Source organism: Hymenobacter sp. B1770, assembly GCF_049896385.1.
In the GTDB taxonomy this organism is placed as follows: domain Bacteria; phylum Bacteroidota; class Bacteroidia; order Cytophagales; family Hymenobacteraceae; genus Hymenobacter.
In genome coordinates this window covers 57,672-115,174 of the sequence record NZ_JAFCUF010000002.1, presented here as the reverse complement: position 1 = coordinate 115,174, position 57,503 = coordinate 57,672, and the positions used below count along the sequence as shown (strand labels likewise).

The following is a 57,503-nucleotide window of genomic DNA, read 5'->3' as shown; positions in this document are numbered from 1 at the left end:
GCCAGGGCCACCAGGGGCTTGCGGGCTTCCTCCTGCACGTTGGTGGCATCGACCACTGTGAGCAGCCCGCGCTTCAGGCGCTTGGCCACCATATAATGCAGCAGCTCAAACGCGTCCTGGCTGGCCGATTGGTCGTTTTCATCGTCGGCAACCAAGCCCCGGCAGATGTCCGAAGACACTATCTCCGTGGGCTTAAACAAGCGCCGCGCAAAGGTTGACTTTCCTGCACCCGAACTGCCCAAGAGGACAACAAGGCATAGTTCGGGGACCTTAAGGTTATTTTTGGCCATTTGATTGAAAAGAAGCTATTTCAAGTAGCGCTTAACACGAGCATTTATGCAAGGACTTACTGTTAAGTGGAAGAACTACAAAGGCAAGCGTTAGGAGCAGTGAGGTAGGCAGATAAGGTCAAACGCAGGAAACTAGAACAATGATTTTTCAGCCAACCCGAAATAGGTTTGCGTATTGAAAAAAAGTTTATCTGTTGAATTACCTCTGCTTCAAAAGCTGCTTCCCGTGCCTGATATCGCCCCTACTGCCGGCCCCGCCGGACCAACCCTGAATGATTTTGCCAGCTTCTATCTCTATGGCCTTACCAACAATCCCTACCAGCAATCAACTGATTTCGAAAATTTTGGCGAACTATACAAACTCGTAATTGGCCCTCACGGCGGGTTTAGCATCGCCAGCTCCTTTCACCCCTATCAACTCATCAACCCGGCGGGGGTGTCGGTGTGGTACACGGCATTTGCGCAGTTCTATTCCCAACCCAACCGCATCGAGATGTTTGGGGAAATGACGTTGGAGAAAACCCCGTTTGCGGTGGTGCCACCGGCTTCCTTCGCCGAATACAACGTGTGGTCCGACTCGCGCCTGACCGCCTCCGAGAATCCGGTTTTCAGCCGATACATTCCCTTCGTTCTGCCATTTTTGGTGCGCAAAGACCCCGAAGCACTACGTTGGGACGCCGAAATTGCCGCCGCTGCCGGCGACCGGGAGCGCCTTAGCTGGTACTTGGATGCCGTGAAAGACGCCCTCCGATTTGTGCAGCCTGCCCCCGCCCTCCTGCTAGGCTTCGGTGAATTCGATGAGCAGCACCCCGAGCAGCTGATTGAGAAGTTCATGAGCTACCGGGAGTTGTTGAAGTAGAATGCATTTGACGCGGTTTAGCAGTTAAGGCGTCAGTTATTGTCTGTCATGCTGAGCGAAGCGGAGCATATTATCAGGTTCGCACGACTCGTTCTGGCATGATTAAGATGCTTCGCTCTGCTCAGCATGGCAGACACTTTCAACATATCAGACAATAACTGATGCGCCGGCGCCTAAGCTCATCCACAGAATTAAGGCTAGGTTAAATCAGCCATCAGCAGCGTTACACTCCCATCACAATACTGTGACTACGTCTTAACTGGCCAATAATACGGCAATAATGTGCCCTCAGGACTTTTGTACTACGGTTTTTACCTCACCAAAATCCTTCATGGCACACCATACTACCCCAACCCGCCTGCTGTTCGGCAGCCTGGCCCTCTCGGCCGCCCTCACCGGCTGCAACGACAAAGACAACGACAGCCCCGCCACTCCGGCTTCCAGCGTGGAGTTGAAGGCGCATTCGGTCACACCCTCGCTGGTGAAAACCATGCCCGGCTTCGAGTCCTTGGAAATACTGCCGCTCATTGGGTCGGAAGACGTGCTGAGCGAGTCGCCGGCCTTCCGCTTCGGCGCCCAGCCCGATGGCGCGGGCCTGCTGAAAAACCCCACCGGCGAAGGCTTCATTCTGATTAATAACCACGAAATCCAGCAGTCGGTGTCGCGGGTGTACCTCGACAAAACCTTCAAGCCCGTGAAAGGCGAGTACCTGGTCGACTACAACGGCGGCCTGACCCGCCTGTGCTCGGCCACCCTGGCCACCCCCGAGGAGCACGGCTTTCCCGCCCCGGTGTTTCTGACGGCCGGCGAAAGCGGCGCCGAGAGCATGGTGCACGCCATCGACCCCATTGGCGCGGCCAATAAATCGAGCACCGCCCGCCGCAAGCCCGCCCTGGGCAAGGCCAGCATGGAAAACGCCGTGCCGCTGCCCAAAGGCACTTATCCCGGCAAAACTGTCATCATTATCGGCGAAGACGACACCAACGGCCAGGTGCTGGCCTACATCTCGGACACGCCCGGCGACCTCGACAACGGCAAGCTCTACATGCTGCGCCGCACCAACGGCAACCCCGTGGAAACCGACATGACCGCCGGCACCGACTACGACGTGGAGTTTGTGGAAGTGCCTAATGCCAAAACCCTCACCGGCGCCCAAATTGCCGCCCAGTCCGTGAGCCTCAACGCCCTGCAGCTGGCCCGCGTCGAGGACGTAGACTACCGCAAAGGCAGCCCCGCCCGGGGCCGCGAAATTTACTTCACCGCCACCGGCGTGAGTCAGAACGACAAAGTGACGCCCGTGACGGGCAAAACCATGTGGGGCCGCATCTACCGCCTGCACCTGAACGATGGCGACCCGCTCAAGGGCAAGCTGAGCGTGGTGGTGGACGGCGCCACCGACCCCGGCAACTACATCGTGAACCCCGACAACATCTGCGTGACGGACAACTACGTCTACATTCAGGAAGACGGCGACTCGTATTACCTGGCCACCAAGCACGACGGCCGCATCTGGCAGCACAGCATTGCCGCTCCCACCGCCCGGGCCTTGCCCATGATGGAAATGAACCACCGCCGCAACGAAGCCAGCTTCAATGCCAAGTACAATTCGGTAAACAGCAACAAACTCAGCTCTTGGGAATACGGGGCCATGATTGACATCAGCGACATCGTGAACACCCCCAACACCTTCCTGGTCAACATTCACCCCCACACCTGGCAAGACGCCAGCTTCCGCGACCCCGATGGCTCGGGCAACGCTCTCAACACCAGCCGCGAAGGCGGCCAGGTGGTCATTGTGCGCGGCGTCGCCAAGTAACTTATAGGGAATACATACCGCAGCCTTCTACTCTACTCGGGTAGGAGGCTGACTGGTTTTTAACGCTCTGATCTTAATGCTCTCATTTTATACCACGGGATGCCACTTGGCCCTAGCCGCCCTCAGTAGCCTGCTAATACTCGCGGGCTGCAGCACCTCCCCCAGTCGCCCGGCCGCCGCTGACGCTACCGAAACGCACCGGCCAGCGCAGGTAAAAGCCTTGGTAAGCGCCAACCTGGCCCGCCTGACCACCCTGGTCGACCGCGAGCTGCTTCCGCTTGCCACCCGGCCTACCACTTCCATTGATTCCCTGCGCAATGCCTTTGTGCGCTGCCGTCTGGCCTACAAGCGAGTAGAAGCCTTCAGCGAATACTTCCTGCCCAGCTCCAGCCGCCTGGTAAATGGCGCCCCGGTTCCGGAAATCGAAGTAGAGGAAACCCGCCAGTTCGAAGCCGGCGGCCTGCAAGTAATCGAAACCCTGCTCTACCCCGCCCCCGACGTCGCCGGCCGCCGCGAGCTGCGCGAAGCCGTAAGCCAACTGCGCCGCCAGCTCCGCGGCCTCACCGATACTTGGGACGTGCAGGAATTCACCGATTCGCACGTGTTCGATGCGCTGCGGCAGGAAACGTTTCGCATTGTGGCCTTGGGCATCAGCGGGTTCGATACTCCCGCGGTAGGCACTGCCTTGCCCGAGGCGGCCGCTGCCCTGGTGGCCATGCAGGGCCCGCTACGCCTCTACGCGCCCGCTAATGCAGCTCACCGGCCGGCCCATGAGCTGCTGTGCCAGCAACTCGACGCGGCCGTGGCCTATCTACGCCAGCCAGCCGATTTTGAACGTTTCGACCGCTACGAATTCATCACGTGCCACGCTAACCCGCTGGGCCGTGCCCTGCTGGCCTACCAGCGCCAAGTGGGCATTGCGCCCTTTACGGAGCTGCGCAGCTTCCGCGGCGACGCCGCCACCCTGTTCGATTCGGCCGCTTTCAACCCCGATTTCTATACTGGAAACGCCCAATGGTTCACCAATTCAGCTAAAGTAGCATTGGGGCGCAAGCTGTTTTTTGACCCCAATTTATCGGGCACCGGCACCCGTTCATGTGCCAGCTGCCACCAGCCCAGCCGTGCCTTCACCGATGGCTTGGCCGTGAACGCCACCTTGAGTGGAAGCGCGGCCCACCGCAACACCCCCACCCTCTACAACGCAGCCCTGCAGGCCGGGCAGTTCTACGACCTACGCGCCAGCACCCTTGAAAACCAAAGCCTCGACGTGATTGGCAACCGCGACGAGATGCACGGCTCGCTGCCCGCCGCCGCCGTGCGCTTTCGCAAGGAGCCTGCCTACGTGGCCATGTTTCGCCAAGCCTTTCCGCAGGCCGAAAGCGAAATGGAAGCCGTTCACATTCAGAATGCACTGGCTGCCTACGAGCGCAATCTTGTCCGCATGAACTCGCACTTTGACCAAGCCATGCGCGACAACACGGCGGCCCTTTCATCCAGCGAAATAGCTGGCTTCAACCTATTCGTGGGCAAAGGCCGCTGCGCCACCTGCCATTTCCTGCCGCTGCTAAACGGCACCGTGCCCCCCAATTTCACCGATTCCGAAGCCGAAGTTCTGGGCGTGCCCACCACCCCCGCCGCCCACCGCCTCGACTCTGACCTGGGCCGCTACGCCCACACTAAGCTGCCGTCGCTGCGCAACGCGTTCAAAACTCCCACCCTGCGCAACATCGCGCTCACGGCCCCCTACATGCACAACGGCGCCTATCAAACCCTGGAGCAAGTGGTCGACTTCTACAACGAAGGTGGTGGCGCAGGGCTCGGCCTATCCGTCCCTACCCAAACCCTGCCCGCTGATAAGCTACATCTAACCCCAACCGAAAAGCGCAACCTCGTCGCCTTCATGCAAGCGCTTACAGACACCACTGGCGTGCAACATGAGCGGCCGCAGTTGCAGTAGCAGCACCGGTTTGCAGCTAAGGTAAATAGCTCTGTAGAGACGCGACACATCGCGTCACGGCGTTCGGGAAATTAGCAAAAATTGTTCAACGTCGGAGACGCGAAGTGTCGCGTCTCTACAGCCCTAGAGGCCTAACCAGCGTTTCGGCCCTAATATTTGCTGGGTGGTGAAGGCTCCGATATGGTCTGGCGAGCTTCGTCCCCCCCTCTCACTACGTGCCCACCCAAGAAGTCCCGGTACCACAGGCCCGAGTCCTTCACTACCCTTTCCTGGGTTTCGTAGTCAACATGAACGAGCCCAAACCGAGGACCGTAGCCTTCGGCCCATTCGAAGTTATCGGTCAAGCTCCAGGAGAAGTAACCGCCTACGTCCACACCCTCGCGCTGGGCTCGCAACACCTGCCCGATGGCCGCCTGCAGATAAGCCCGCCGGGCCAAATCGTGAACGCGTCCAGCAGTTGACACATCTGGGAACGCTGAACCACTTTCAGTTACCACCAATCTTGGTGCATTTGGATAAACTGAAAACTGTTTTAACATATGGTAAAGCGACTCCGGAAATACCTCCCAGCCCATGTCAGTGTGGGGCACGCCACGCAGCTTTGCGGGCACCAGCGTAGCCCACTGCAAAGGCAGCCACGGCGAGAATCGAACTACTTCGCGGGTGTAATTCTGTACGCCCCAATAGTCGAAATCGAACTTCATGCGCTGGTCATCGCCCGGCTTTATATATCGCTCCAGAAGCCAGCGCAACGCAGGCAGCTCGGCCACTGGGTAGCCCAGGCCAAGAGCGGGCTCCACAAAAAACCGGTTAAGCAACGCGTCGGCGCGGCGGGTGGCGGCTTCATCATTCCCGTTGCCTGGCCGGTGTGGCGTAAGGTAAGAACAGGAAAACGTGGTGCCGATACTAGCCGAGTCCGGTAGTATTGCCCGCAGGGCTCGGCCTCCCTCGGCCTGGGCCAGCGTGGCGTGATGAGCAGCCGACAGGAAGGCTCCCAGGTGCCGCCGGCCGGGGGCGTGCACGCCCAGTAGGTGGCCGGCCCCCACAAACACCATCGGCTCGTTGAGCACCGCCCAGTGCTGCACCCGGTCGCCGAGGCGGCGGGCCATTATTTGGGCGTACTCCGAAAACCAGCCCACAATGTTGCGGCTGGTCCAGCCGCCACGGGCCTGCAGGGCGCTGGGTAAATCCCAGTGGTAGAGCGTCAGCCAGGGGCTCAAGTCGCGCTCCAGGCAGGCATCTACCAGGCGGTCGTAGAAATCGAGCCCGCGGCGGTTTACGGCGCCAACGCCCTCGGGCAGCACCCTCGACCAGGCTGCCGAGAACCGAAAGTCGGTCAGTCCCATGCCTTGAGCGAGGTCCAGGTCGGTTTCGTAGCGGTTATAAAAGTCGGCGGCTACGCGCCCATGCTCGTTCCGTCGGACGGTGCCCTTGCGGCGCGTGAAATCATCCCATATGCTGGGCCCCTTGCCTTGGTGCTGCCATGCGCCCTCAGTTTGATAAGCGGCCGCTGCTGCCCCCCAGTGGAATTCGGCCCCAAAATCGGCACGCGAAAAAGGCAATGGTGCCGAAGCCGGGTAAAAGGCCGTGGGCAGCGGGTCGGTAAGCTGAGGCGGTAGTTTAATCATGCGCGCGGCGCGTAAATAGCTGGTTTTCTAATGTGATAAGATTCTAATTAAACATCGTACGCGGCTCTGGCTGCCATGCTGAGCAGAGCGAATTGAAGGTTGGCGTAGTCAAGCATCTCAGCCGCAACAGTAAATCCAATTATCTGTCATGCTGACGAAGGAAACATCCTCTCACGTCATGACATTCGTTCCACGGGTATAAGATGCTTCCTTCGTCAGCATGACGGTTGCTTATTGGGTCCGAGACTTAACAATACCCTTGCGTTGCAGCTGCTCCCGCAGTAGTTGGTCAATCACGGCATCGGTCTGGTCCTGGTAGTCCACTGTCACAGTGTCGTCGCGGTTCAGCCACTGGTCGACTTTGTCCAGGTTCTTGTCTTTCAAACTCTTGATAACGGGTACGCCCATCTTCTCTAATGCCGCGGCGTTGCACTGTTGCTCGTACTGCTGCTTCATAGGCATCACCAGCAGCTTCTTGCCGAGGTGCAACGCTTCAGCCGGGGTTTCGAAACCTGCGCCGCACAGCACGCCCGCCGAGCGGCTCATGCTATCAAGAAACGCCGGGCCATTCACGGGCCACACCTGCACGTTGCCGTAGGTAGCGGCGTCTTTGCTGTGCTTGCTGAATACCTCCCATTGCACGCGGCGGCTCAAATGCTGCAGCCGCTCCACCAGAATCTCCTCCTCAAATGCCGGCAAGTACACCGTGTAGTGTCCCTCGTTTACGGGGCTCAACTCCCGCACCTGCTGCCGAATAACCGGCGTGAAAATGCCGGGCGCATACGCTTGGAAGTGAAAGCCATACTGCGCCGTGCTGGGCGCATAATGCTTGAGCACCGCACGGCCGGCCGGGTCCTCCTCATCTGGCCGGGGCGCGTCGGGGTGCAGCACGGCACTCTGGTGGCTAAGGGCCACGCAGGGCACTTCGCGCAGCTTACAGGCCCAGCTCGACACCGGCTCAAAATCGCTGATGACCAAGTCGTAGCTCTCCACGGCCAGGTGCCGTATTTCGTTCAGAAACTTGGCCGAGTTGAACTGCCAAAAGGTTTTGACGAAGTTGATGCCGCCCTTTTTGCCAAACAGAAAGCCCATGCCCTGGGCACGGTACTTCACCTCGAAGGGCAGCGGCAGGTCGGCGGGCGGGCCGCTCACCAGAATATCGAGCTGGCTGCAGCGGGCCTGCAGCAGCGGCACCACGTCGAGGGCGCGGGTAAGGTGGCCGTTGCCGGTGCCTTGGATGGCATAAAGTATTCGGGGCATTGATTCGGGGAAACTCATTCTACGTCATTGTGCGCACAATGACCAGCTTATCTAATCTTGAATTCGGCCAGCAGCCCTTCCAGCAAAGCGGCCGGATTGGCATCGGCCAGCTCCTCGGCCGCATCGGCGGCCTCGGCTTCGGGGGTTTGCAGCATGCGCGGGTCGTCGTTGTAGTAATACAGCTGCCAGCCGGCTTCGGGCGTGTACTCCAGGCCGGTCAGGTTCTCAACCCAGTCGCCGGAGTTCAGGTAGATGACCTCCCCTTTCTCCGTGCTCAGGGTTTTGATTTCGGGCTGGTGAATGTGCCCGCAGGCCACGTAGCGGTAGCCTTCATCGGCGGCAATGGTGGCAGCGGTTTCCTCGAAGTTGCTCACGGCGGCCACAGCGGTTTTCACCCGCTCCTTCACCAGCTTGGACAGCGCCACGCGGGGCCGGCCCAGCTTTTCGAGCAGATAATTCACCGACCGATTGATGAGAATAAGCAGGTCGTAGCCGTGCCCGCCCAGCTTGGCCAGCCAGCGCGAGTGCCGCATGGTCACGTCAAACACGTCGCCGTGAAACAGCCAGGTGCGGCCGTGGGGTAGGTCGAGCACCAGCTTGTTGTCGAGCCGAAACTGGCCCAGCCGCAGGCCCGCAAACTTGCGCAGCAGCTCGTCGTGGTTGCCGGTCAGGTAGTGGATTTTGGTACCCTTGGCGGCCAAGCTGGCCAGGTAGCGCACCACTCGCATGTGGGCCGGCGGCCAGTAATTCTTGCTAAACTGCCAGATGTCCACAATGTCGCCGTTGAGCACCAGCACCTGCGGCCGGATGCTCTTGAGGTAGCGCAGCAGCTCCTTGGCGTGGCAGCCGTAGGTGCCCAGGTGCACGTCGCTAATCACGGCCACCTGCACGCGGCGCTTGCGTAATGTTTTCACCTTTGAGGCCCGCTCTGGGCCCATATTATCCGTTTCGGGCAATGCGAAATGATTCTTGCTCATGCCGCGGCCGGATGTGAGAACCGCGTCCCCCGCGAGGGCCCCGCCGACCTACGTGGCCGAATAGCCGGGCCCGGCTGCCGCGCGGCGCCCAGCGCGCCCCCACCCCCAAATGCCGAGCGCAGGCTGACCAGGGTGTGCAGCCCAAACGCGACCCACAGCGCCAGCTGAAACAGTTCGTACAAGAGCCAACGCCCCAGGCGACGCAGCCCCGAAACCAACGCGGGAAAATACATAGCAAGTCGATAGGTGAATGATGGTTTTATCCTGTTACCAAAATTCGGCCGCTGCCGTGTCCTTTTAGTTACGGTGGCATTACCCTTATATAAAGACTCGGGGCCTAAGTATATAATTTCTAAGTTTTCGGGGCTTTTCCGCCTTGGTTCAGGCGGTGCGTGGTTTCTTTGTAGGCTTATTAATTAATAGGCCGACTTACATTCTCATTTACCTCTTTAGTTCAATCCTACCTATGCCCACTTTTCCTCGTCTGGTTCGTAGCCTTTTCACCGTTGGCCTCCTGAGTGTGCTGGCCGGCACTGCCATAGCTCAGCCCACCGGCAAGGCAGCTAAAGGCCGTAGCCGCTACACCTTTGCCCAGAAAGACGCCGTGTCGCCCTACGTGAAGAACGTGACCAAAAACACCGACGAAGACCAAGAGGTCGACGGTTCCTTTACCCGCGTCGGCTACCGTTCCTACACCGACATGCTCACCGAAGTCGAAGCCCTGCGCAAGCTCAAGGACTGGGCCGATACCACCTACCAGCGCCGCGTAGCCGCCATTCCGCCCGGTGGCACCCTGCTGGTTACCATTCACCGCCAAGGCCCCAAAAACGCCGAGCTTTCCAACCTCACCCTCACCGTGACCGCCAAAGACGGCAAGGAAGTATTCGCCCAAACCCTGGAGCACGGCGCCGGCCGCTTCTTTGGCCGTGACCTCTACCAGGCCCAGCGCGCCATCCCCTTCCCCAAAATGGACGCCCAAGAATTGAACGTGAGCATCCGCGACGCCAAGCTTTATCAGACGTTTGACTATATTCTGACGCTACCGGCAACCGTAGCGCAGTAATACAGCTGGCACTTGTCCAAGCGGGGAGATATTCATTTGTGCGAGTATCTCCCCGCTTTTTTGTTGCCACTACTTTTTGGCCATACCAATGACCGATGAACAGTTGGACCTTCTATCGTCAATAAAGCAGTCTGTGGAAGCGCTGAATTCCACAATGGAGCAATTCGAAAACAGAGTTTTCAAGGAATCTGAAATCGCGCTGGCCAAATACACGGCCGAAACCCGACTTGAAGATTTTTTGCCTTTGAAATGGTGGCGCCAGCTCCGTACGCCCCGGGTTCAGCACCCCATGTGGCAAAGGATTGACTTTTTTGGTCGGCTTGAGAAGCAGTTAGCAGCGCCAGACATTGATTGGAGCGAGTTAACGGCTGAACTCAATCTTTGCGCGCTTAACGCCGCAATTCTGGCGGCCAGGTTTAATTCCAGGGAAGTAGCTGCAGAAGCGGAACAAGTCAGAAAGTTGGCAGAGCGAGCCAAAGCTATTAGCAGTTAAGAGCTTGTTATATAGCGCACTACTCTGTTAAATCATTCTACTGCAAGGCCCAGCATCGCCCGAACCAGGAGCGAGTTACGCTGCGCTACACTTGCGCTATTTCAAGGACGGATAAGAACAGAAGGGCTGCCCCGCCCGTAACGTTGAGGTGTGCGGCTTGGGCGGCGTGCCGCTTGGGCACGGGCCGGTAAGCTAGTCAATGAGCCAGCTGCTTGATTGAGCAGGAATGTTTTTCTTTAACCGAAGCCAAACACCATGATGCGATTTGGAGCTATTGCCGCCGCTGCGCTGCTAAGCCTGAGTACCTGCAGCCGGGGTACCAACGATGCCGACAAACAAGAGGCCATCGGCAACGAAACACCGGGTCAGCCAGTGGAAACCCGGGAACAGGACGCCGGCTTCAAGCCGGCCTTCGCCGGCCAGACCCGGGCGCCGGGCGTGAAAACGTCGGCAGCCTACGAGGTGCGGGTGGTGAGCGAAGGCCTGACCAAGCCCTGGTGCATTGCCACCCTGCCCGACGGGCGCTTCTTGGTGACGGAAAAGGCCGGCAACCTGCGCATCGTATCGGCCGGCGGGCAGGTGAGCGAAAAGATTGAAGGCCTGCCGAAAGTGGTGGACAAGGGCCAGGGCGGCCTGCTCGGGCTGGCCCTCGACCCGAATTTTAGCACCAACCTTTTGGTTTACTGGGCCTTTACGGAACTTAGGGGCAAGAACAACCTCCTGGCCTTGGGCAAAGGCCGGCTTTCGGCCGATGAGCGCCGCATTGAGGAAGCACGGGTGATTTACCGCGCCGAACCTGCCTACGATGGCAACAATCACTACGGCGGGCGGGTGATGTTCGACCAGTCGGGCCACCTGTTCCTGACCAGCGGCGACCGGTTTGAGCCGGAACGGCGGGCAAACGCGCAAAACCCCGGCACAGGCGTGGGCACCATTCTTCGCCTCACCAAAGACGGCCAGCCCGCTCCCGGCAATCCGTTTGCCGGGCAAGCCAATGCCCGCCCTGAAGTGTACTCCATTGGCCACCGCAATCCGCAGGGCATCGATATTCACCCCGAAACCGGCGAGGTGTGGCTGTCGGAAATGGGCCCGCGGGGCGGCGATGAGCTCAACCGCCTCGAGCCCGGCAAAAACTACGGCTGGCCGATTATCACCTACGGCATCGAGTACAACAAAGATAAAATTGGCCAGGCCATCACCCAGCGCGAGGGCCTGGAGCAGCCGGTGTACTTCTGGGACCCGGTGCTTTCGCCCAGCGGCATGACCTTTTACCGGGGCAGCGCCATATCCGAGTGGAAAAACAATCTCTTCATCTGCGGCCTCAACAGCCACCACATTGCCCGGCTAGTGCTTGAAAACCGCAAGGTGGTGGGCGAAGAGCGCATTGCTGCCGACCAGCAGCAGCGCTTCCGCGCCATTACCGAGGGCACCGACGGCGCGCTGTATGCCGTCACGGACGAAGGTAGGCTGTACCGCATCGGCAAGGTCACGGGCGGGGCGTAATAAACTCCCAAGCAGCTGCTTACGCTGGCCGTGCTGGGCCATTGGAGGCTTTCACACGAAATGAGCCGGCTCCACTCAAGGGACTGGGCTCGGGCGTGCCCCGCAGCCGCACCCACTGCACCGCCAGCACCGTCTTCGCATCCTGGAGCGGCTCGGTAACCAACGCCTCCCAGCTCAGCTCCACCATTTCAATATTCTCGTTTTCCTCGGCCAGTCCGCCGCCCTCGCCGGATTTGTGACCTACCTCTGCGTAGTAGACGGTGATTAGTTCGGAGCTGGTGCCCGGCGAGGGCCACATTTCCACGATTTTTTCCAGCTTGTCGACCTCGTAGCCCAGTTCCTCCTGAATCTCGCGGCGCACGGCAGTTTCGGGGGCTTCGTCGCCGTCTATCATGCCGGCGGCTATTTCCAGAATTTTCGCTTCGGGGCCGATGCGGAACTGGCGGGTGAGGACGTAAACCTGCCGGGCCGTGTCGTAGACCAGCGCGGCCACGGCCTTGCCGGGCGCAAACTGCTCTCGCTTGAGCTGCTTGTCGCCATCCTGCACGATGAGTTGGTTGACTTTATAGTGACCGTTGAAAACGCGGCTGCGCTCGATGATTTGCATGGTGGGAAGAAGTGTTCTTTTTTTCAAAAGAACGGTTGAATGAATATTAATTGAGTTCTGCAGCTGTTTTCCCTTGCTTACTGCGTCAATAAGCAGATGGTTGGCCCTGGCCCGGACTCAGGCGATACCTGAGATGAATTACTGACTAATAATTTTCCTCGACAAAAAGAGCGTCATGCTGAGCTTGCCGAAGCATCTCGCTCTTTTCGTTTGTCCCGCGTCTGTCATGCTGAGGCACGAAGCATCCTCTCACGCCTTAACGATTCATTCAGGGGGATTATATATTTCCTTCATCAGCTTGACAAATGGCGCGAGCGAGATGCTTCGGCAAGCTCAGCATGACTTCTTTTTGTTTTTCGGATAGACTCTTATTCATTGGCGATGATGCGCAATACATCCGCCAATGGCTCCAAGCTGTTGATTTCTTCGACGTGTGCCAACGGCCGCACCGCGCCGGTCCGATTTAGCCACAGAGGCCGGATGCCCACTGCCAAGGCCCCCAGCACATCGGCATGCCAGTTGTCGCCTACAAGCACTGTTTCCTTGGGCTGAGCTGCCAGTTGCTGCAAGGCCACCTGAAAGATGCGCGGGTCGGGCTTGGCCACGCCGACATCTTCCGATGTGATGAGGGCGTCAACCAAGCCGGTCATCTGCAAAAACTCCACCTTTTCTACCTGCTCGGCCGTGCGGTTGTTGGTCACCACCCCGATGCGGTAATGTGGTTTCAGCGCTTGCAGCAGAGCCAGGGCGCCGGCTACTGGTTGGCGTAGCAGCGGGTAATTGGCTTGGTTGACCCGCACAAATTCTGCGAATTCATCGGCCGTGGCCGCCTGCCAGTACAGCGCCAGCAGCCGTTCATACCGCATGCGGCGAGATTCCTCAAACGTGCAAAGCCCGGCCAGCGCCTGCCGGTGGTATTCTTCGAGCAAGTCGCTGTAAAGCTGGTAGAAACCCTCGAAATCGACTTCCCGATAGAAGTTTAACGGGGCGGCCGTGGCTTGCAGCGCCGCACGGGCCGTGGCCGTATGGTCGAATAAAGTGTCGTCTAAATCAAATAAGATGGTGGTAGGGCGGTTGGCTTGCGGCATTGTGGGATTGAAGGTGACTTATTTTCAGTCAGAAGATGTTTGCGAGCGAATGAACGTCGTTAAGCTGCGGTCCAAGCTAAGGTTTGAGGCATTCCCGAAAGGCCCCGAACCAGCGTACGCGTGCCGGACGCCTACATATGTCGTACCTTTGCAAAACCCAGGGCCGCCGTCGGAGCAGCCCGCCGCCCGGCCGTGCCGGGCAAAGCCCCGCGCCTCGGCTGCCTCCGCAAGTAAGCGCACCTCACTCCAACTTCTCTTCTTTCAGGGAAAATGATGGCCTCCGACGAGCCGTCAGCCCCGCCCACGCCTGGCGCAGTCCGGCGTGGCCATGCCAGCCTATGTTAATACCATAGGTTCACCCCACTTATTGCCCGGACCACTGTCCGCCAGCACCATAACAAAGTACCCCGCACCAAACAACACACATGACGTTTGACGATTTAAATCTGATTGACCCCATCCTCAAAGCCCTCAAAGAGGAAGGATACACCACCCCCACTCCTATCCAGGAGCAAGCCATTCCCCACGTTCTCGAAGGCAAAGACCTCCTCGGCGTGGCCCAAACCGGCACCGGCAAAACGGCGGCCTTCACCGTGCCCATCCTGCAGGTGCTACACCGCACGGCGCAGGTTTCGAACCATGCCCAACGCGCCATTCGCTGCCTCGTGCTCACGCCTACCCGCGAGCTGGCCATCCAAATCAACGAAAGCTTCGGCGCCTACGGCCGCCACCTGAGCCAGATTCGCCACACCGTCATTTTCGGCGGCGTAAGCCAGGGTTCGCAAGTTGCGCAGCTCAAACGCGGCGTGGAAGTGCTCATCGCCACCCCCGGCCGCCTGCTCGACCTCATGAACCAAGGCTTCGTGGACCTGCGCCAAATCGAAGTATTCGTGCTCGACGAAGCCGACCGCATGCTGGACATGGGCTTCATCAACGACATCAAGCGCATCCTACCCAAGCTGCCCGCCAAGCGCCAGACCCTGTTCTTCTCGGCCACCATGCCCGGTCAGATTCAGGAGCTGGCCAGCACCATCCTACGCCCCAACCCAGTGCGTGTGGCCGTAACGCCCGTCAGCAGCACCGCCGACACGGTGACCCAATCGGTGTTTCTGGTTGAAAACAACGACAAGCCCGCCTTGCTCCGTCACATCCTGCAGGACAAAGACATCAAGCGCGTCCTGGTGTTCACCCGCACCAAGCACGGTGCTGATAAAGTGGTGAAGGCGCTGGCCGCAAACCAGATTCCGGCCGAAGCCATCCACGGCAACAAGTCGCAGAACCACCGCCAGCGCGCCCTGTCCAACTTCAAAGCCGGCAGCACCCGCGTGCTGGTGGCCACCGACATCGCTGCCCGCGGCATCGACGTGGACGAGTTGACCCACGTTATTAACTACGAAATCCCAAACGAGCCCGAAACCTACGTGCACCGCATTGGCCGCACCGGCCGGGCCGGCGCGTTCGGTACCGCGTTTTCCTTTGTCGAAGACGAGGAGCGCGCCTACCTGCAGGACATTCAGAAGCTCATCAGTCGTCAGATTGACGTGGAAGCGGAGCATCCGTTTGTGTCGGGCCGCATCAAGCCCGTCATGCTGCACGGCAACGAGCGCATCATCCGGCCCAAGGGCCCGGCTGGTCGTCCGGCCCGCCCGGCTCGCGAAGGCGGTGGCGGCCGCTCCGGCGGTGGCCAAAGCAGCGGCCGCTCGGGTGGCAGCAACAGTAGCAGCCACCGCGCGCCAGCTCCTGCCGGCGCCGGCACTGGCAGCTCGGATACCAATCGTCGCTTTGGCAGCGGCGGCGCCCGTGTGAACACCGGTGGCAGTGGCGCCAGCAGTGCTGGCACCGGCGGCGGTCGTCGCGATGGTGCCCGTCGGCCTTCCCGGCCCGATTCGGGTGGCCCGCGCCGCAGCTCATTCTAAGGAGCTTTTATAGCACAAATCGCAAACGACCCGGAAAACCTTTTCCGGGTCGTTTTGCTTTTTAAGGCAGATTACGTGCTTACCCGCGAATACTTTACCCCATTCTAATCCATGGCCCAGTCCACGCTCCCCGTTATCCAAGCCCTGCGCGACACGGCCCAGCGCCTCGCTACCCAAGCGCCCTACCAGTGGGGCCACATGGGCAGCTGCAACTGCGGCCACCTTGCCCAAACCGTGACGCGCCTTACCAAGGCCGAAATCCACGCCCGCGCCATGCAACGCTACGGCGACTGGGAGCGGCAGCTCATCGACTACTGCCCCACCAGCGGCCTGCCCATCGACCAAACCATCGACGAGATGCTGGCCCTTGGCTTCACCCGAGCCGACCTCTCCCACCTCGAGCGCATCTCCGACCCCACCATCCGGGCCGCCATTCCCTTCGAGCGCCGCGACGCCCTGCGCCACAACCAGCGCGACGACGTAGTGCTCTACCTCCGCACCTGGGCCGACCTGCTGGAACAAGACCTGCTGTCAGGCATCACCCTGCCCAGCTTCAACAACGAGCCCGTGCCTAACCCCGCGTTTGCCGACACCTCTGTTGCCAGGTAGTGTACTAGCGGTTTGCAGAGGCAGATAGTCCGCTGCCAGCATTGGACACCTAGAAGAGTTTTTAACAAGGAAAGCCCCCGCCAAATTTTGGCAGGGGCTTTCTTTTCTAGCAACAAGATGACAACCTCGGTTCAGCGAACCGGTCGGCCATCGTACATCTATTGACGAGTTATGTTGGAGCGCTGCGCCTCGCGGTACCCTTCAGGACGGTGTGCTCGCTTGTAGGCAGCGTCAGCAGACGGGTCCTGCTCAGCGTCGGGGGCCTGGGTGCAAGAGGCGGTGAGGAACATTGCCGCGGCAGCGGCCAACCAGAGATTAGTGCGGAGCAGTTTCATGCTGCGAAGGTAACCTCCCGCCGCCAATTGAACAACCAGTCTGCCTTTACCTAACATAAGGCAGTCGAAGCGGCATGCCCCATAACACCGCCCTGCACCCTATGGCAAGCGGTTCATTCGGGGCATCCGGAGAGGCTATCTGCTCGTTACAATTGACAACAGTGCGATTTTTGCCACAGTCATTCCGGCCTTGAGGACGCACCAATTTTCATCCCCAACAAGTCGTGGCACCAGGGCCAGTTGAGTAAAATCTCACTCCAACTTACCAACATAGTTGTTGCAAAGCCCACCCCTTTACACCTCTCAACATGTTAGCATCGCCAGTAACATGGGGTAAAATAAAATAGAATTTAATCGGATTCTCCCTTGGCTTATCTAGTTAGCACAACAAACTGTGCCAGCTAACTTGATACTCCTTTAGCCACGACAATATTCTTAGCTCGTCATGACCCAAAATGAAGGTTAAAACCACTTATAAACCACCATATCACACCTTAACTCAGCACTTGCGTTAGTCAGACATTTTAGTCTGATTTACAATAGGTTATAACCAATTATTTTATACAAGTTAATTAAGACCCAAACAGCCCACAAGATTAGCATCTATAAAAAGTAAATATTTTAATAATAATATGGAAGCCCTTGCTCCGATAGCAATCTCAATCACGCAGAGCAAGGACTGTGAACCAAGGTGACAAATTGTACTTTATCGAAATATTCCGGCGCAAGCTTACGTATAAGCTATTCGTACCAATTAGGTAAAAGCTGACTCAACCCACTCCTCTCAGCGGGTCAGCCGCTGACGTTCTCATGCTTCGCCGCCAGCTTTAAAGACGCAGACTTTGCCACCGGAACGCTCATTATGGGCCGCTAGGTTTAAATACCTTTATTGATGGAAGGCCAGATTTAGAAGACCATCAACACTACAAACTAGACGGTCTCGCTTTTGGTATGGGGATGAAATTGGGCCGATGCGGTCTAAGCCGAAAAGGGTGCGCTACGTTAGATGGCTACTCGGGCCGGTAGTCTGCGAAAGAGCCATCGCGATAGAAAATCACAATCCGACGGATGGGCTTCTCTGCCCCGGCAATCAAGGCCGCCGCGGCAGAATCGCCACCTGCAGGGGAAGGGGTGGGCGATGTAGACGCCGCTGTGGTTCCCACTGGTGCTACCGCGGCGGCTGGCTGTACCGGGCTGGTAGCCGGAGCTAAGGTCTCTGCAGCAGCTTCTGAAGCAGGTTCGGAAACTGCATCTGCTGCCGCAGGGGCCAGCGACGGGGCTGGCGAGGGGCCTGATTTAAATGATTTTGCAGGAAACCGCTTGAGAACGGGCTGATTTGCAGCAGTTGGCCTCGTGGGAGGACTTATACTATTAGTACTACTAGCCTGGCGGCGGTTACGGGCTGCACTTGGCGGCGTCGAGGGAGCAGCGGGAGCAGCAGGAGCAGCAATTTGCTGATTTGCATTCTCTTGAGGCTGAGAAACAGGCTCTACTACCTCCGGGGCAGTAGGAGCAGCCACTGCGTGTACAGGTGCTTGGGCCACGGTGGCACTTTGTGAAGTACCGGCCAACATGGGACCAGTACCATTCAGCAGCCATGGCATCGACAAATCCGGCATGGCTGCCAAAATGCGCTGTACTACTTCTAAGCTCGGCTTATTACGCCCCGATAGTATATGGCTAACAATAGGTCGGGCGATACCAATGGCATCGGCAAATTGAGTAGGAGTAAGCTGACGGATTTCCAGCAAAGTCCGGATGCGCTCGACCATTTTTCTTTGTTTAATTACAAATGTAGTACACAAATATCCGTTAATGGAAAAAATACTTTTTGAGATATTTACAAAATATTTTTTAAGATATTTACAAATGGTATTGTTATGTAAATTTTTCTATTACATTTGTGCATCACCTTTATAATCTATGATGGACCTGCCTTACGCTCCGTTTATAATTGTAATCAATTTAGTAAGTGTTTTTATCGCATGTGCAGTTATTAGTTTGACATTAAAAAAGAGCCCAGCAACTGCAAAGTTGCCGGGCTCTAATATGTCTAAGTTCCTTTTGATGGGGCCGGCTACTAAGCAGGAAATGGCATCGGGGTTTGTTCGTAGAACCCTAATTGAAATACTCGCGAGCTAGCGCTTTGTCGTGCCCGTAGATATCTTTCCGGAAGTGAGGATGCCCGTCGGCATCGGCCCACGCCGTAAAGTACACCAAGTAAACCGGCAGTTTTTCCTTCAGGGTGATGTACTTCTCCCGGCGCCTGGAGATGGTGTCGAGAATGGTTTGCTGGTCCCAGCCGGGTTTGTTACGGAGCAGGTACGTGGCTAGTTTAATTGGCTCTTTTACCCGCACGCACCCGTGGCTAAAGCTCCGATTGGTCTGGGAGAATAGCTCATCGTGGGGCGTATCGTGGAGGTAAATATCGTTGGAGTTGGGGAAGATAAACTTCACATCGCCCAGGTCATTTTTGGGTCCCGGTCGGCGACGCAGGGTGTATTTGAAATTTTCCCTCGTCACGCCGGCCCAGTCAATCGATGAGGGGTCTATCGGTTTGGCTTTGGCACCCCACCCTTTTACCACCTCCATGTCGAGCCGTTCAAGGTAGTTGGGGTTGGCCACCAGCTTGTCTCGGAGTTCGTTTTCGATGATGCTGAACGGCACGTTCCAGTAGGGGGAGAGTACTACGTATTCCATCTTGTCGCTGAAGATGGGAGTCTCGTTGAGTGCCTTGCCAACGATGACCGGCATCGAGAAAACCTCCTTGTTCTCCTCCACTACGTGAAGGGTGTACTCGGGAATATTCACCAACAAATAATTTGGCTCGAAGCGTTTGGGGAGCCACCGCCACCGCTCCATGTTCAGAATAATCTGGTCGATGCGGGTGCCAATGGGCACGTTCAGGGCCGCCAACGTTTCGCCGCTGATGATGCCGTCCGGCTTCAGGCCAGCGTCGTTCTGGAAAGCTTTAACGGCTTCTACCAATTCGGTATCGTACAGCTCTTCGGCAGGCGCCGGAGCAGTTGCGCCACGGCCGGCACTGTCTCGTAGCGACACCGGCATTACCGTTGGTGGTGTTGCGGGCTGCTCGCCACCCGGGCTGCCAGCACCGCCCAACAGACGCTGCCGCAACGCCGCCACCGCGGGCGAAGACTGCCCCGGGCGCAGCTTTAAGTTCGCTGGCAACACGGGCCAGCCACCGGCTCGCTCCTGTTCGCGGTAGGCCGCCAGCGCTTTCCGCAGGTGGTCGTACTCGGGGTGGAGAGGCGCAAACTCATAGTAGTTGTACCGGCTTTTGCGCTCACCCAGGAAGGTCAACAAAGCCTTATGAAGCTTGATTTTATTAGGCTTTACCTGCCATGCCGTGTTCTTGTTATCGCGCGGATTCGCGATGCCCCGATAGAAGTCGGACCCCCACTTCATGTAGGTACCCGTGAGGGCCACGTCAATCTGGCGCTCCAGGGCATTGCGGCGCGCCGTATCAGATCGTGCCGACTCCAAATCAGCAAATAACTTCTTAAAGTCCTTGGTTTGGTAGTCTTTAGGGTCTAATCCTTCATCGTGTGCTTTAGCAATAATATCCTGCAAAGCCTGGACCTGCGGCACGGGTTTGTGGTCTTTAAACCAAGCTAACTGGTAGTTACGGTCCCGGTAAAAGCGCCGCGCCGCAAGCAGCTGGGGCTTGAAAGCGGGATCGGCCCGCAGGGTGTTGATGATGTAGGTGCTATCGAGGCGGGGCTGAGGACCGGCATCCGAAGAGAACAGCCCGCCACCGCCCTCACTATTCCCGCTGCCCTTGTCGGAACCGCAGGATTGGAGCGTAGCACTGCCAAGCGCTACCAGAAGCAGCACCCATAGCAAGGAAGTATAACGAATCAGAAAAGACATCGAAGAAAGTAAAGCAAAGAGGACAAAGACCTGGGGCATCTCCCGCAGGCCGGGCATTGTACTGCCGTGCGGAAAGCGGGGTTGCGCAGGCCGCCCGGGGGCAGTCCTGATGCAAAGTACGCAACCGTAAGGCAGAGCTTGTCCTCTATAACGGCCTTAATCGTGCCAACGTTCGTACTCCTACTGGTCAAAAACTGGCGCTGGCGCCTCCGTCTCCGGCTTAACCTACCCCCTTTAGCCATTCTCTAGCACTCTGTCAGGCTGCTGACCTGCAAATAACTAAGCAGTTGCGAGCGGTGCGGCCTTGGCGGCATGGGTCCAAACGGTATTTCGTCTGCCACAAAAGGGTGGCGTGCGTTATTTTTTCAAGTCTTTTAAATCCCACAATCTTTTTGCTGTTTCTTCCCATGTCTCCTCCTGCTTCTCCGGTCGCCCTTCCCGCCGACCCGCACAGCTTCGCCAGCGGCAGCCCGGTGCGAGTGCAACACCTGGCGCTCGACCTCACGGTTGACTTTGACAACCGTACCCTGGCTGGCAGTGCCACTTGGCAGTTGGCAAACCCCGAGGCCGGCAGTGAAGTGATACTCGATACACGGGACCTCGCCATCGAAGCCGTGGAGCGGCTGGACGCCGCCGGTAACGCAACGCCCGCCGACTTCTCCCTGGGCACCGCCAGCTCCACGCTGGGGCAGGCCCTGCACGTGTCCCTAGCTCCCGACACCACGGCTCTCCGCATTCACTACCGCACCGCTCCCACCGCGGCCGCTTTGCAGTGGCTGGCCCCTGCCCAAACGGCCGGTACCCAGCCCTTCCTCTTCACGCAATCGCAGGCCATCCTGGCGCGCACCTGGCTGCCCTGCCAAGACTCCCCGGGCATCCGCTTCACCTACGAAGCCAGCGTGCGCGTGCGCGCCCACCTGCTGGCCCTGATGAGCGCCGAAAACCCGCAGCAGCGGAATGACTCCGGCGAGTATCATTTCCGAATGAACCAACCCATCCCGGCCTACCTGATGGCGCTGGCGGTGGGCGACCTGGAGTTCGCTCAACTCAGCCACCGCACCGGCATCTACGCCGAGCCGGCTACGCTGCCCTTAGCCACCCACGAGTTTGTCGACCTGGAAAACATGGTGGCTGCTGCCGAGCAACTCTACGGTCCGTACCGTTGGGAGCAGTACGATTTGCTGGTGCTGCCCCCCAGCTTTCCCTTCGGAGGCATGGAAAACCCGCGATTAACATTTGTAACACCAACCATCCTAGCCGGTGACCGAAGCCTGACCAGTCTGGTGGCGCACGAGCTGGCCCACTCCTGGTCGGGCAACCTGGTTACAAATGGAACGTGGAATGATTTCTGGCTAAATGAGGGATTCACGGTGTATTTCGAACGGCGCATCATGGAACATTTGTATGGCCGCGAATATGCCGACATGCTTCAGGCGCTCGGGCGCGATGCCTTGCATCACACCATCGCAGAAATTGGAGCGAGCAGCCCCGACACCCACTTGCGCCTGCAGCTGGCCGGACGCGACCCCGACGAGGGCCTGACCGAAATTGCTTACGAGAAAGGTTGCTCTCTCCTGCTTGCACTGGAGGCGCTCGTAGGCCGGCCCCGGCTCGATGCCTTTATTAAGGAATACTTTGCCCGGTTCAGTTTTCAGGCGATGGACACGGCCACCTTCCTCAACTACCTCCGCTCCGAGCTGCTTGATAAGGAACCCGGGCTCGAAGAGCGCCTGCAGCTGAGAGATTGGGTCGACGGCCCCGGCCTGCCCGCCAATGCCCCGGCCGTTGCCTCGCACCGATTCGAAGCCGTGGACCAAGCACTGGCCCGGCTACAAAGCGGAACCTCCCCCGCCGAGCTCCAGCCCGGCACTTCCGAATGGAGCAGCCACGAGTGGGTACACTTCCTGCATGGCCTGCCGCCCACGCTGTCGGCTGAGCAGCTCAGCAACCTTGACGGTGTGTTTGAGTTCACCACTTCCGGCAACGCCGAAATTCTCACCGCCTGGTTTCCGCATACCTTGCGAGCCGGCTATGCAGCGGCCGACGCGGCACTCGAGAACTTTTTGCGGCACGTGGGCCGACGGAAATTTCTGGTGCCGCTGTACCGAGCCCTGCTGGCCACGCCCGATGGACCGGCCCGGGCCCGAAAAATTTACGCCGAAGCACGCCCCAACTATCACTCCGTGGCCACGGGCACCCTCGATGCGCTGGTGGTGTAAGACACAACCGGCCGTCAGGCCCGAACTTTGTGCGGGGCACTGCTCCGCCGGTCGCTGCGGCGGCCTTTGAAAAGAATTTCTCAGTAACGATAGATATCCGTTGAAAAGCATCATCCCACTTGGCAAGCTCATCGCCGTTGGCGGTAACGAAGACAAAGGCACCTACCCTAACCCCCGCACCCGCCGCAAGTACTACCTCAATTTTTTTGAGCTAGGCATCCTCAAGCGCATCGTGCTTGAAACCGGCAAGGCCGACCCTCGCATTGAAGTCATCACTACGGCTTCCATGATACCGCAAGAAGTTGGTCCTATATATATAGGTTCCTTCGCCATGCTCAATTGCCACAATGTGGGCATCATGGACATTCGCACGCCCGAAGACGCCCGCCAGCCCGAATGCCTGGAGCGCCTCATGGCCGCCGATGTCATCATGTTCTCGGGGGGCAACCAGTCGCGGCTGCGCGAAATGTTTGGCGATTCGGATTTTCTCGACCGCATGACCCAGCGCTACTACGCCGAGCCTCACTTCGTGATTGCCGGCACCAGCGCCGGGGCCATGGCCATGTCGCACACCATGATTCGGGGAGGCTCGGTGCCCGATGCCCTGCTGAAGGGCGCGGTTAAAATCGGCGTTGGTTTGAGCTTACTGCCAGCCGCCGTTATCGATTCGCACTTTGTCAAGCGCGGCCGCTTTGGTCGTCTCATCGAGTCGGTGGCGCTGCACCCCAAGCTTATTGGCATTGGCTTGGGCGAGGACACCGGCGTGCTCATTACCCAAGGCAATTTGGTAGAAACCATCGGCTCAAACTTGGTTGTCATCATGGATGGGCACACTATTCAGCACAACAACGCCGCCGCAGCAAAGAAAGGAACGGTGCTTTCCATCGAAAACGTGACCATGCACGTACTGGCCAAAGGCAACGTGTACGACATGCACGCCCGCAAATTCTACGTTAGCAAAGAAGCGCAAGCCGCGCACGCCCTTGCTCATGAGGCTGCCGTTCGCTCCACCGTGGCCTAAGTTATAATTCAAGCAAGCAGAACCATTGCCTGACATTGCAGCGAAAGCCCACTTATCTTTCCGTTAAGTGGGCTTTTTTGCGACCCTAACTCACGGCATTCGTACGCTACTTTCAAGCTCAGTTTTCCTAGGCCCCGGGCACTGTCCCAGTACTCCACTCCTATTATATAACTCCGTTTTCTTATGAACTACCGCAAGCTGGGTAAAACCGGATTTTCCGTTTCTGAAATTAGCCTGGGCACCTGGCAGGTGGGCGGCAAATGGGGCGAGCCCTTTAGCCACGCCAATGCCGACCAAATCCTGAACGCCGCGGCCGATGCCGGCATCAACTTCATCGACACCGCCGATGTGTACGGCGACGGCGAGAGCGAAAAGGCCGTGGGCCGGCTCGTCCGCTCCCGGTCTGAGCGCATTCATGTCGCCACCAAATGCGGCCGCCGCCTACAGCCCCACGTGGCTGATGCCTACCAACCGGCGGCCCTCCGCCAATTTGTGGAAGACAGCCTGCGCAACATGCAGCTCGAAACCCTCGACCTCGTGCAGCTGCACTGCCCGCCCACCGATGTTTACTACCGCCCCGAGATATTTGAGTTGTTCGACCGGCTGCGCGAGGAAGGCAAAATCCTGCACTTGGGCGTCAGCGTTGAAAAAGTGGAAGAGGGCCTGAAAGCCATCGAATTTCCCAACGTCACCACCGTGCAGCTCATATTTAATATGTTCCGCCAGCGCCCGCCGGAATTGCTTTTCAAAGAAGCGGCCCGCCGCGACATCGGCCTGATAGTGCGCGTGCCCCTGGCCAGCGGATTGCTGACGGGCAAGTTCTCGGCTCAAACCAGCTTCTCGGCCGACGACCACCGCCACTTCAACCGCAACGGCGAAGCCTTCGACAAAGGCGAAACCTTCTCGGGTGTGGACTACGCCAAGGGCCTGGAAGCAGTAGAAGAGCTAAAGGCTACTTTTCCCGAATATCCTCAACTGGCGGCCCTGGCGCTGCGGTGGGTATTGATGTTCGACGAAGTGAGCTGCGTTATTCCCGGGGCCTCCAGCCCCGAGCAGATTCTTTCGAACCTAAAAGCGGCTGAACTGCCGGCCCTTTCGCCCGAGCAACTACAGAAGGTGCGGGAGATTTATGACCGCAAAATCAAGCCGCAGGTACACCACATCTGGTAGCAGCAAACGACGGCTTAAAGCTGAAGCCAGTTCGCTATGCTGAGCGACGCCTCTGCCGTAGAACCTCACCCTGCCGGGCACGGCCCCGACCCCTCTCCAAAAAAGAGGATAGCCACGCCATAAGGCCGAAGTCAGTATCAGTTCAATAACAGAAAGCCCCACTGCTGGTAGCAGTGGGGCTTTCTGTTTCTAATTAATACATCAGGCTCCCCTCTCTTCTGGAGAGGGGGCCAGGGCCGTGCCCGGCAGGGTGAGGTTCTACGGCAGAGGCGTCGCTGCATCCGGTTGGAAGTTCTTTTTAAGAACTCAACTTAAAAGGGTATAGCTCAAGAGAACTTATAAATAGCTACCATCGCCCCGCCTCCTTCGGAGCGGCTGCCACGGTACATGCCTTCCGAGTTAAAAGGCAGTGTCACATTACCCGCCGCGTCGATGCCAATCAGGCCGCCTTCGCCGCCATCGGGGGCGAGCTTGTCGTGCACCACAATCCGGCAGGCCTCTTCTAAGGAAAGGTTTTTATACTCCATCAAACACGCGACATCGTAGGCAGCCACGGCGCGAATAAAGTACTCGCCATGCCCGGTGCAGCTGATGGCACAACGCGTATCGGCCCAGGTGCCGGCTCCGATAATGGGCGTGTCGCCGATGCGGGCGTAGCGCTTATTGGTCATGCCGCCAGTGCTGGTGGCCGCGGCCAGGTGCCCGTACACGTCGCGGGCCACGGCGCCCACCGTGCCCTTTTTCCAGTTGGGGTCGGCAATTACTGGGACTTCTGAAAACTTTTCGGGTTCATCCAGGGGTGCTGCTGCTGAATCTGTGTCCTGCGCTTGGCTATGGTCGAGGCGCATGCGGCCTTCGCGCAGGGCTTCCTGTAATTGGTCGTGGCGGTGTTGAGTGAAGAAGTATTCGGTGGGCTGCAACGGCAAGTCGTGCTCGCGGGCCAGTTCGTCGGCGCCGGGATAGGCCAGCAGCACATGCTCCGTTTTCTCCATCACGAGGCGGGCGGCGCGAATGGGATTTTGCACCTGCCGCACCCCGGCTACGGCCCCAGCCAAGCGGGTGTGCCCGGCCATGATTGCGGCGTCCATTTCGTGGTGCCCTTCGTGGGTGAACACTGCGCCGCGCCCGGCATTGAACAAGGGGCAGTCTTCGAGACTACGCACGGCCGCTTCCACACAATCGAGAGCCGAGGCACCGTCGCGAAGCAGGTCGTAACCGGTATTAAGGGCGGTTTCGAGGGCGGCGCGATACCGCATTTCGTCGGCGGGATTTAGGGAAGCGCGGGCAATGGTGCCGGCTCCTCCGTGGATTGCGAGAGCGAACATGAAGGAAGAAAATATTGAGAATTATGGCCTCAAAGGTAGTTGGCGGGAACGGGCAGTAGCCGGCTCGTGTTTTTTTTCGTAGGTTTGACCCTCAAGTTTTCTAATCCCCAAACACTTTACTTTTATGGCATACGACGTAACCGGCCGGCTGCACGAAATATTTGACGAACAGCAGGTAAGCGAGAAATTTCGCAAGCGTGAGTTCGTACTCGAGGTCCAGGACGGCCAGTATCCCGAGCATATTAAGTTCCAGATGGTCCAGGACAAAACCAGCCTCATCGACCCTTTCAAAATGGGCGATGAAGTGAAGGTTACCTTCAACCTGCGCGGCCGTGGCTTCAACAAAAACGGTCAGATGCTGTACTTTACCAACCTGGAAGCTTGGAAGATTGAGCCCGCCTCGGGTGGCAATGCCGGTGGCTTCGGTGGCGGTCAGCAGCAAGCGGCTCCCCGCCCGGCTGCTCAAAACCAGAACCCCACGTTGCGTGCCCAGCCTGTAGCTCCCATCGCCAGCGACGACGACAACGACCTGCCTTTCTAAGGCAGCTCCCCGGTCGGGCGACTAGCCTACCGAAATCAATTGCTGAAAATGCCGCTCCTGATTATCGGGGGCGGCATTTTTTATTGGCCGCCGTATAAGGCGCCATGGATTTATTTGAGCTGATTGCCCGCGGCGAAGGCGAGGAGTTGGAATTCAAACAGAAGACCACCCACCCACACCGAATTTCGCGCACCCTGGTATCGTTGGCCAACACCCGCGGCGGACTATTGCTGGTGGGGGTAGACGATGCCGGCCGCGTGATAGGCGTGCGCGATGCCGAGGAAGAGCTATTCGTGCTCCGCGAAGCCGCCCTGCACTACATCGAGCCGCCGCTCACCTCCCTCCGCTTCGAAGAACTGGAAGAGGAAGGCCGCACGGTGCTAATAGTGACCGTGCCCGAAAGCCGCAACAAACCCCACCGCGCCCAGGTAGCTCCCGAAGACTGGCGCGGCTACGTGCGCGTGGGCGATGCCAGCGTGCAAACCAGCGGCCTCACCGAGAAGCTTCTGGAACGCCAGCAGCCCGAAGCCCGCTTCGAAAAGCTTCCACTCAACCGCCAGGAGTTGGCCGTGCTCGACTACTTAAAAACCCACCCTCGCATCACGCTGCCGCAGTTTATGAAGTTGGTAAACTTTGGCAAGCGGCGGGCTTTCCAAACGCTAATAAAGCTGGTGCTGCACGGGTACATCCGCCACCACGACAAAGAGAAAGAGCCTTTTTATACCCTATGAGCCACGAATGTTGTAGTTGGCGCGATATGTTTGGGCTCGCCACTTAGAACCTATCCGAAAACACCTTCTCGACAAAAGAACGTCATGCTGAGCTTGTCGAAGCATCTCTACCGCCCAACTAATTGATTTTACTACTGTTGCAGTAGAGATGCTTCGACAAGCTCAGCATGACGTTCCATTTATTTTCGGATAGACTCTTAGCCATTAAAAAGGCAACTCAATTGAGTTGCCTTTTTAATGGTACCGGTGGTTCGCATTGCCTGTAAAATCTGTGCAACCTGCCTCATCCGATAAATCTATGGTTCAAACTACTCCTGCTTGCGAGCGCGAGCTACTTTCTTTTCCTCTTTTTCCAATTTCTTCTCCTTTAAGGATTTAACGGGCTCTTTCTTTTTCTCTTTACGGGCGTCTTGTGCTTTGGCCATGATTGAAAAGAAGTTTAAGTAGGGTCTAAGTTGGTGAGGATTTTAACGCGTGGCCCCGCCGGCGTGTTGTGCCCGGCGAAGGTAGAAACTTTGGCGAAATCCTACAGAACGGGCAGGTACCGCTCGCGGAGAATGTGGAGGTGGTGCAACTCGTGCCCGGGCACGATGAAGAGTAGCGCCCGCACCGTAGTGGGGCCGCCGTTTGCCGTGCCACGCCGGTCGAGCTGCTCGTCGGTGAAGCTGTCGAACAAGGCTTGAGTTGCGGCGCGGGTGGCGTCGTACTCAGCCAGCAGGCTGGCCATGGTGCGGGCATTGGCGCCGCTTTGCACAACATAATCGTCCTGGTCGAAACCGGGCAGGTCCTGGCTGTCGCCGCGCGAGAAACGCATGGCGCGGTAAGCAAAGATGCGCTCCGTATCTATCTGATGCTGCAGCATTTCTTTCAAGGTCCACTTGCCATCTGCGTAACCTTTTTCGCTTTGCGCTTCGCTCAGGTTTTGGAAGATGGCGTGAAACTCCTGCGCAATGCCCCGCAAGGCTTCCCGAGGGTCAGCGCCTTCGGGAATCTGGTTGATATAAGTCACGGCGTAGGGAAGGAAATCTCCTTCGGCAGGGCGAGCAATGGGCATGTGCGAGGGTGGGGTTGAAAGTGAATGGGCCATCAGGTCCGACGTGTGTGGCGCCAAATGACCAGGGGCACCAGGCAGCTCAAGCGGCACGTGGGCCGGTTCTTCAGCCGATGGCGCCGTGGCCGTGAGGATGGCCGGCGCCAAAGTAGGGTCGAGCTGCAGGCGAACGATAGGCAACGGGGCAGGCATCAGGGCAGCGCTTCCCTCCTGCCCAAAGGCCCACAGCAGGAAATCGTGCATGACGCGGCCCCAGGTATCAGGGTGGTGGTGGCCGCCTTCCACCTGCACGTAGCGCAGCGACTGTTGGGCATCGAAGCCCTTTTTTATCAGTTCTTCAATTAAGTCGAGGCAGTCCTCGATGGAGTCGATGACGCCGTTTTCGTTGCGGTCGCTGCGCTCGTCGAGGGTGCCACTTTGCAGCCAGAACCGATGATTCGGGTGCAGCTGGCCCGCTCGCACGAGGCTATGCATGATGCGGTCGGCGGGTGTGTAGCCTGCGCCCACTGCACGCTGCCGCCACCAAAAGGACCCCGAAAACACCCCAGCCCGTGCAAACACCTCGGGGTGGTGCCACACCAAATCAAAAGCCGACAACCCGCCGAGCGAAAAGCCCGCCATCACCACCTGCTCGGGGTCGGGCGAGGCCTGGTAGTGGGCTTGCGCGAATGGGAGCAGTTCTTCCAATACAAACCGCGAATAAGCCCCGGCCAGGCTACCCCGGCCGTTGTAGTCGGCGTGGGCGGCGGTGCCGTACTCCTGCACCCGCTGTTCGTTGGCGTGCATGGCCACCACCACAAAGGGCTGCACCGCGTGATGGGTATATAAATTATCGAGCGTGACCTGGAAATTCAGCCGCTCCAGGTCTTGCCCGTCGTTCAGATACAAAACGGGGTAGCTACTGCGGGCCTCGGCTTCGGCGGGAGGCAGCAGGATGCTCAGCTCCACGTCGCGCTCCAAGAAACTAGAAGCCAGGACCTCCCGGTGAAGCCGGGTACCGGCGGGAGACGCAAGTGAACTGAGGGTGTCGGGAAGCATAAAGACAAAGTAACGCAGACCGCGGGAGTTAGGCCCCATTCAGATTAAAATAGGCCAATTGTGGCTGGGCGGTTATTTTTTACTAGTTTGCCGTGCAGCTTTAAAATACACTTCCGTCCTCCTAGCCCCAAAACTGTGCACGAACAACACCGGCGATTTTACTCGCACCACCTCGGCCAAGACATCGACATGCTGGTATTCGGCACGTGGGGATATCCCGTCGTGATTTTCCCCACCTCCGGGGGCCACGATAACGAAGCACGTGACTTTAAGCTCATTGAAGCCGCCCGACCCTTGATTGAGGCCGGCCGCGTGAAGCTGTTTTGCATCGATAGCATCGACCGTTTTTCTTGGTATGCCAAGCACCTGGAGCCGGCCATCCGGGTGAAAAACCATGTGTTTTACGACCAGTTTCTGAGCGATGAACTGGTGCCGATGCTACAGCGGGAATGCAGCGTTGATAAGATTGGAGTAACTGGCTGCAGCTTTGGCGGATACCACGCGCTGAATTTTGCCCTCCGCCATCCCAACCAAGTAGCCCATGTATTTACGATGGGAGCCGCTTTCGACATCCGCCAGTTTTTGGACGGCTACCACGATGACAATGTGTACTATAATAATCCGCCCGAATACCTGCCCGGCGCTCAGAGCGAGCATTTCCAGTGGATGAACATCATTCTCGGCACGGCGGAGCACGACTTCTGCCGGCATTCAACCTTTAATATTTCTCAAATTCTGCACGATAAGGGCATTCGTCATACCTTGGACGTGAAGCCCCACGGCGACCACGACTGGCCGGTGTGGCGCGAGATGTTTCCGCAGTACCTGAATACGATTCAATAAATCTCTCAAAAAGTGATTCGGAGCGGAGCCAGAGCACTTTTCCCACCCCACTACTATATATGTAGTGACGCGGCAAGGTTGCTTCGGCTCCGCTTAGCATGACGCCCCGCTCTCCCTTCAAGCCCTTCTTTATTACCAAACACCAACTCAACCGCAATCATGAAAAAAATCGGCATCCTTTTCGGACAAGAAAATACTTTTCCCCAGGCATTTATCGACCGGGTTAATCAGAAAGCTCCGGCCGGCATCAGCGCCGAGTTCGTGAAAATCGACCAGGTGGAGCAGCACGTGGCCCCTGACTACGCTGTCATCATCGACCGCATTTCGCAGGACGTGCCTTTTTACCGAGCGTACTTGAAAAATGCCGCCCTGATGGGCACGGCTGTCATCAACAACCCATTTTGGTGGTCGGCTGACGAGAAGTTCTTCAACAACGCACTGGCCGTTCGTCTGGGTGTGCCCGTGCCCAAAACCCTGCTCCTGCCCAGCAAGGAGCGGCCTACTGATACCAGCGAGGGCAGCTTCCGCAACCTCTCGATGATGGATTGGGATGCAGCCTTCGAGCACATTGGCTTCCCCGCCTACATGAAGCCGCACTCCGGCGGTGGCTGGAAAAGCGTGTACAAGCTGAATTCGCCCGACGACTTTTTCCGTGCGTATGCCGAAACTGGCCAACTGGTGATGCTTTTCCAGGAATCTGTGGAATTCACCGATTATTTCCGCTGCTACTGCATCGGCGGCACCGAGGTGCTCATCATGCCCTACGAGCCCCGCAACGAGCCACACCTGCGCTACGCCACCGAGATGAAAACGACGGGCGAAGCCGGCGAGAAACTGCTCGCCACCATGAAGGACTACGTGCTGAAGTTGAATGCTGGCCTGGGCTATGACTTCAACACGGTAGAGTTTGCCGTGCGCGACGGCATTCCGCTGGCCATCGACTTTGGCAACCCCGCACCCGACGCCGACATCAACTCCGTGGGCGAGAAAAACTTTGAGTGGGTGGTGGAAGCTGCGGCCAACATGGCCATTGCCCGCGCCCAAGCCCAGAAGCCTGGCCAGGACAACCTGACCTGGGGCACCTTTGTGCACCCGCACCGCGCCAAGGGCACCGAAACCCACTTCACGGTAGCCGACGTGCCAACCCCAACTCCCAAGAAACAGGCAGCTCCTAAAGCCGCTGCTGCTGCTAAGCCCACTGCTGCCAAAGCAGCTGCGCCCAAAAAGGAAGCAGCCCCCAAAGCCGCCGCCAAAAAACCTGCGGCCAAAAAATCCGAATAAGCCTTAAAACCGCTTTGTATTGCTAATGGCCGGGCCCGGCGCGCGCTTACGCGCCGGGCTCTGGGGCCTACTCATTCCTCGTTTATACCACTCCACTTATGGCCATGCCCGTGTTTACCCTCGGCATCGAGGAAGAATTCCAAACCATTGACCCCGAAACCCGGGAACTGCGTTCGCACCTTTCGCAAATTGTGGAGGGAGGCCGAGTCACGCTCCAGGAGCAGGTGAAAGCCGAAATGCACCAGGCCGTGGTAGAGGTCGGCACCAATATTTGCCATAACATCGAAGAAGCCCGCACGGAGGTGTTTCACCTCCGGCGCCAGGTGATGGAGCTGGCCGACAAGCAGGGCTTAAAAATAGGCGCCGCCGGTACCCATCCTTTTTCGCGGTGGCAAGACCAACCCATCACGCCCGACGTTCGCTACGATAAGATTGTAGAAGAGCTGCAGGAAGCCGCCCGGTCCAACCTCGTTTTTGGCATGCACGTGCACGTGGGCATCGAAAACCGGGAAATTGGAGTGTACATGATGAATACGCTGCGGTATTTTCTGCCGCACTTGTTTGCGCTCAGCACCAACTCGCCCTTCTGGGAAGGCCGTGAAACGGGCTACAAGTCGTTTCGCACCAAGGTGTTTGAGCGATTTCCGCGCACGGGCATCCCGGGTTATTTCCACAGTGCCAGCGACTACGACGAGTTTCTGCAGCTGCTTATTAAGACCGGCTGCATCGACAACGGCAAAAAAATATGGTGGGACATTCGCCTCCACCCTTTTTTCGACACCATCGAGTACCGCATCTGCGATATGATGATGCGCGCCGACGAAACCGTGGCCGTGGCGGCTGTGATGCAAGCGTTGGTAGCAAAAATCTACAAGCTTAAGGCGCAGAACCTCAACTACCGCGTTTACCGTAGCGCCCTCATTAAGGAGAACAAATGGCGCGCTGCCCGCTACGGCCTCGACGGGCGCATGATAGATTTTGGCAAGCAGGAAGAAGTGCCCACCCGGCAGCTGATTTTGGAACTGCTGGACTTTGTCGACGACGTTGTTGACGATTTAGGTAGCCGTCATGAGGTAGAATACGTATTGAAGATGCTGGAGATGGGCACCGGCGCCGACCGCCAACTCAAAGTGTTCCGCGAAACCGGCGACCTGAGCAAAGTGGTTGATTACATTCTAAGCGAAACTGCCCACGGGCTGTAAGTCACTACGGACTGTAAATCAATTATATTTGTCTTCGCAACGCTCACCTAACCGGGGGCGTTGCTTCTTTTTTTGGCCGGGCTACTGCCGGGTTTTTATTTATATTCCGGTTCTTATCGGCTACTTACTTTGCTACACTATGGATGCTATTCGCATTGCCATTCTTGATATGTATAACAACGCGCCGAACGAAGGCATGCGCTGCATTCGGCAGCTTCTGAGCCGCAGCGCTGTAGAAAACGGGATTCCATTTGCCGTTGACACCTTTAATGTACGGGCCAGCAATGAGCTGCCTAGCCTAGACTACGACCTCTACATTTCGTCGGGTGGCCCTGGCAGCCCCCTCGAATCCGGCGAAGCCTGGGAGCCCCGCTACTTCGCATTTATTGATTCGTTGCTGGCCCATAATCAGGCTAATGAGCAAAAAAAACATTTGCTGCTTATTTGCCACTCGTTTCAATTGGTAAGCCGTCATTTGGGTGTGGGTGAAATCAGCCGGCGCAAGTCCACCTCGTTTGGGGTGCTGCCCGTGCACCTCACCCCCGCCGGCCTCAACGAACCCGTGCTGCACGGACTTCCCGAGCCGTTCTACATCGTGGATTCGCGCGATTACCAGCTCACCAACCTTAACTCGAGCCGTCTCGAAGAGCTGGGCGCCGAGGTTCTCTGCCTGGAAAAAGAGCGGCCGCACGTACCGCTGCCCCGCGCTGTGATGGCCATTCGCTTCACGCCCGAAGTCTTGGGCACTCAATTTCACCCCGAAGCCGATGGCGAAGGCATGCTCCGCTACATGCTCACCGACGAGCGCAAGCAGCAGGTAGTGAGCACCTACGGCGAAGATAAGTACGAGGAAATGGTGCACTTGCTTTCCGACCCCGACACTATTGAGCACACCGAGTCGGTTATCGTGCCTACTTTTCTGCGCCGTGCCCTGGCCCACATGGGTCAGCTCACCGCCGCCTAACCCGTCGCCGTTGCGGCTAACTTTTGCCTTATGATTCCTGAACACCGCCAGAGATTCAACGCCGCGTTCAGTCCGGCCACCTACCAGGAAATGCTGGCTGACATCGAACGCCAGCTGCCCGGCCAGCTCGATTTCCGGGTGGCCGAAACGCCGGTTTTTATACCGGCTGTGCTGCGCGACAAATTAATTGCCGCTGGCGAAAGCATCATCAAGGTAATTGAACAACCTAATTTCAAGGAATTAACGGAAGGTTCTATTCCCGCCCACCAGCGGGTGCCCCACGAAGACGAGCGCCCTGAGTTTTTAACCTTCGATTTTGCCGTATGCCGCGACGCAGCCGGCGAACTGGAGCCGCAGCTTATTGAAATGCAGGGGTTTCCTTCCCTGTATGCTTTTCAATCCTGGCTGCCAACTGTTTTTAAACAGCATTACCCCATTGCCGATATTGTCAGTCCCTTTCTGGATTCGGCTGATTACGAAGACTACCAGAAGCGAATGCGCCAATTCATTCTGGACGGCGAAACAGCAGAGCAGGTTATTTTACTCGAATTATTTCCTGAAAAGCAAAAGACCCGAATCGACTTTTTTCTATCAAAACAACTTTGGGGAATAGTTGCAATTTGCCTGACTAAAATACAGCGGCAAGGACGGGAATTATTTTACGAGAAAAATGGCGAGCTAATAAAGATAAAACGGATTTATAACCGCGTTATTTTTGATGAATTAGCCCGTTATTCAGAGCTGAATTTATCATTCAACTTAACTGAGGATGTTGATGTCACGTGGGTGGGACATCCTAATTGGTTTTTCCGAGTTAGCAAGTACACGTTGCCACTTCTGAGTGGCCCATTTGTGCCGCCAAGCTACTATTTGCACGAACTGTCGTCGTATCCTGAGGACCTGCACAACTACGTGCTAAAGCCATTGTTTTCCTTTGCCGGAGCCGGTGTGCGTCTGCATGTTACCGCTGCAGACCTAGACGCTTTGCCTGATAAGCAGAATTATTTATTGCAGCGCAAAGTATCCTACGAACCCGTAGTGCAATCGCCCGATGGCTTGGTTAAATGTGAAATTCGCCTGCTTTATATCTGGCCCACCGGCGAGGCCCGGCCACGGCTTCTCACAGGCCTCAGCCGCCTGAGCCGCGGCGAAATGATAGGCGTCGATTTTAATAAGGACAAAGACTGGGTAGGCGGTACCACGCCACTGTTTGAGAAATAAGCCTCGTGCAAACCTTTACTTAGTGCCCTTTTGGAAAACAACGTGGTGTGAAGGTTCCTCGTAAAGGCAAACCTATCACCCCATACCCTTCTTTTATGTCTTCTTTGTCCGAAATGGGCCTCCGGCTCTCAAAAAATGCCCTTTTTAGTGTATTCATTGGCCGCTCAACCAAATTACTAGGCCGGCCCTTCAAGGTTATTACCACCCTGAACGAAGTAGCTGAGAAGCTGGCTGATAAAAAAAGCACTGATAACAAGTTTCAGCAGCTTTTTAAGACGGCTCTGACCTTGGTTCGCATGGTGAAGAACTACATCAACGGCAGCTACCGCGAGGTATCAACCAGCACTGTTGTTACCGGGTTTGCGGTGCTGCTCTATGTACTCTCTCCCATTGACTTAATTCCGGATTTCATTCCAGTAGTCGGCTTTCTTGATGACTTGAGCTTAATCAGCTGGTTTGCGGGCAAATTCCAGGATGAGATTGTTCGCTTCAAGGAATGGGAGAAAACAAGCCAAGGTACAGCAGCCACCACCTCCGGCACAACGGCAACCCCAGATTTGATAGCCATGCCAGCTTTGGGCGATACTACCCAACCCAGCGTAGCCGAGCTTGGCCATTCCTAAACCTTGCTAAGCTGAGATTTATCAGCTCAACATCAAGCCCCTGAAAAAAGCCCTGGCTAACGCTGGGGCTTTTTCATTATTCAAAGTTTTCATTCACCTGTATAGCCCTTAGTACGCCGGCTCCGCCAGTCAGCAAACGCAGCGGTGTCGGTTGAAGATTATGCCTCACAAAAAATAGGCCTTGCGACCATTCTGGCGCTAACTTTCGGACACTTAATGGCGTTAGGGTGCCAACCCTGTCGATTTGCTTTTATGCCTACGTTTGTCGTTTCTCTCCGCCTACCCGATGACTTTGATGAGGAGTTCATTGCTCTTATTCCGAGTCATCGTGATTTTATTAACCGCATGCTAAACGAAAAGATAGTGGAAGTCTACGCCATTAGCGGCGACCGGAGCCGGGGCTGGGTCACCATCAACGGCGACGATGTAGCGGCCGTGCAAGCCGTGGTGGAACAGTTTCCGCTTTACCGTTACTTTCAAGGCGTGGAGATTGATGAGTTATTCATATTTGATAGCACTGCTTCCCGCTTTCCTAACATTAGCTTAAACTAACCAACTTACTGCCTGCCAATTATCAGGCATCATTCACTTTCTTCGATAACACCTTTTATGGTAGCGTTGCTAGCTCCTCATCGTCTGTTTGCACGTAAAATATTACCCTTGGCTGCTTTAAGTTTGGTTGCGGCCACGGCCCCTACCGCACTACCGCCCACCACTGAGCAATTGACTTCGCGCATGAGCGCGGCTATTGAGAATCTGAAAACGTTGCGTTGCACGGTAAAAGCGCATGAGCGGGTTGACGGCAACATCAATCAGGCGCGTAGCATTATGAAGCTCACCTACAAACCCTTGCGCATTTACATTAAGAATCATAAAGGAGTTGAAGTGTTGTGGCTGGCTGGCCAAAACAACGGCGATGCCTGGGTATACCCGGCCAGTTTCCCTTACGTAACCCTAAGCCTGGACCCTAAAGGCAAACTCATGCGTGGCAGCCAGCATCACACAGCTCTTCAGGCTGGTTTTGGCACTATATCCGACTTATTACGCACCACTCCTCTGCGCCAGGATAACTCCTTTAGCCGCTCGTTTCGCTACACCGGCGATACCCTCTTGTTGGGCCGCACCAGCCACGTGCTTCGCTCCGACTACCCGCAATTTCGTTACGTAAGCTATAAGGCAGGGAAAAATGAAACCATAAGCACTGTCGCAGAACGCTTTGGTTGCGGTGAATTCCGTGTTATTGAACGCAACGGCCTTACAATTGAAGAGAAAATACCCGAGGGCAAGGTATTGCTGGTGCCAAACTCCTACGGCCGCCGAACCACGGTCTGCATCGACCCGAAAACGTTCCTGCCCACCATGGTGCAGGTAGACGACGACAAGGGCTTATTTGAAAAATTTGAATTCAGCGACGTCATAGCCAATCAACCAATCCCGCTTGAGGAATTCACTAAAGAGCACAAGGGCTATAAACTATAATTATTGTTTACTGTCGGCAGATAATGATTAATTGGAGTCAGATTAAATATTTGTTTTGACTCAGAATTAATAATAGTGCAAACAAAAGGCCGTTTAAGTAAGCGGCCTTTTGTTTGCACTATTATTAATTAGTTCCTTAATATGCATTGATGGTTTAGCGGCGCATGGTTTTCTCAATCTGGTCCCACATATCGGGTGTAAGCATTTCCAGCTTGTTAAACTCTCCGGCGCCGTTCAGCCACTCGCCACCATCGATTGTTACCACCTCGCCGTTGACATAGGAGGAGAAATCAGAAACTAAATACGCCGCCAGGTTGGCCAACTCCTGGTATTGGCCCACCCGCTTGAGCGGGACGCTGGCAGCAGGGTCGAGCTTGCTAGCCAGGGGCTCGGGGAAAAGGCGGCTCCAGGCTCCTTCAGTGGGGAATGGCCCAGGCGCAATGGCATTGGAACGAATGCCGTATTTGGCCCATTCCACCGCCAGCGAGCGGGTCATGGCCAGCACACCCGCCTTTGCCGCTGCCGAGGGCACTACAAAAGCGGAGCCAACCGAGGCGTAGGTGGTGACAATGTTGAGAATGGTACCGGGCTTCTGGTCGGCAATCCAGCGCTTGCCCACCGCGAGGGTGCAGTTGTAAGAGCCGCGTAGCACTATGTCGACAATCACATCAAACGCTTTGTGGGAGAGTCGTTCCGTGGGACTGATAAAATTACCGGCCGCATTGTTTAGCAGCACATCCACGCCCCCAAACTCCTGAACGGTGTGGTCCAGCATGGCCTCTACCTCGTCGTATTTGCGCACGTCGCAGGCAATGGCCAACACTTTGCCGCCAGTTTGCTCGCGTAGTTCCTCCGCGGTTTTTTCCAACACTTCCAGTTTGCGGCTGGTTATAGTCACGTTGGCGCCGAGCTGCAGGAAGTAGGTGGTCATGGCGCGGCCAAGGCCGGTGCCGCCGCCGGTCACGATGATGGTTTTGCCGGCCAAAGCGTTGTCGCGCAGCATGGGTTGAGTGTAGGGAGTGTTCATGCAAAAACAAGTGTAGGGTGGGATTAGCGGCTCAGTCCGCACCCCGAAGGTACAAGACTGCGGGGTCGAATATTTCCTCGCTCACTGCCGCGCACAGCAGCAACAAATTTCTCGGTTAAATATAGTGGTAAGCATTTTTTTCGCACCTTCGTGTTTAGCAAAAGATAAATTCCTTTATTTTCATGAATAGTTCCAGTTTTGGGAGCTCCACGAGCACAGCATCGGGAGCGGATGCCCCATCTGTTTTAGTGCTTGGGTGCGGGTGGCTGGGCATGTCCCTAGCCCGGTCTTTGGCCGCTTCGAAGTACCGTGTGCTGGGCACCACCACCACTCCCGAACAAATTCCGACCATGGAAGCTGCCGGCATTGAGTCGCACCTGTTTCGGCTCGGCTCCGATTTCGGCGCTCCTGCCGAAACCTTGCTGCATCGCCTGCTCCAGGCTGCCGATGTGCTGGTGCTGAATGTGCCTCCACGCGCTTCCTCGGCTGGGGCCTACCCGGCGTTGCTGCGGCCAGTGCACCGGGCAGTAGCCGCAGCAGGCACAAAGCATGTGATATTCGTAAGTTCCACCAGTGTGTACCCCGATGAGCCCCGGACCATGCGAGAGAGCGACGCCCTGAGCACCCGCGATGCGGCATCCGATGTGCTGCGTGCCGAAGGACACTTTGTACCACGCTATGGCCAGTGGAAAAGCACGGTGGTACGTCTGGGAGGCCTTATTGGACCCGACCGGGCACCCGGCCGCTTCCTGGCCGGCCGTCGCGACCTGGCCAATGGCAATGCCCCGGTCAACCTGCTCCACTTGACCGATGCAGTGGGCGTGTTAACGGCTATTATCAAGCACGATGCCTGGGGGCACACGTTCAACGTGTGTGCAGCGCAGCACCCGCCACGGCGCGACTTTTACCCCGCCGCCGCGCAGTATCTGAAGTTGGAGTCACCAAGCTTCAAGGAGGAAGAAGGCCGGAGTGGAAAAATTGTCGACAGTAGCCTAGTGCGCAGCATCTTACCGTACGAGTTTCAGCACGACGACGTACTGATGGCTTTGGAGCACTGCTAAGAATCTGTAGGAGGCCGCGAAATACTCATCAGCACGTTGTAGAGGCGCATATACTTACGTCTGATCATAGAACATGTACAAGCGGCTCGGAACACCAGACGCGAGTAGGGGCTCCTACAACGGACGCCTTTTCATCGGGGCCTGCCGATGCAGCCGTACCTTTGCATAGTGAATATTGACACAGCCAAACCCCTGGTAGCCGTGCTTGGCGGCGGTGCAGCCGGTTTTTTCGGCGCAATTGCTTGTGCCGAAGCCAACCCTGCTCTCCAAGTTGTATTATTAGAAAAGACGGGCAAGCTGCTGGGCAAGGTCCGGATTTCGGGTGGCGGACGCTGCAACGTGACCCATGCCTGCGAAACGCCGGCGCAATTGGTCGCGCATTACCCTCGGGGTAGCAAACAGCTCAAAACGGCTTTCCAGCAGTTTGGCGTAGCCGAAACCGTGGCATGGTTTGCAAAACGGGGCGTGCAACTCAAGACAGAAGCCGATGGCCGCATGTTTCCCACCACCGATTCGAGCGAAACCATTGCCCAGGCCCTGGAACAGGCTGCCCGCCAGGCAGGGGTCCGTATCTACCTCAATACTGGCGTCGACGAAGTTAGGCCCCTGCCCAACGGCGGCTTCGACTTGCAGCTCAGCGGCAGTGGAGCCGCCCAACTCGGCGGCTCCATCCGGGCGTCGCGGGTGCTGATTGCCAGCGGCGGCAACCCGAAAAGCGCCAACTACGACTGGCTGCGGGCCCTGGGCCACACCGTTGCGGAACCGGTGCCCTCGCTGTTTACCTTCAACGTTCCTAACTCGCCCCTGAACGAGCTCATGGGCGTGAGTGTGCCCCAGGCCCGCGTGGTGCTGGCCGGCGAAAAACTGCAATACGAAGGCCCGCTGCTCGTGACCCACTGGGGCGTGAGCGGGCCGGCTGTGCTCAAGCTCTCGGCCTGGGGTGCCCGACGGCTCAATGAGTTAGGCTACATGGGCACGGCGCTGGTAAATTGGATTCCTGCCTTTACTGAAGAAACGCTGCGGCCCTGGCTGCAGCAGTTTCGGCAGGAAAACGGCAAGAAAACTGTGGCCGCCAACCCCCAGTTTGGTTTGCCCCAACGCCTCTGGCGCAACCTAACCGAACAAGCCGGCATTGGAGCCGATACGCGCTGGAGTGACCTGCCCGCCAAGGCGCAAAACCGTTTGCTGGAGCTATTGCTTCGCTCTCCGCTGGCCGTGCGCGGCAAAACCACTTATAAGGAGGAATTTGTGACATGCGGCGGCATTTCACTGGATGAGGTTGACCTGAAAACCATGCAGAGCCGCCGGGTGCCAGGCTTGTTTTTCGCCGGCGAGGTGCTGGACATCGACGGTATTACGGGTGGCTTCAACTTTCAAGCAGCTTGGACTACTGGCTTCCTTGCTGGCCGCACCCTCGCCGCACCTGGAGCAGCCGGGGTGTAACCTTCGCTGCGGGCGGGGAGTAAGCAAGGAAGTAAATCTTTCACTTTACTTATCCCCTTTCCAATGGAAGCCAAAGCCACCCAAGCCCTGCTCAACGAATTGGTTGAAACTCTCAAAGATGGCCAAAAAGGCTACGCCGACGCCATGACCGACGTTGATGACGCGCGCTTGAAAGACACCTTTAAAAATTACTCAGCTCAGCGGTCTGAATACATCACCGAAATCGAGGACCAGATGTTCAAGCTGAACCTCAAGCCCGACGAAAGTGGGTCGGTAACTGCCACGGTGCACCGCGCCTGGATTGATCTGAAAGCTGCTCTGACCAGCAAAAACAACAATGCCGTTTTGAACGAGTGCGAGCGCGGCGAAGAATATGCCGTGAAAGCCTACCAAACGGCTTTAAAAGCTCAGGACTTGCCCTCCCCGATTAAGTCGGTGATTGAAAAGCAATACCAGGGTGTTCAAGAAGCGCTCAACACCATCAAGTCGTTGAAAACTGCTTAGTCACACACAAAAAACAAACCTTCTGTGTGCCTAAAACAAAGAAGCCGCTCAATTTGAGCGGCTTCTTTGTTTTTAACCTAACATATTTTCACGTTACAACTCACTTCAGCTGGATAATCCAGAGTCACCTACATAAATAAGGTCTACTCGTCGAAGCTTTCGTTGCGGGGCGCACGGGGTGTGCGGGGCGTATCGTATTCGCGGGGAGTGCCGTAGCTTGGCTTGTTGCCATAGCTGGGCTTGTCGCCGTAGCTGCCTTTGTTGGCGCCGTAGCTGGGCTTGTTGCCGTAGCCGCTACCGCCTTCGCGGTTGCCGTAGGCGGGCTTGCTGCCGTAGCTGGGGCGGTCACCACCATCGCGGTTGCCTTTGTACCCACCGCCGTAGCCACCTTCGCGGCGCTCGCCACCGCCGTAGCTGCTGCCACCGCGGTTGCCGCCTTTGTAGCCGCCTTCACGACGCTCGCCGCCGCTGAATGGACGACGCTCGCGGTCGCCACCGAAGCCGCCGGGACCACCACCCGAACCACCGGTCCGGCTGAAGCCTTCTTCTTTAGCCGCACCTTCTTGAACCGGAGTGGCAATGCTGAAGCTAACGGGCGTGCCCTGAATGCTGGTACGGCCCAGCTTGCCTACAATCTCGTCGGCAAATTCCGACGGTACTTCAACAAAGCTGAACTTGTCGTAGAGGGCGATATCGCCCACTTTGGCACCGGTCAGATTGCTCGACTCGGCAATCAGGTCCACGATGTCGCGGGGATGAATCCGGTCTTTCTTGCCCATGGTCACGAACAGGCGGGTATAGCCCGGACGGGCCGTACCGGCTGCTTTGCTGGCGTCGAGGCTCTGCTGAGCACTCTTGTCCTCCTTCATGGTCATCTTCAACAGCGCGGCTGCGATGTCGAGCGAAGTAATTTCTTCGCCCTGGTCGAGCAGACGCTGCACGCGGCCTACGTACTTATCAAGGTTACCTTTTTCGATAATTTCCTTGATTTGATTCAGGAACAGCGTGGTTTTCACCTCCGATACGTCGGCAAACGACGGTACCTGCTCCAACTTAATCTGAGCCTTGGTGAAGCGCATGATGTCGCGCAGCTTATAGATGTCGCGGCCGCTCACAAACGTGAAGGCTTTGCCTGACTTGCCAGCGCGGCCCGTGCGGCCGATGCGGTGCACGTAGTATTCTTCGTCAGCGGGCAGGTCGTAGTTTACCACGGCCTCCACGTTGTCCACGTCGATGCCACGGGCGGCTACGTCGGTAGCTACCAGTACTTCGATAGTGGTTTTGCGGAACTTGTCGAGGGTATTCTGACGCTGCTGCTGACCCATGTCGCCGTGCAGGCCTTCGGCGAAATAGCCTTTGGCTTGCAAGTCAGACACGATTTCGTCCACCATGCGCTTGGTGTTGGCGAAAACGATGGTCGACTTCAGGTTGTACATGTCGAGCAAACGGGTCAGCACGTCCTTTTTCTGAGGACCGCGCACCTCGAAGTAGCTCTGCTCGATGTTGGTCACCGTCATGGTCTGGTGATTCACCTTCACTACCTGCGGGTCGCGCTGGTACTTCTTGGTGAGCTCCATGATGGGCTTGCTCATCGTGGCCGAGAAGAACACCGTCTGGCGCTCCTTTGGCATCTTACTCAGGATGAACTCGATGTCGTCGCGGAAGCCCATGTCGAGCATTTCGTCAGCTTCATCCAGGATGATTTTGGTGGTGTTCTCCAGCTTCAGGGTACCACGCTCAATGTGGTCCATGATGCGGCCGGGGGTACCGATAACAATCTGAACACCACGCTCCAGGGCGCGGAGCTGACGGTCGTAGGGGCTGCCACCATAAATGGGCACCACCATCAAACCGCGCTTGTATTTGCCCAGCTTCTGGATTTCGCCTGACACCTGCACCGCGAGTTCGCGGGTGGGGCAGAGCACCAGTACTTGTACGTCGCGGCTTTCGGCATCCACACCATCAATGGCGGGAATGGAGAAAGCGGCGGTTTTGCCGGTACCCGTCTGGGCCTGGCCGATAACGTCTTTGCCCGCAAGCAGCACGGGGATAGCAGCAGCCTGAATGGCTGAAGCTTCTTCGTAGCCCATCTCGGTAATGGCGCGTTGTACTTCCTCAGAGAGGTTCAGTTCGTCAAAACGAACTACAATTTTTTCAGCTTCCATGAATGTGGAATTGGTAAAGGGGTAAGAGACTCGCTCCGAAAACAGCCGTACTCAGCGACGTTTCCCCTCCTTCTACCTTGTCACAATCAGGCGGGAAAAACAACCAAAAAACTATGCGGCCAATGCGTCATTGCCTCTCTCAGGCTTGCGCGGACTTAGGGCCGTCCTCAAATGCGGGTGCAAAGGTAGGGTTTTTAAACCGCAATAGCTAAGGTGTACTGGAAATGAATTCGGAAAGCAAATCACCGAAGCAGACATAATGCCTCAGGGTGAGTGCACTTAAGAATATTGAAGGGGAAATAATTCCATCGCTAAATATGCTTGAAGGGCCCGTAATCGAAGGAATTACGCTGGCTTAAGCTCTTAGGTTCTAATATTCAGGACCTCACCAAAAGAAATACACCCTTATGGCAAGAGACTATTCTAAAAAATAAATGGAACGTCATGCTGAACTCTTGTCGAAGCATCTCTACCGCTTCGTTGCAGCAATTGAGTTAGTTACGCGGTAGAGATGCTTCGACAAGCTCAGCATGACGCCCTTTTTGCTAAGCAAGTGTTTTTCAGACGGGCTCTAGGCACAAAAAAAGCCCACCAAAGGCGGGCTTTCTTATTACAAAGTCAGGGCAGGACTAAACCAGCGATACTTTAACAGCGTTCGGGCCTTTTTTGCCTTGGGCTACTTCAAATTGAACTTTGTCGTTTTCGCGAATCGAGCTTACTTGCAGGTCGCTGATGTGAACGAAAATGTCTTCGCCAGTTTCGTCGTTTTTGATGAAACCAAAGCCTTTGGTCTCATTAAAGAATTTTACCGTTCCGGTGGGCATGGTGGTTGTGTTGTGGTTTCCCTAAGCTTTTGGGCCACCGTGGCTTGGTTTCTTAGGTTGCGTCAAAGATAGGCAGAAATTCCAAATCACCAAGTCGATAGCTATTTTTTTAAATCGGTACCGACCTTTGCTGCTCCTCTCTTTTCCTTTAGGTATGTCAGACGTTCCCGCCAATAGTTTCTCTCATGAATTTCAAGTACCAGCGAGTGCCATTGATGCCTTGGGGCACGCCAACAATGTAGAATACGTGCGCTGGGTGCAGGACGTATCCGGGGCACATTGGTATACCATCTGCCCGGCTGAGAAACACGACGCTTACATATGGGTAGTGCGCGAACACCGCATTCGCTATAAGCAGTCGGCCTTTGCCGATGAAACCCTTCGGGCCACAACTTGGGTTGGCGAGACCAGTGGGGCTACCTCGTTACGCTTAACTACTATTACTCGCGTTGCTGATGATGTATTGCTATGCGAGGCAGAAACTACCTGGGTGTTGCTGGACCCCAAGAGCGGCCGGCCGGTGCGGGTGACGCCAGAGATGGTGGAGTGGCTGAGACCAAGCTAAAGTTCAGCCAAGCTTTACGCTATTGAGAATAACTGTTTACGCATGTCCATCCACCTGCTGCTACTGTTGCGCCTAGCATTGCTTCCTTCTTTCCAGAACGTCATTACCGATGGTTATTCAGGAGAGTGGAAAGTCGTTGGTGTAAAGAATACAATGTTGATGATAGGCACGGTAAAGAACATTCATAAAAATTTTAGTAGAGTCAAGCGGCACTACATGAGTAGTAATTTTATCATTAATGAAAATTTATTGGAGTTTCCAGAAAAGCTCGTTGAGAGGGATGGTTATAGTCGAACTTCAAATTTGGTAGGACAAGCCCATTTTAGAAAAGCCGCTGACAACGATGCTATGAAACGATGGCCTGGTGATGAATTGGAATGTGATTCCCAATCAGGAAACACATGTTTGGTAGGCAATTCGTTTATGGCACTGCTTGGAAATTCATCTAACACCTTAAGGGTATTTAAATACCAAAGTGATAGGCCCAAGAATTTCGTAGCGAGATTATGTATTATTAACGATAACCTCGTTGGGTTATTATTAGATAATTCGCAAATATTATTGATTCTGAAACGTATTTAATAAAAATATTCGGTGCCTGCTTCCTTCCGCATTTATTCCTCTTCTGCCGGCTCTGGCAAGACGTATCAGCTTACCAAAGAATACCTCGTGCTGGCACTGGGAGCGGATGACCCCTCCTACTTTAAACGAATTCTCGCCATCACGTTTACCAACGATGCGGCCGGGGAAATGAAGGAGCGGATTGTAGGAGCATTGCGGCGGTTTGCGTATCCAGAACCCGGCAAGGTTGATGGATTGCTGGCCGAGGTAGCAGCCGAATTGGGTGCTAGCAGGCGCTTGCCACCGCACGCCCGCACGCCCGAGGAACAGCAGCGGGAAGTGCAGCGACGCGCCACCGAAACGTTCCGGTTGGTGCTGTACCATTACGCCGACTTTGCGGTTAGTACGATTGACTCATTCGTGCAGCGTATTGTGACGGCGTTTACGCGGGAGTTGGGCCTGCCAGCCACGTTCGAAGTGGAGCTTGATACTGATAGCGTGCTGCAAAGCGCCGTGGCCACGCTACTCGACAAGGTGAACCGCGACCCCAATACCAAGCTGCTGTCGCAGACCCTTGCGGAATATGCCCTGGGTCAGGCCGAGGAAGGCAAAAGCTGGAGCCGCCTGCCCGAGGAATTGGCGACTTTTGGCAAGGTGCTATTTAATGAAACGGTACAGGAAGCGGTGGCACAGTTGGGCAAATTATCACTGGCTGACTTCCGGCGGCTGGACCGCGAAATCAGGGCGCGGCGCACAGAGATTGAAACTGCCTTTGCCCAGACGCAGGAGCTGGGAGCGGCCCTGCTGGCCGATGCGAACGTGAGCGTGGATGATTTGTACTACGGCAAAACCGGCATCGGCCAGTACGTGCAAAAGGGCGTGGCCTTGCTGCAGCCCGATGCCGGCCCGAACAGTTACGTGCGCAAAACGCTGGAAGAGGATAAATGGTACGGCGGGAAGATTAAATCGCCGGCTGACAAAGCGCGTGTGGATTTGGTGCGTGAGCCGCTCAGCCAATTGGTAGCGACATTGGATGAATTGCGCACGAAGTATTTGCCCAACTACGGTTTGCTGGCGGCCATGCAGCCGTATTTATTTCATGCTTCGTTGCTGAGCGAATTAAATAAGATTGTGGAGCAAATCAGCATGGAGCGCAACGTGGTGCTCATTTCTGAATTCAACCGGCGCATTGCCAGCATTGTGCTCACGGAGCCGGTGCCGTTTTTATATGAGCGGCTTGGCGAGCGGTACGAGCATATTCTAATTGACGAATTCCAGGACACCTCCGTGCTGCAGTGGAACAACCTGCTACCACTGGTAGAAAACACCCTGGCCAATGGTCATTCCAGCTTGGCGGTGGGCGATGCCAAGCAGGCCATTTACCGCTGGCGCGGGGGCGAGATGGAACAGATTCTGCGCCTGCACCAGGGCAACACCGAGGCATTGGTAGCCAAAGCCAAGGAAGAGGAAATGCGCGAGCTGCTGCGGCACCGCTACGAGTCGTTTAATGGCAAGCTGGAAGCCAAAGCGCTGCAGGTTAACTACCGCTCGGCGCGGGAGATTGTCGACTTCAACAACACGTTTTTTGAGGCTGTGAGCCAGCGGCACGCGGCGCTGGGACTGGTAGGCGGCATATACGACCATGCTTTTGGCCAGCAGGTGCCGCAGTCGCTGAGCGAGGCACAGCAGGGCCACGTGGAACTGCTCTTTACCCAGAAAGACGCCCCCGCCATGCGCTACGACGCCAGCGCGGGCGCCTACACCAACGAGCCCCTGCCCGGCCACGTGCCCGAGGCAGTGCTGACTTACGACGAAAGCACTTGCTACCTGACGCTGCAGCTGGTGGAGCAGGCCCTACGCGACGGCTACTCCCTTAGTGACATTTCGGTGCTGTGCCGCACGCGCTACGCCAGCAAGATTATAGCCAAGTTCCTGAAAGAGCGGGGCTATCCCATTATCTCAGCCGACTCGCTGGCGCTGGAATTTGCGGAGGTGGTGAACCTGCTCGTGGGCATTCTGCGAGTGCTACACCAGCCGGCCGATACGCTGGCCCGCGCCGAAGCCCTGCTACTGGTAGACAAAGTGGTACGGGGCCTCGCTCCTACTCCGACCCGCGCCCGGCACATTGCCCAAATCGCGAATGAGCACCACGGGAAGCCATTTTTTGACGAGCTGCGGGCCCTGGGTTTCGATGTGCGGGAAGACGAAACCGGCAACCTGGGGCTTTATGAATTGGCCGAGCGGCTGTTGAACTTGTTTGGCTTGCTGGGCCGCAATGGCGAGAGCGATTACCTGTTCCGGTTTCTTGATTTAACGCTGGAGTACAGCTTGAAATTTGGCAATAACCTAGGCAACTTCCTTACGCATTGGGAGGAGCGCAAGGGCCGCATCAGCATCAATGCTCCGGGCGGGCGCGAGGCCATCACCATCACCACGGTGCACAAGGCCAAGGGCCTGGCATATGGGGTGGTAATTGTTCCCTTTGCCGACTGGAGCCTGGAACCCCACCGTGGCACCTTGCTCTGGGGCCACCTGGAAGCGCACGAGAAGCCCCTGGAAGCCATGCCGGAAGTAGCAGTGGTCAGCCTGAGCAAAGGCATTCAGCAAACGGCACTGGCCCCGCAGTACGATGAGGAACGAGAAAAAACCTTCCTGGAAGGGCTGAACACCTTATATGTAGCGTTTACCAGGCCACGCCACCGGCTGTATGTTATCAGCAAGCGGCCGGATGAAAAAAAGAGTACCAAAGCTTCGGAAGACACAGAAGCAAGCGCACCCACCACGGCGGCGCGCAACGTGGCCGACCTTCTGCACGGCTACCTGCTTGGCCGCGGGGAATGGCAGGAAGACCAGGTTTCTTTCGTTATTTCCAAAGGCTCTTTAGCTGCCGCTAAGAAAGCTAACAGCCATCAGCCAACTGCTAACAGCTTCGACCTTACCAACCTAGCCGCCGCGCCCTGGGAAGACCGGCTCAAGCTGCGTCGGCACGCCACCACACTGTTTGATTTTGACGAGCAGCAGGCCCAGGGCGAGTGGAACCGCAAGCTGCACTACGCCCTGCGGCGCCTGCTGGCCGCCACTGATGTGGGCCGGGTAGCCAGCCAGCTCGTGGCCGAAGGCATACTGGGCGCCCGCGAACGGCCCGCGCTGGTCGAGAGCCTGGAAAAGCTGGTGACCGACCCTCGCCTGGCTCCCTACTTCGCCCCGCACCTGAGCGTGGAAACCGAACGCGAAATTCTGGTGGGCGGCGTGAAGCTGCGCGACTACAAACCCGACCGCGTGGTGCTTGACCCTTCTCTGGAAGAGCACAACCGCATTGGTGGGCGGGTTACGCTCCTGGATTTCCGGCTGCCCCCGCCGCAGGAGAAACATAAGCGCCTGCTGCGCAACTATGCCACGCTGTTTGAGCAGCTGGGCTATGCAGAGGTGCGCGGAGTGATTTATTACTTTGGCTCTGGCGAAGTAGTGGAGGTATAGCCGCAAAAGCGTTGCCTCGCTTCGGAAGCAGCGACTGATAAATAATAGCAGTGCTTGGGGCGGCCCTGCCGAACTTTGCCCCATGCACACCCTCGAACAACTGCGCGCCGGCGAGCTGGCTGGCCTCCAACGGCTCGATTTGGCCGCTGGCCTGACTGAATTTCCCCGCGAGATTTTTGACTTAGCCGACTCCCTGGAGGTACTCAACCTTTCGGGCAATGCCCTTTCTGCCCTGCCCGACGACCTGGGGCGGCTGCACAAGCTGCGGGTGATTTTTTGTTCCGACAACCGCTTCACGGCGGTGCCCGCGGTGCTGGGGCAGTGTTCAAAGCTGAGCATGGTGGGCTTCAAGGCCAATCAGATTTGCACGTTACCTGCGGCGGCACTCACCCCGGCGTTGCGCTGGCTGATTCTGACCGACAACCAGTTAAGCGAACTACCTGCCGAGATAGGCACCTGCACGCAGCTACAAAAGCTGATGCTGGCCGGCAACCAGTTGCGCGAGCTACCCGAGCAATTGGCGGCGTGCATCAACCTGGAACTGCTGCGCATAGCCGCTAACCAGCTAACGGAGTTGCCGCCTTGGTTGCTGGCCATGCCTCGGCTGGCATGGCTGGCATATGCTGGCAATCCGTTTGGCGAGCAGGCCGAGGCGGCTGCGACGGCAAGTCACCCGATTGCCACCATCGAGTGGGAACAACTCGCCATTCAGCAGCAGCTGGGCGAAGGGGCTTCGGGGGTTATTTACCAGGCGCGGTGGCAGCGCGCTGATGCGCCCGCAACTGAGGTGGCCGTTAAGCTTTTCAAAGGAGCCCTGACCAGCGACGGCTTGCCGCACAGCGAGATGGCGGCCTGCATAAGCGCAGGTGCTCACCCCAACCTAATTGCCGTGGAAGGCGAAGTGAGCCAGCACCCGGCCCTTGCCGAGGGACTGGTGCTGGAGCTCATCAGCCCGGCTTATCGCAACCTGGCCGGCCCACCAAGCTTGGCTTCTTGCACGCGAGATGTGTACTCGCCGGGCATCTCCTTTACCCTGAAAACGGCCTTGCGCACCGCATTGGATATTGCCGCCGCCACTAAGCACCTCCACGCACGGGGCATTTTGCACGGCGACTTGTATGCCCACAACATTCTCACTACCGACACTGGCAAGGCGCTGCTGGGCGACTTTGGCGCGGCCTGCTTTTTTTCGCCCGATGAGGCAACAACCAGCCGGGCATTGCAGCAAATTGAAACCCGCGCTTTTGGCTGCCTGCTCGAGGAGTTATTGACTTATTGCGCAGCCCCGGTAGCCGCCAGTCCTGTTATGGCAGCACTGTGGAGCCTGCAGCAACAGTGTGTGCAACCCGATGCTTCTGCTCGCCCCCTGTTTGGTGAAATTCACGATTTATTGCTACAGGCTTCGGAAATTGCGGAAATGCAGCCCGCGAGTTAGCATTTCTGTGCAGTCAGTAATGGGGTTGTCGAACCTAAGTGAGAGCGTGTGGACAGGGGAAAAGGCGGTCATGCATGACCATTCAATGAATAGCAAACACAACCACCTAGTTGCTCACTATCTACACAGCCTAATTTGACGGCGCTATTTACTTACCATTCGCAGGCTCCGGCGCGATGCGTGACGGCGTTTGCTGACCAGCCACAATGCCGCGGGCACTTTCGGCAATGGCCTGGATGATGGCCGTCATATTAATTAGGTTCAGGCTCTCTACCTCGTCGTCGACCGAGTGGTAGAGCTTGTCATCCGGAATCTGGTCGCTGCTGATGGTGTGAGCCGGCACCCCGAGCTTGGCCAGGGTGGCGTTGTCGGAACGGTAGAACAGGTTTTGCTCGGGGTATGGGTCGGGCTCGAAGCGAAACTTGCTGCCTTCTAAGTTGGCTTGCAACAGCGGGCCGAAGTCTGACTTGTCGAAACCGGTGATGAAAGCGGTGTTGGGACCAAATTTGGCCACCTTGCCTATCATCTCAATGTTGAACATGGCCACCACTTGGTTGGGGTCGAGCTGCTGGGAGAAGTAGCGGGCCCCGAATCCGCCCACTTCTTCGGCTGCGAAAGCCGTGAAGATGAGGGGACGGGCGTTGTTCTTCACCAGCTTAAAGTACTCGGCCAGGGCCACAACGGCGGTGGTCCCACTGGCATCGTCGTCGGCACCGTTGGCGATGGAATCCCCGGCAACGTTGGGCTTGACAATGCCCAGATGGTCGTAGTGACCCGAGAAAACCACGTTTTCCTGCGCGCGGCCGGGGTCGAGGCCGGACAGCATGCCCACCACATTGCGCAGCTCTACCACGCGTTGCTCGGTTTTGCCTTTCATCTCAAACCTGACTGCCTTGCCAAGCGGTGCAGAGCCTGCCGGCGCCATCATTACCACGCTGGAATAAGAATTGCCGGCTTCAGCGGTGCGGAACCGGGGCTGGCGATTGGCGCTTTGTAAGCGCTGAAACACCTCGGCGTGGGCTGGGTCGAGCAGTACCAGCAGGTTCTGGGTGGGCCGCATGATGCGCCCTGCGAATTGCATGGGCTTCTCATCGGGACCAATGGTCAGCACCTCAATGGCGGGGGTCAGGTTGGTCCACTCCACCACGGGCTGGCTGGAGAAAAGCAGCACCTGGCCGGGCGCCACGGCTGCGCCGTTGATGGTGGCGTTCAGGGCCGTTACGGGCGACTCGTACACCGGAAATACCTGTTCGAAACCCGTGGCGCCCGGCAGCGGCTGCAACCCAATACGCTGAAATTCGGCGGCCAGAAATTGGGCTGCTTTCAGCCCGCCGGGCTGGCCGGTGCCGCGGCCCTGCATGTCGTCGGCCGCCAAGGTCGTTACCACGCGCGCCACCGTCACGGCTGATACCTGAGCGCCTGCCTTGCGTTTGGAAGTTTTGCGTTTTTGAGCGGAGGCGCCTAGGGTGAGCGAGGCCAAGGCAAGGGTAAGCAGGATACGTTTCATTGTAGGAGGTAGTCGGCGGTGAGGGTAAACGCCAGCGGCGGCCGGGCCGATGCGCTATTGGCACAAACATAACCTCGAGCCCGAAAGCCTACGCTACGGACCTTGGCATTGGCTTTTTGCTACTGCGTCAGCCAGCCGTTGGCATCCAACCAGTTTTTCAAACGTTCGGTCCAGTCGTCTTTGGTGGTTTTGTTGTTGAGGCCAAAGCCGTGGCCGCCCTTGGGGTAGAGGTGCATTTCGGCCGGCACGTTGTGGCGCAGGCAGGCCTGATAGAAAACGATGCTGTTTTGCACGGGCACCGTTTTATCATCCTGGGCGTGCACCAGAAAGGTGGGCGGCGTTTGGGCCGTTACCTGCAGTTCGTTGGAATACTGCCGTACCAATGCCGCCGAAGGGCTTTTACCCAACAAATTTTGACGGGAGCCAGGGTGTTGCAGGCTGTCACTGAAGCTGATAACCCCGTACATCAAAACCAAAAAGGCTGGCCGCACCGAAACCGACTCCGGATTGTGGCCCACCGGACGAGCAAATTGGGTGCCGGCCGTAGCCGCCAGGTGCCCTCCGGCCGAAAAGCCCATGAGGCCGATGCGCTCGGGGTTGAGCTTGTATTTAGCGGCCTGCTGCCGAACCAAGCGCAGAGCTTGCTGTGCATCCAGCAGCGGGGCTGTAGTTTTGTCGGGCTGCGACTCATCATTAGGTAGTCGGTACTTGAGCACGAAGGCGGTTACGCCCATTTCGTTCAGGCGCTTGGCCACATTGTAGCCTTCCGAGTCGATGGAAAGCCGGGTGTAGCCACCGCCAGGGCAGATAACCACCGACGTGCCATTGGCCGTGCCGGGAGGGGGCACAAACACCGTGAGGGTGGGCTGCACCACATTGGAAATGCGGACGCCGCCATTGGCCAGCGTGATGCTGGTTTCCTGTACATTGCTCGGGGTCGAATTGGGAATGGTGCCCGTGTAGAGTGGGAGCACGGGCTGGGCCAGCATGCGGCCGGTAGCCAACAGAAGCAGGCCAGAGGCAAGGAGGAAGGAGCGTATTTTCATAAGTAATGTAATTGTACATACGGCTGAGCTAATCAGCAAATATGTGGCACTATCAGGTATTCTTCATAAATTATTTCAAGATTTTTGGTTAAAGTGCAACAATTTATGAACCATGTCGTAGCCCTGGGGGTCTGTGGTGCATGCGAAAGACCACTCTGCTGGCCGCCGCTGCTCTCCTGGGCAGCCCCGGCCTCACCCTGGCCCAAAACACGCCGGAAGAAAACAACGACAATGTTGATGCCCCTTTCGTGCGAAACATTCGCGCCGACCGCCCCGGGCAAACCATCACAGCACAGGTGCTCCGGGCCGGCCGCTTCCAGCTCGAAGCAGGAACGCAGCGGGTCGCACCGGCATTGGGAGAAAGTATGCTGAACAGCGGAGCAACTCTTCGTATCGGCTTTTTCAATAGCATGGAGCTGCGCGTGAGCCAGCCCCACTTCAGTGGATATCAGCAACGCATCAGCACCGGCGAAGGTGAGCGTTTTGAAACGGTTGCGGGCTGGGCGCCGCTGGTAGTGGGCTCGAAGTTCATGATTTCGCCTAATTACGACACCCGCACGCAAGTGGCCATTATGGTAGAGACGCCGTTACCCGGTACGGGCAGCAAAGAATTGGCGGTGAAGGGCTTGGCGCCCAGCGGGCGCCTGCTTGTCAGCCAGCAGCTTGGGGAGCGGTATGGGTTGGAAGCGAACTTTGGATTCAGCCAACCCGGCATGACGGTGGCTGACATTGAAAAAGGACAATTTATAGGCACGCTGGCTCTGAACGGCCCTATTAGCTCAACAACCGGCTTCTTTATTGAAGGCTACGGCATTGGGCGGGGAGAATTGAGCACGGGCACCACGGCGGGGCTATACTGGCGCCCCCTGCCCCTGCTGCGCCTCGACGTGAACGCCGGCCGGGTGCTGGGTGGGGCCGCCGGCGGCACCGCAACAGTTGGCGCTGGCCTGGCCTTCAAGCTGGGGAAATAAGTTCCTGCAAATACAAAAGTTGGCCCCGCCGCAACAGTCAAGCACTGTCGCGGCGGGGCCAACTTTTGTGGGGCTCTGCCGCTAAGCCAGGGTCAGCACCAGGTCATCGGCCGAGACGCGGCTGCCTTCGGTGAGGGCAATGCTGTCGACTACGATGTCTTTAGGAGCGGTGATTGTGGTTTCCATTTTCATGGCTTCGATGACGAAGAGCGGCGTGTTTTTGGCGGCCTTCTGGCCAGGCTTCACCAGCACCTTGCTCAGCATGCCCTGCAGTGGGGCGCCCACTTGGCGGGGATTGGCCTTGTCGGCTTTGGTGTTGCTGATTTTGGTCACGGCCACCGACTGGTCGCGCACCTGCAGGTTGCGGGTCTGGCCGTTGAGGGTGAAGAAGATGGTGCGGCAACCCTCTTCGTTTAGCGTGCCTACCGATTCCAGACGCACGATAACCGACTTGCCCTTGGCGATTTCGATGATGGTTTCCTCGCCGGGCTGCAGGCCGTAGAAGAACACCGAAGTGGGCGCTTTGCTCACGTCGCCGTACTTGATGCGGTGGGCCCAGTACTCATCGAACACCTTGGGGTAGAGCAGCGAAGATAGCATATCGGTGAACTTTGCTCCGGGATATTTCACCTGGAAACTCTTCCACTCCTTCTTGAAATCGATGGGCGCCAGATGTTCGTTGGGCCGGTCAGTGAAGGGCGCTTCGTTTTTCAGAATCAGCTTTTGCAGCTCCTTGGGCCAGCCACCTTCGGGCTGCCCAATGTCGCCGCGGAATAGTTCGCGCACAGATTCGGGGAAGTTCAGGGTTTCGCCTTTCTCCATGACATCGGCGGGGGTGAGGTTGTTGGAGACCATAAACAGGGCCATGTCGCCGACTACCTTGCTGCTGGGCGTCACCTTCACGATGTCGCCAAACATGTCGTTCACGTCGGCAAAGCGCTGCTTCACTTCCTCAAATTTATCGAGCAAACCCAGCGACGAGGCCTGCGGGCGCAGGTTGGAGTACTGCCCGCCCGGAATCTCGTGCTGAAACACTTCCGAAGTGCCTGCTTTCAGGCCCGACTCGAAGGGGTAGTACATTTCACGCACTCCTTCCCAGTAGTTACTGAATTCATTTAGTGACTGCTGGTTGAACTCGCGGTGCCGGGGCGTGCCGCGCAGCATTTCCACCACCGAGTTAAAGTTGGGCTGCGAGGTGAGGCCGGATAGCGCGCCCAGCGCCACGTCGATGACGTTGACGCCGGCTTCCACGGCTCTCATGTAAGTAGCCGCCTGCAGCGACGACGTGTCGTGGGTGTGCAGGTGAATGGGCAGCTTCACCGTATCGCGCAGACCGGTAATTAACTCGGTGGCGGCGTAGGGCTTCAGCAGGCCTGCCATGTCCTTGATACAAAGGATGTGCGCGCCGGCATCTTCCAGCTGTTTGGCCAGCTTCAGGTAGTAGTCGAGGGTGTATTTGGTGCGGTTGGGGTCGAGAATATCGCCGGTGTAGCAGATGCAGGCTTCGGCCAGCCGGTCGGTTTTGTTGCGCACGAAACCAATGCAGGCCTCCATGCCTTTAAGCCAGTTCAGCGAGTCGAAAATGCGGAAAATGTCGACGCCGGTTTCGGCAGCCTGTTCCACAAACCGTTCGGTGAGGTTATCCGGATAGGCCTTGTAGCCCACGCCGTTGGCGCCGCGAATCAGCATTTGCAGCAGAATATTGGGGATGGCTTCGCGGAGCTTGGCCAGCCGCTCCCAGGGGTCTTCGTGCAGGAAGCGAAGGGCTACGTCGAAAGTCGCGCCGCCCCATACTTCTAGGCTAAAGGTTTGGGGGTGCTGTTGGGCGTAAGGCCCAGCCACTTTCAGCATGTCCCAGGTGCGCATGCGGGTGGCCAGCAGGCTCTGGTGGGCATCGCGCAGGGTGGTATCGGTGTAATGAATGAGTGGCTCGTCGCGCAGCCACTTCGAGAAGCCGTCGGGGCCCAACTCGTGCAGCTTTTGCTTGGTGCCGGGCGCGGGCGCCGTATGGTCGAAGTGCGGCAGGCGGGGCTGGCGGGGGTTGTGGCGCGGGTCGAGCAGGTTTTTGACGTCGGGGTTGCCGTTCACCACCACTTCGCCAATGAAGCTGAGCATGCGCGTGGCGCGGTCCTGCCGGAACTCAAACTTGAACAGCGACGGGGTGTCCTTGATAAAATCGACGTTGGCCTGGCCCGACTGAAAGTCCTTGTTGCCAATGATGTTCTTTAGAAACTGGATGTTGGTTTGCACGCCGCGCACCCGGAACTCGTCGAGGCTGCGCAGCATTTTCTGAGCCGCGCCCTGTAGCGTGGGCGCGTGAGCCGACACCTTCACCAGCATCGAATCGAAGAACGGCGACACCACCACGCCCTGGTACACCGAGCCCTCGTCGAGCCGGATGCCGAAGCCGCCAGCCGCTCGGTAGGCCACAATGGTGCCGTAGTCGGGCTTAAAGTCATTTTCGGGGTCTTCAGTAGTCACTCGGCACTGAATGGCGTAGCCGGCGCGCAAGGGCTTAACATCCGGTCCCAGCCCAATTTCTGGGTCTTTCAGGTTATAGCCGGCGGCTATGTAAATCTGGGTTTTAATCAAATCCACACCCGTAATCATCTCCGTTACAGTGTGTTCAACTTGAATACGGGGGTTTACCTCGATGAAGTAAATACGGTCCTGCTCGGGGTTTACCAGGAATTCCACGGTGCCTACGTTGTCGTAGCCTACGGCCCGGCCGATGCGCAAGGCATACTCATAGAGCAGGTGGCGCTGGTGGTCGGGCAGGTTCATGGCGGGCGCTACTTCCACCACTTTCTGGAAGCGACGCTGCACCGAGCAGTCGCGCTCGTAGAGGTGCACGAGGTTGCCGTGCTGGTCGCCCACAAGCTGCACTTCGATATGCTTGGGGCGCTCCACGTACTTTTCCAGGAACACGGTGTCGTCGCCGAAGGCGTTCAGGGCCTCGTTGCGGGCCTCGAAAAAGCCTTTTTCCAGCTGGTCGTCGTCGCGGATGATGCGCATGCCGCGCCCGCCGCCACCGCTGGCCGCCTTCAGCATCACGGGGTAACCAATGCGGGTGGCTTCGGTTTTGGCGGTTTCGAAATCGACCAGGTCGGCCTCACTGCTTTCAATTTGGGGCACTTGGCAGCGTTGGGCCACTTCCTTGGCACGCACCTTATCGCCGAGGGCCTCCATCACTTCGGGTCGGGGGCCTACGAACACAATGCCTTCTTCGGCGCAGCGGCGCGAAAGTGTGGCATTCTCACTCAGGAAGCCATAGCCGGGGTGAATAGCGTTGGCCCCGTTGGCCTTGGCAATTCGAATCAGGCCTTCGATGTCGAGGTAGGGCTTCAGGGGCTCGTCGTCGCGCCCAATCTGGTAAGCTTCATCCGCTTTGTAGCGGTGCAGCGAGTACCGGTCCTCATAGGTGTAGACCGCTACTGTGGGGATGTTCAGTTCGGTGGCCGCGCGCATCACGCGAATTGCAATTTCGCCCCGGTTGGCAACTAGGAGTTTAGTTATGTTCATAGAATGAGTAGTGGGATAGCCGCGCATACGGCGAAGCTACGCCAAATGCTGCGGACAGCAAATCCCGCAATCGTTTGCGGAGGTTTTATAACGAGCAGGCCAGAGCAGTTGAGAGCCGGTATTGAGCCTCTCAAATACTTCAATAGACCAAAAAATTATCCCTCTAAAAGGCAGATGAGTTTTGCAGTAAAATATGACTGCCGTTCGTCAGGCAAAACCCAACAGTGTCCGCATGCAGAGGCTTCTGGCCTTGGGGTCACGCCCTTTGCCAAACCTTCCTCCCCTGCCGGGGTTAGCAAGGCATTCTTACTGCTAAGCTTCCCCCCATGGAATTCACTGACAAAAACATCCTCCTAATTGGTGCATCATCGGGCATTGGCCTCGCCACGGCTCA

General features: G+C 57.1%; 47 protein-coding genes (2 of these 47 cut by a window edge). 30 read left to right on the top strand and 17 right to left on the bottom strand.

Annotation, left to right across the window (positions count from 1 at the left end):
- Positions 1 to 290: the beginning of a polynucleotide kinase-phosphatase gene (locus ACP7AJ_RS04475; RefSeq protein WP_426058996.1), read on the bottom strand. The gene continues 2,500 nt to the left of window position 1, outside the view; only the first 290 of its 2,790 coding nucleotides appear in the window; it begins with the start codon at positions 288 to 290; its stop codon lies off the left edge, out of view.
- Positions 291 to 516: 226 nt separating this feature from the next.
- Between ACP7AJ_RS04475 and ACP7AJ_RS04470 the strand changes: the two genes are divergently transcribed.
- The 3 genes from ACP7AJ_RS04470 (at position 517) to ACP7AJ_RS04460 (ending at position 4,922) form a co-directional block, all read left to right on the top strand.
- Positions 517 to 1,149: a hypothetical protein gene (locus tag ACP7AJ_RS04470; RefSeq protein WP_426058995.1), complete on the top strand. Its 633-nt coding sequence runs from the start codon at positions 517 to 519 to the stop codon at positions 1,147 to 1,149.
- A gap of 331 nt (positions 1,150 to 1,480) precedes the next feature.
- Positions 1,481 to 2,965, top strand: coding sequence for an alkaline phosphatase PhoX (locus tag ACP7AJ_RS04465; RefSeq protein ID WP_426058994.1), 1,485 nt, complete (start codon positions 1,481 to 1,483; stop codon positions 2,963 to 2,965).
- 76 nt (positions 2,966 to 3,041) lie between these two features.
- On the top strand, positions 3,042 to 4,922 hold the full coding sequence (locus ACP7AJ_RS04460) for a cytochrome-c peroxidase (protein WP_426058993.1): 1,881 nt from the start codon (positions 3,042 to 3,044) through the stop codon (positions 4,920 to 4,922).
- A 149-nt stretch (positions 4,923 to 5,071) separates the two neighbouring features.
- On the opposite strand, the gene ACP7AJ_RS04455 is transcribed toward ACP7AJ_RS04460, so the two are convergent.
- The 4 genes from ACP7AJ_RS04455 to ACP7AJ_RS04440 all read right to left on the bottom strand — a co-directional run bounded on the left by ACP7AJ_RS04455 (position 5,072) and on the right by ACP7AJ_RS04440 (position 9,020).
- Positions 5,072 to 6,550: a GH1 family beta-glucosidase gene (locus ACP7AJ_RS04455; RefSeq protein WP_426058992.1), complete on the bottom strand. Its 1,479-nt coding sequence runs from the start codon at positions 6,548 to 6,550 to the stop codon at positions 5,072 to 5,074.
- Positions 6,551 to 6,781: 231 nt separating this feature from the next.
- Positions 6,782 to 7,810 (bottom strand): glycosyltransferase family protein, encoded by a 1,029-nt coding sequence (locus ACP7AJ_RS04450; RefSeq protein ID WP_426058991.1) that lies wholly within the window; start codon positions 7,808 to 7,810, stop codon positions 6,782 to 6,784.
- 47 nt (positions 7,811 to 7,857) lie between these two features.
- On the bottom strand, positions 7,858 to 8,787 hold the full coding sequence (locus tag ACP7AJ_RS04445) for a UDP-2,3-diacylglucosamine diphosphatase (RefSeq protein WP_426058990.1): 930 nt from the start codon (positions 8,785 to 8,787) through the stop codon (positions 7,858 to 7,860).
- The gene (locus ACP7AJ_RS04440) at positions 8,784 to 9,020 is read right to left on the bottom strand and encodes a hypothetical protein (RefSeq protein ID WP_426058989.1); all 237 of its coding nucleotides are present in this window, start codon (positions 9,018 to 9,020) and stop codon (positions 8,784 to 8,786) included. The genes ACP7AJ_RS04445 and ACP7AJ_RS04440 overlap by 4 nt, the downstream gene beginning before the upstream one ends.
- A 233-nt stretch (positions 9,021 to 9,253) precedes the next feature.
- Between ACP7AJ_RS04440 and ACP7AJ_RS04435 the strand changes: the two genes are divergently transcribed.
- The 3 genes from ACP7AJ_RS04435 (at position 9,254) to ACP7AJ_RS04425 (ending at position 11,846) form a co-directional block, all read left to right on the top strand.
- Positions 9,254 to 9,850, top strand: coding sequence for a hypothetical protein (locus tag ACP7AJ_RS04435; protein WP_426058988.1), 597 nt, complete (start codon positions 9,254 to 9,256; stop codon positions 9,848 to 9,850).
- Positions 9,851 to 9,938: 88 nt separating this feature from the next.
- Entirely contained in the window at positions 9,939 to 10,343 is a 405-nt protein-coding gene (locus tag ACP7AJ_RS04430; protein ID WP_426058987.1) for a hypothetical protein, read from the top strand.
- A 255-nt stretch (positions 10,344 to 10,598) separates the two neighbouring features.
- Complete coding sequence (locus ACP7AJ_RS04425) at positions 10,599 to 11,846, top strand: PQQ-dependent sugar dehydrogenase (RefSeq protein ID WP_426058986.1); 1,248 nt, start codon at positions 10,599 to 10,601, stop codon at positions 11,844 to 11,846.
- A gap of 19 nt (positions 11,847 to 11,865) precedes the next feature.
- Here the strand turns inward: ACP7AJ_RS04425 and ACP7AJ_RS04420 are convergent, their stop codons facing one another.
- Positions 11,866 to 12,453 carry an NUDIX domain-containing protein gene (locus ACP7AJ_RS04420; RefSeq protein ID WP_426058985.1) on the bottom strand — a complete coding sequence of 196 codons (588 nt, stop codon included), beginning with the start codon at positions 12,451 to 12,453 and terminating at the stop codon, positions 11,866 to 11,868.
- Positions 12,454 to 12,821: 368 nt separating this feature from the next.
- Positions 12,822 to 13,541, bottom strand: a complete 720-nt coding sequence (locus ACP7AJ_RS04415) for an HAD family hydrolase (RefSeq protein WP_426058984.1) — start codon at positions 13,539 to 13,541, stop codon at positions 12,822 to 12,824.
- A gap of 425 nt (positions 13,542 to 13,966) precedes the next feature.
- Between ACP7AJ_RS04415 and ACP7AJ_RS04410 the strand changes: the two genes are divergently transcribed.
- Both ACP7AJ_RS04410 and ACP7AJ_RS04405 read left to right on the top strand, forming a co-directional pair.
- Positions 13,967 to 15,457 carry a DEAD/DEAH box helicase gene (locus ACP7AJ_RS04410; protein WP_426058983.1) on the top strand — a complete coding sequence of 497 codons (1,491 nt, stop codon included), beginning with the start codon at positions 13,967 to 13,969 and terminating at the stop codon, positions 15,455 to 15,457.
- 111 nt (positions 15,458 to 15,568) lie between these two features.
- Positions 15,569 to 16,066, top strand: coding sequence for a hypothetical protein (locus tag ACP7AJ_RS04405; protein WP_426058982.1), 498 nt, complete (start codon positions 15,569 to 15,571; stop codon positions 16,064 to 16,066).
- 1,345 nt (positions 16,067 to 17,411) lie between these two features.
- Here the strand turns inward: ACP7AJ_RS04405 and ACP7AJ_RS04400 are convergent.
- Positions 17,412 to 18,173 (bottom strand): helix-turn-helix domain-containing protein, encoded by a 762-nt coding sequence (locus ACP7AJ_RS04400; protein ID WP_426058981.1) that lies wholly within the window; start codon positions 18,171 to 18,173, stop codon positions 17,412 to 17,414.
- A 346-nt stretch (positions 18,174 to 18,519) separates the two neighbouring features.
- Positions 18,520 to 20,292 carry a L,D-transpeptidase family protein gene (locus ACP7AJ_RS04395; protein WP_426058980.1) on the bottom strand — a complete coding sequence of 591 codons (1,773 nt, stop codon included), beginning with the start codon at positions 20,290 to 20,292 and terminating at the stop codon, positions 18,520 to 18,522.
- Positions 20,293 to 20,699: 407 nt separating this feature from the next.
- On the opposite strand from ACP7AJ_RS04395, the gene ACP7AJ_RS04390 reads away from it, so the two are divergent.
- The 3 genes from ACP7AJ_RS04390 (at position 20,700) to ACP7AJ_RS04380 (ending at position 24,702) form a co-directional block, all read left to right on the top strand.
- Complete coding sequence (locus tag ACP7AJ_RS04390; protein ID WP_426058979.1) at positions 20,700 to 22,511, top strand: M1 family metallopeptidase; 1,812 nt, start codon at positions 20,700 to 20,702, stop codon at positions 22,509 to 22,511.
- Between the two features lie 100 nt (positions 22,512 to 22,611).
- Complete coding sequence (locus ACP7AJ_RS04385; RefSeq protein ID WP_426058978.1) at positions 22,612 to 23,532, top strand: cyanophycinase; 921 nt, start codon at positions 22,612 to 22,614, stop codon at positions 23,530 to 23,532.
- Between the two features lie 183 nt (positions 23,533 to 23,715).
- A complete protein-coding gene (locus tag ACP7AJ_RS04380) occupies positions 23,716 to 24,702 on the top strand; it encodes an aldo/keto reductase (RefSeq protein WP_426058977.1) in 987 nt (328 codons plus the stop codon).
- 326 nt (positions 24,703 to 25,028) lie between these two features.
- On the opposite strand, the gene ACP7AJ_RS04375 is transcribed toward ACP7AJ_RS04380, so the two are convergent.
- Positions 25,029 to 26,027, bottom strand: a complete 999-nt coding sequence (locus ACP7AJ_RS04375; RefSeq protein WP_426058976.1) for an isoaspartyl peptidase/L-asparaginase family protein — start codon at positions 26,025 to 26,027, stop codon at positions 25,029 to 25,031.
- Positions 26,028 to 26,151: 124 nt separating this feature from the next.
- Here ACP7AJ_RS04375 and ACP7AJ_RS04370 point away from each other — a divergent pair, with 124 nt between their 5' ends.
- Both ACP7AJ_RS04370 and ACP7AJ_RS04365 read left to right on the top strand, forming a co-directional pair.
- On the top strand, positions 26,152 to 26,568 hold the full coding sequence (locus ACP7AJ_RS04370; RefSeq protein WP_426058975.1) for a DUF3127 domain-containing protein: 417 nt from the start codon (positions 26,152 to 26,154) through the stop codon (positions 26,566 to 26,568).
- Between the two features lie 104 nt (positions 26,569 to 26,672).
- Positions 26,673 to 27,299: a helix-turn-helix domain-containing protein gene (locus ACP7AJ_RS04365; RefSeq protein ID WP_426058974.1), complete on the top strand. Its 627-nt coding sequence runs from the start codon at positions 26,673 to 26,675 to the stop codon at positions 27,297 to 27,299.
- A 526-nt stretch (positions 27,300 to 27,825) separates the two neighbouring features.
- Here the strand turns inward: ACP7AJ_RS04365 and ACP7AJ_RS04360 are convergent.
- Complete coding sequence (locus tag ACP7AJ_RS04360; protein WP_426058973.1) at positions 27,826 to 29,388, bottom strand: alpha/beta hydrolase-fold protein; 1,563 nt, start codon at positions 29,386 to 29,388, stop codon at positions 27,826 to 27,828.
- Positions 29,389 to 29,523: 135 nt separating this feature from the next.
- Here ACP7AJ_RS04360 and ACP7AJ_RS04355 point away from each other — a divergent pair, with 135 nt between their 5' ends.
- The 8 genes from ACP7AJ_RS04355 to ACP7AJ_RS04320 all read left to right on the top strand — a co-directional run bounded on the left by ACP7AJ_RS04355 (position 29,524) and on the right by ACP7AJ_RS04320 (position 37,001).
- Positions 29,524 to 30,231 carry an alpha/beta fold hydrolase gene (locus tag ACP7AJ_RS04355; RefSeq protein ID WP_426058972.1) on the top strand — a complete coding sequence of 236 codons (708 nt, stop codon included), beginning with the start codon at positions 29,524 to 29,526 and terminating at the stop codon, positions 30,229 to 30,231.
- A gap of 159 nt (positions 30,232 to 30,390) precedes the next feature.
- Positions 30,391 to 31,512: an ATP-grasp domain-containing protein gene (locus tag ACP7AJ_RS04350; protein ID WP_426058971.1), complete on the top strand. Its 1,122-nt coding sequence runs from the start codon at positions 30,391 to 30,393 to the stop codon at positions 31,510 to 31,512.
- A 104-nt stretch (positions 31,513 to 31,616) separates the two neighbouring features.
- The gene (locus ACP7AJ_RS04345; RefSeq protein ID WP_426058970.1) at positions 31,617 to 32,714 is read left to right on the top strand and encodes a carboxylate-amine ligase; all 1,098 of its coding nucleotides are present in this window, start codon (positions 31,617 to 31,619) and stop codon (positions 32,712 to 32,714) included.
- A 139-nt stretch (positions 32,715 to 32,853) separates the two neighbouring features.
- Complete coding sequence (locus tag ACP7AJ_RS04340; protein ID WP_426058969.1) at positions 32,854 to 33,678, top strand: type 1 glutamine amidotransferase; 825 nt, start codon at positions 32,854 to 32,856, stop codon at positions 33,676 to 33,678.
- A gap of 30 nt (positions 33,679 to 33,708) precedes the next feature.
- On the top strand, positions 33,709 to 34,899 hold the full coding sequence (locus ACP7AJ_RS04335) for a hypothetical protein (protein WP_426058968.1): 1,191 nt from the start codon (positions 33,709 to 33,711) through the stop codon (positions 34,897 to 34,899).
- Positions 34,900 to 34,994: 95 nt separating this feature from the next.
- Positions 34,995 to 35,522, top strand: a complete 528-nt coding sequence (locus tag ACP7AJ_RS04330) for a YkvA family protein (RefSeq protein ID WP_426058967.1) — start codon at positions 34,995 to 34,997, stop codon at positions 35,520 to 35,522.
- A 252-nt stretch (positions 35,523 to 35,774) separates the two neighbouring features.
- Positions 35,775 to 36,074, top strand: a complete 300-nt coding sequence (locus ACP7AJ_RS04325; RefSeq protein ID WP_426058966.1) for a hypothetical protein — start codon at positions 35,775 to 35,777, stop codon at positions 36,072 to 36,074.
- Between the two features lie 57 nt (positions 36,075 to 36,131).
- Positions 36,132 to 37,001 carry a DUF1571 domain-containing protein gene (locus tag ACP7AJ_RS04320; RefSeq protein ID WP_426058965.1) on the top strand — a complete coding sequence of 290 codons (870 nt, stop codon included), beginning with the start codon at positions 36,132 to 36,134 and terminating at the stop codon, positions 36,999 to 37,001.
- Positions 37,002 to 37,155: 154 nt separating this feature from the next.
- On the opposite strand, the gene ACP7AJ_RS04315 is transcribed toward ACP7AJ_RS04320, so the two are convergent.
- On the bottom strand, positions 37,156 to 38,028 hold the full coding sequence (locus tag ACP7AJ_RS04315) for an SDR family oxidoreductase (protein WP_426058964.1): 873 nt from the start codon (positions 38,026 to 38,028) through the stop codon (positions 37,156 to 37,158).
- Between the two features lie 272 nt (positions 38,029 to 38,300).
- Between ACP7AJ_RS04315 and ACP7AJ_RS04310 the strand changes: the two genes are divergently transcribed.
- The 3 genes from ACP7AJ_RS04310 (at position 38,301) to ACP7AJ_RS04300 (ending at position 41,036) form a co-directional block, all read left to right on the top strand.
- Positions 38,301 to 39,089 (top strand): SDR family oxidoreductase, encoded by a 789-nt coding sequence (locus ACP7AJ_RS04310; RefSeq protein ID WP_426058963.1) that lies wholly within the window; start codon positions 38,301 to 38,303, stop codon positions 39,087 to 39,089.
- Between the two features lie 168 nt (positions 39,090 to 39,257).
- Positions 39,258 to 40,532, top strand: coding sequence for an NAD(P)/FAD-dependent oxidoreductase (locus ACP7AJ_RS04305; protein WP_426058962.1), 1,275 nt, complete (start codon positions 39,258 to 39,260; stop codon positions 40,530 to 40,532).
- Positions 40,533 to 40,595: 63 nt separating this feature from the next.
- Entirely contained in the window at positions 40,596 to 41,036 is a 441-nt protein-coding gene (locus ACP7AJ_RS04300) for a ferritin-like domain-containing protein (protein WP_426058961.1), read from the top strand.
- Positions 41,037 to 41,179: 143 nt separating this feature from the next.
- On the opposite strand, the gene ACP7AJ_RS04295 is transcribed toward ACP7AJ_RS04300, so the two are convergent.
- On the bottom strand, positions 41,180 to 43,201 hold the full coding sequence (locus ACP7AJ_RS04295) for a DEAD/DEAH box helicase (protein WP_426058960.1): 2,022 nt from the start codon (positions 43,199 to 43,201) through the stop codon (positions 41,180 to 41,182).
- 629 nt (positions 43,202 to 43,830) lie between these two features.
- On the bottom strand, positions 43,831 to 44,025 hold the full coding sequence (locus ACP7AJ_RS04290; protein ID WP_035564390.1) for a cold-shock protein: 195 nt from the start codon (positions 44,023 to 44,025) through the stop codon (positions 43,831 to 43,833).
- 154 nt (positions 44,026 to 44,179) lie between these two features.
- On the opposite strand from ACP7AJ_RS04290, the gene ACP7AJ_RS04285 reads away from it, so the two are divergent.
- The 4 genes from ACP7AJ_RS04285 to ACP7AJ_RS04270 all read left to right on the top strand — a co-directional run bounded on the left by ACP7AJ_RS04285 (position 44,180) and on the right by ACP7AJ_RS04270 (position 50,063).
- A complete protein-coding gene (locus tag ACP7AJ_RS04285; RefSeq protein ID WP_426058959.1) occupies positions 44,180 to 44,590 on the top strand; it encodes an acyl-CoA thioesterase in 411 nt (136 codons plus the stop codon).
- Positions 44,591 to 44,632: 42 nt separating this feature from the next.
- Entirely contained in the window at positions 44,633 to 45,172 is a 540-nt protein-coding gene (locus tag ACP7AJ_RS04280) for a hypothetical protein (protein WP_426058958.1), read from the top strand.
- A 12-nt stretch (positions 45,173 to 45,184) separates the two neighbouring features.
- Positions 45,185 to 48,628 carry a UvrD-helicase domain-containing protein gene (locus tag ACP7AJ_RS04275; protein WP_426058957.1) on the top strand — a complete coding sequence of 1,148 codons (3,444 nt, stop codon included), beginning with the start codon at positions 45,185 to 45,187 and terminating at the stop codon, positions 48,626 to 48,628.
- An 82-nt stretch (positions 48,629 to 48,710) separates the two neighbouring features.
- Entirely contained in the window at positions 48,711 to 50,063 is a 1,353-nt protein-coding gene (locus ACP7AJ_RS04270; RefSeq protein WP_426058956.1) for a leucine-rich repeat-containing protein kinase family protein, read from the top strand.
- Positions 50,064 to 50,211: 148 nt separating this feature from the next.
- Here ACP7AJ_RS04270 and ACP7AJ_RS04265 read toward each other — a convergent pair whose 3' ends face one another.
- Positions 50,212 to 51,570: a M20/M25/M40 family metallo-hydrolase gene (locus ACP7AJ_RS04265; protein ID WP_426058955.1), complete on the bottom strand. Its 1,359-nt coding sequence runs from the start codon at positions 51,568 to 51,570 to the stop codon at positions 50,212 to 50,214.
- 119 nt (positions 51,571 to 51,689) lie between these two features.
- Positions 51,690 to 52,616 (bottom strand): alpha/beta hydrolase, encoded by a 927-nt coding sequence (locus tag ACP7AJ_RS04260; RefSeq protein ID WP_426058954.1) that lies wholly within the window; start codon positions 52,614 to 52,616, stop codon positions 51,690 to 51,692.
- 140 nt (positions 52,617 to 52,756) lie between these two features.
- Between ACP7AJ_RS04260 and ACP7AJ_RS04255 the strand changes: the two genes are divergently transcribed.
- Complete coding sequence (locus tag ACP7AJ_RS04255) at positions 52,757 to 53,587, top strand: hypothetical protein (protein ID WP_426058953.1); 831 nt, start codon at positions 52,757 to 52,759, stop codon at positions 53,585 to 53,587.
- Positions 53,588 to 53,668: 81 nt separating this feature from the next.
- On the opposite strand, the gene ACP7AJ_RS04250 is transcribed toward ACP7AJ_RS04255, so the two are convergent.
- A complete protein-coding gene (locus ACP7AJ_RS04250; protein ID WP_426058952.1) occupies positions 53,669 to 57,109 on the bottom strand; it encodes a pyruvate carboxylase in 3,441 nt (1,146 codons plus the stop codon).
- A gap of 326 nt (positions 57,110 to 57,435) precedes the next feature.
- On the opposite strand from ACP7AJ_RS04250, the gene ACP7AJ_RS04245 reads away from it, so the two are divergent.
- Positions 57,436 to 57,503: the 5' portion of an SDR family NAD(P)-dependent oxidoreductase gene (locus ACP7AJ_RS04245; RefSeq protein WP_426058951.1), read on the top strand. Its footprint extends 649 nt past the window's final position; only the first 68 of its 717 coding nucleotides appear in the window; the start codon lies at positions 57,436 to 57,438; its stop codon lies off the right edge, out of view.

Excerpts from the sequence above, each read along its gene's own strand:
- ACP7AJ_RS04465 (WP_426058994.1), top strand. The coding sequence starts at position 1,481 with ATGGCACACCATACTACCCCAACCCGCCTGCTGTTCGGCAGCCTGGCC.
- ACP7AJ_RS04460 (WP_426058993.1), top strand. The coding sequence starts at position 3,042 with ATGCTCTCATTTTATACCACGGGATGCCACTTGGCCCTAGCCGCCCTC.
- ACP7AJ_RS04455 (WP_426058992.1), bottom strand. The coding sequence starts at position 6,550 with ATGATTAAACTACCGCCTCAGCTTACCGACCCGCTGCCCACGGCCTTT.
- ACP7AJ_RS04450 (WP_426058991.1), bottom strand. The coding sequence starts at position 7,810 with ATGCCCCGAATACTTTATGCCATCCAAGGCACCGGCAACGGCCACCTT.
- ACP7AJ_RS04445 (WP_426058990.1), bottom strand. The coding sequence starts at position 8,787 with ATGAGCAAGAATCATTTCGCATTGCCCGAAACGGATAATATGGGCCCA.
- ACP7AJ_RS04440 (WP_426058989.1), bottom strand. The coding sequence starts at position 9,020 with ATGTATTTTCCCGCGTTGGTTTCGGGGCTGCGTCGCCTGGGGCGTTGG.
- ACP7AJ_RS04435 (WP_426058988.1), top strand. The coding sequence starts at position 9,254 with ATGCCCACTTTTCCTCGTCTGGTTCGTAGCCTTTTCACCGTTGGCCTC.
- ACP7AJ_RS04430 (WP_426058987.1), top strand. The coding sequence starts at position 9,939 with ATGACCGATGAACAGTTGGACCTTCTATCGTCAATAAAGCAGTCTGTG.
- ACP7AJ_RS04425 (WP_426058986.1), top strand. The coding sequence starts at position 10,599 with ATGATGCGATTTGGAGCTATTGCCGCCGCTGCGCTGCTAAGCCTGAGT.
- ACP7AJ_RS04420 (WP_426058985.1), bottom strand. The coding sequence starts at position 12,453 with ATGCAAATCATCGAGCGCAGCCGCGTTTTCAACGGTCACTATAAAGTC.
- ACP7AJ_RS04415 (WP_426058984.1), bottom strand. The coding sequence starts at position 13,541 with ATGCCGCAAGCCAACCGCCCTACCACCATCTTATTTGATTTAGACGAC.
- ACP7AJ_RS04410 (WP_426058983.1), top strand. The coding sequence starts at position 13,967 with ATGACGTTTGACGATTTAAATCTGATTGACCCCATCCTCAAAGCCCTC.
- ACP7AJ_RS04405 (WP_426058982.1), top strand. The coding sequence starts at position 15,569 with ATGGCCCAGTCCACGCTCCCCGTTATCCAAGCCCTGCGCGACACGGCC.
- ACP7AJ_RS04400 (WP_426058981.1), bottom strand. The coding sequence starts at position 18,173 with ATGGTCGAGCGCATCCGGACTTTGCTGGAAATCCGTCAGCTTACTCCT.
- ACP7AJ_RS04395 (WP_426058980.1), bottom strand. The coding sequence starts at position 20,292 with ATGTCTTTTCTGATTCGTTATACTTCCTTGCTATGGGTGCTGCTTCTG.
- ACP7AJ_RS04390 (WP_426058979.1), top strand. The coding sequence starts at position 20,700 with ATGTCTCCTCCTGCTTCTCCGGTCGCCCTTCCCGCCGACCCGCACAGC.
- ACP7AJ_RS04380 (WP_426058977.1), top strand. The coding sequence starts at position 23,716 with ATGAACTACCGCAAGCTGGGTAAAACCGGATTTTCCGTTTCTGAAATT.
- ACP7AJ_RS04375 (WP_426058976.1), bottom strand. The coding sequence starts at position 26,027 with ATGTTCGCTCTCGCAATCCACGGAGGAGCCGGCACCATTGCCCGCGCT.
- ACP7AJ_RS04370 (WP_426058975.1), top strand. The coding sequence starts at position 26,152 with ATGGCATACGACGTAACCGGCCGGCTGCACGAAATATTTGACGAACAG.
- ACP7AJ_RS04365 (WP_426058974.1), top strand. The coding sequence starts at position 26,673 with ATGGATTTATTTGAGCTGATTGCCCGCGGCGAAGGCGAGGAGTTGGAA.
- ACP7AJ_RS04360 (WP_426058973.1), bottom strand. The coding sequence starts at position 29,388 with ATGCTTCCCGACACCCTCAGTTCACTTGCGTCTCCCGCCGGTACCCGG.
- ACP7AJ_RS04350 (WP_426058971.1), top strand. The coding sequence starts at position 30,391 with ATGAAAAAAATCGGCATCCTTTTCGGACAAGAAAATACTTTTCCCCAG.
- ACP7AJ_RS04345 (WP_426058970.1), top strand. The coding sequence starts at position 31,617 with ATGCCCGTGTTTACCCTCGGCATCGAGGAAGAATTCCAAACCATTGAC.
- ACP7AJ_RS04340 (WP_426058969.1), top strand. The coding sequence starts at position 32,854 with ATGGATGCTATTCGCATTGCCATTCTTGATATGTATAACAACGCGCCG.
- ACP7AJ_RS04335 (WP_426058968.1), top strand. The coding sequence starts at position 33,709 with ATGATTCCTGAACACCGCCAGAGATTCAACGCCGCGTTCAGTCCGGCC.
- ACP7AJ_RS04330 (WP_426058967.1), top strand. The coding sequence starts at position 34,995 with ATGTCTTCTTTGTCCGAAATGGGCCTCCGGCTCTCAAAAAATGCCCTT.
- ACP7AJ_RS04325 (WP_426058966.1), top strand. The coding sequence starts at position 35,775 with ATGCCTACGTTTGTCGTTTCTCTCCGCCTACCCGATGACTTTGATGAG.
- ACP7AJ_RS04320 (WP_426058965.1), top strand. The coding sequence starts at position 36,132 with ATGGTAGCGTTGCTAGCTCCTCATCGTCTGTTTGCACGTAAAATATTA.
- ACP7AJ_RS04315 (WP_426058964.1), bottom strand. The coding sequence starts at position 38,028 with ATGAACACTCCCTACACTCAACCCATGCTGCGCGACAACGCTTTGGCC.
- ACP7AJ_RS04310 (WP_426058963.1), top strand. The coding sequence starts at position 38,301 with ATGTCCCTAGCCCGGTCTTTGGCCGCTTCGAAGTACCGTGTGCTGGGC.
- ACP7AJ_RS04300 (WP_426058961.1), top strand. The coding sequence starts at position 40,596 with ATGGAAGCCAAAGCCACCCAAGCCCTGCTCAACGAATTGGTTGAAACT.
- ACP7AJ_RS04295 (WP_426058960.1), bottom strand. The coding sequence starts at position 43,201 with ATGGAAGCTGAAAAAATTGTAGTTCGTTTTGACGAACTGAACCTCTCT.
- ACP7AJ_RS04290 (WP_035564390.1), bottom strand. The coding sequence starts at position 44,025 with ATGCCCACCGGAACGGTAAAATTCTTTAATGAGACCAAAGGCTTTGGT.
- ACP7AJ_RS04285 (WP_426058959.1), top strand. The coding sequence starts at position 44,180 with ATGTCAGACGTTCCCGCCAATAGTTTCTCTCATGAATTTCAAGTACCA.
- ACP7AJ_RS04280 (WP_426058958.1), top strand. The coding sequence starts at position 44,633 with ATGTCCATCCACCTGCTGCTACTGTTGCGCCTAGCATTGCTTCCTTCT.
- ACP7AJ_RS04270 (WP_426058956.1), top strand. The coding sequence starts at position 48,711 with ATGCACACCCTCGAACAACTGCGCGCCGGCGAGCTGGCTGGCCTCCAA.
- ACP7AJ_RS04265 (WP_426058955.1), bottom strand. The coding sequence starts at position 51,570 with ATGAAACGTATCCTGCTTACCCTTGCCTTGGCCTCGCTCACCCTAGGC.
- ACP7AJ_RS04260 (WP_426058954.1), bottom strand. The coding sequence starts at position 52,616 with ATGAAAATACGCTCCTTCCTCCTTGCCTCTGGCCTGCTTCTGTTGGCT.
- ACP7AJ_RS04255 (WP_426058953.1), top strand. The coding sequence starts at position 52,757 with ATGCGAAAGACCACTCTGCTGGCCGCCGCTGCTCTCCTGGGCAGCCCC.
- ACP7AJ_RS04250 (WP_426058952.1), bottom strand. The coding sequence starts at position 57,109 with ATGAACATAACTAAACTCCTAGTTGCCAACCGGGGCGAAATTGCAATT.